Annotated in this window: 51 protein-coding genes (2 of these 51 only partly in view); 18 read left to right on the forward strand and 33 right to left on the reverse strand. The window is 44.9% G+C overall.

What is annotated here, in order from left to right:
* Window positions 1-699, reverse strand: partial view of an MFS transporter gene (locus tag LEP1GSC047_RS15205; RefSeq protein WP_039935192.1) — the 5' portion only. 519 nt of this gene lie to the left of the window's left edge; the window shows 699 of its 1,218 coding nt (coding positions 1-699); it begins with the start codon at window positions 697-699; its stop codon lies beyond the left edge, outside the window.
* 145 nt (window positions 700-844) lie between these two features.
* Between LEP1GSC047_RS15205 and LEP1GSC047_RS15210 the strand changes: the two genes are divergently transcribed.
* Together LEP1GSC047_RS15210 and LEP1GSC047_RS15215 are read left to right on the forward strand one after the other, a co-directional pair.
* The gene (locus LEP1GSC047_RS15210; RefSeq protein ID WP_010409888.1) at window positions 845-2,122 is read left to right on the forward strand and encodes an acetyl-CoA hydrolase/transferase family protein; all 1,278 of its coding nucleotides are present in this window, start codon (window positions 845-847) and stop codon (window positions 2,120-2,122) included.
* A gap of 163 nt (window positions 2,123-2,285) precedes the next feature.
* Window positions 2,286-3,395 (forward strand): GGDEF domain-containing protein, encoded by a 1,110-nt coding sequence (locus LEP1GSC047_RS15215; protein WP_010409890.1) that lies wholly within the window; start codon window positions 2,286-2,288, stop codon window positions 3,393-3,395.
* Here the strand turns inward: LEP1GSC047_RS15215 and LEP1GSC047_RS15220 are convergent.
* The 4 genes from LEP1GSC047_RS15220 to LEP1GSC047_RS15235 form a co-directional block, all read right to left on the reverse strand.
* A complete protein-coding gene (locus tag LEP1GSC047_RS15220; protein ID WP_010409893.1) occupies window positions 3,392-4,786 on the reverse strand; it encodes a high affinity choline transporter 1 in 1,395 nt (464 codons plus the stop codon). The genes LEP1GSC047_RS15215 and LEP1GSC047_RS15220 overlap by 4 nt on opposite strands.
* An 86-nt stretch (window positions 4,787-4,872) precedes the next feature.
* Entirely contained in the window at window positions 4,873-10,149 is a 5,277-nt protein-coding gene (locus LEP1GSC047_RS15225; RefSeq protein ID WP_010409895.1) for a trifunctional serine/threonine-protein kinase/ATP-binding protein/SpoIIE family protein phosphatase, read from the reverse strand.
* Between the two features lie 6 nt (window positions 10,150-10,155).
* Window positions 10,156-10,818 (reverse strand): transmembrane-type terpene cyclase, encoded by a 663-nt coding sequence (locus tag LEP1GSC047_RS15230; protein WP_010409898.1) that lies wholly within the window; start codon window positions 10,816-10,818, stop codon window positions 10,156-10,158.
* A gap of 4 nt (window positions 10,819-10,822) precedes the next feature.
* The gene (locus tag LEP1GSC047_RS15235) at window positions 10,823-11,947 is read right to left on the reverse strand and encodes an oxygenase MpaB family protein (RefSeq protein ID WP_010409902.1); all 1,125 of its coding nucleotides are present in this window, start codon (window positions 11,945-11,947) and stop codon (window positions 10,823-10,825) included.
* Between the two features lie 102 nt (window positions 11,948-12,049).
* On the opposite strand from LEP1GSC047_RS15235, the gene LEP1GSC047_RS15240 reads away from it, so the two are divergent.
* Window positions 12,050-13,438, forward strand: a complete 1,389-nt coding sequence (locus LEP1GSC047_RS15240; protein WP_010409904.1) for an OmpP1/FadL family transporter — start codon at window positions 12,050-12,052, stop codon at window positions 13,436-13,438.
* Window positions 13,439-13,458: 20 nt separating this feature from the next.
* On the opposite strand, the gene LEP1GSC047_RS15245 is transcribed toward LEP1GSC047_RS15240, so the two are convergent.
* The gene (locus tag LEP1GSC047_RS15245; RefSeq protein ID WP_010409906.1) at window positions 13,459-14,289 is read right to left on the reverse strand and encodes a hypothetical protein; all 831 of its coding nucleotides are present in this window, start codon (window positions 14,287-14,289) and stop codon (window positions 13,459-13,461) included.
* 438 nt (window positions 14,290-14,727) lie between these two features.
* On the opposite strand from LEP1GSC047_RS15245, the gene epsC reads away from it, so the two are divergent.
* From epsC to LEP1GSC047_RS15275, 5 genes are all read left to right on the forward strand, one after another.
* Window positions 14,728-15,633 (forward strand): serine O-acetyltransferase EpsC, encoded by a 906-nt coding sequence (gene epsC / locus LEP1GSC047_RS15255; protein ID WP_010409911.1) that lies wholly within the window; start codon window positions 14,728-14,730, stop codon window positions 15,631-15,633.
* Window positions 15,634-15,849: 216 nt separating this feature from the next.
* Window positions 15,850-16,086, forward strand: coding sequence for a DUF2892 domain-containing protein (locus LEP1GSC047_RS15260; RefSeq protein ID WP_010409913.1), 237 nt, complete (start codon window positions 15,850-15,852; stop codon window positions 16,084-16,086).
* Window positions 16,087-16,088: 2 nt separating this feature from the next.
* On the forward strand, window positions 16,089-17,510 hold the full coding sequence (locus tag LEP1GSC047_RS15265; RefSeq protein WP_010409915.1) for a TolC family protein: 1,422 nt from the start codon (window positions 16,089-16,091) through the stop codon (window positions 17,508-17,510).
* On the forward strand, window positions 17,503-20,670 hold the full coding sequence (locus tag LEP1GSC047_RS15270) for an efflux RND transporter permease subunit (RefSeq protein WP_010409917.1): 3,168 nt from the start codon (window positions 17,503-17,505) through the stop codon (window positions 20,668-20,670). The genes LEP1GSC047_RS15265 and LEP1GSC047_RS15270 overlap by 8 nt, the downstream gene beginning before the upstream one ends.
* Window positions 20,671-20,781: 111 nt before the next feature.
* On the forward strand, window positions 20,782-20,973 hold the full coding sequence (locus LEP1GSC047_RS15275) for a YgaP family membrane protein (protein WP_010409918.1): 192 nt from the start codon (window positions 20,782-20,784) through the stop codon (window positions 20,971-20,973).
* Between the two features lie 148 nt (window positions 20,974-21,121).
* Here LEP1GSC047_RS15275 and LEP1GSC047_RS15280 read toward each other — a convergent pair whose 3' ends face one another.
* A complete protein-coding gene (locus LEP1GSC047_RS15280; protein WP_010409921.1) occupies window positions 21,122-21,388 on the reverse strand; it encodes a metal-sensitive transcriptional regulator in 267 nt (88 codons plus the stop codon).
* 293 nt (window positions 21,389-21,681) lie between these two features.
* Between LEP1GSC047_RS15280 and LEP1GSC047_RS15285 the strand changes: the two genes are divergently transcribed.
* From LEP1GSC047_RS15285 to LEP1GSC047_RS22400, 3 genes are all read left to right on the forward strand, one after another.
* The gene (locus LEP1GSC047_RS15285; RefSeq protein ID WP_010409923.1) at window positions 21,682-22,179 is read left to right on the forward strand and encodes an Hsp20/alpha crystallin family protein; all 498 of its coding nucleotides are present in this window, start codon (window positions 21,682-21,684) and stop codon (window positions 22,177-22,179) included.
* A gap of 62 nt (window positions 22,180-22,241) precedes the next feature.
* Window positions 22,242-22,445 carry a hypothetical protein gene (locus LEP1GSC047_RS22240; protein WP_039935196.1) on the forward strand — a complete coding sequence of 68 codons (204 nt, stop codon included), beginning with the start codon at window positions 22,242-22,244 and terminating at the stop codon, window positions 22,443-22,445.
* 42 nt (window positions 22,446-22,487) lie between these two features.
* Window positions 22,488-22,571: a hypothetical protein gene (locus LEP1GSC047_RS22400; RefSeq protein WP_308447594.1), complete on the forward strand. Its 84-nt coding sequence runs from the start codon at window positions 22,488-22,490 to the stop codon at window positions 22,569-22,571.
* 176 nt (window positions 22,572-22,747) lie between these two features.
* Here LEP1GSC047_RS22400 and LEP1GSC047_RS15295 read toward each other — a convergent pair whose 3' ends face one another.
* The 3 genes from LEP1GSC047_RS15295 to LEP1GSC047_RS15305 are packed head-to-tail and all read right to left on the reverse strand — an operon-like array spanning window position 22,748 to window position 27,782.
* On the reverse strand, window positions 22,748-25,234 hold the full coding sequence (locus tag LEP1GSC047_RS15295) for a glycogen/starch/alpha-glucan phosphorylase (RefSeq protein ID WP_010409925.1): 2,487 nt from the start codon (window positions 25,232-25,234) through the stop codon (window positions 22,748-22,750).
* Window positions 25,235-25,252: 18 nt separating this feature from the next.
* Window positions 25,253-26,449 carry a glycoside hydrolase family 57 protein gene (locus tag LEP1GSC047_RS15300; protein WP_010409926.1) on the reverse strand — a complete coding sequence of 399 codons (1,197 nt, stop codon included), beginning with the start codon at window positions 26,447-26,449 and terminating at the stop codon, window positions 25,253-25,255.
* 4 nt (window positions 26,450-26,453) lie between these two features.
* Entirely contained in the window at window positions 26,454-27,782 is a 1,329-nt protein-coding gene (locus LEP1GSC047_RS15305) for a glycosyltransferase family 4 protein (protein WP_010409928.1), read from the reverse strand.
* A gap of 184 nt (window positions 27,783-27,966) precedes the next feature.
* Between LEP1GSC047_RS15305 and glgX the strand changes: the two genes are divergently transcribed.
* Together glgX and malQ are read left to right on the forward strand one after the other, a co-directional pair.
* Entirely contained in the window at window positions 27,967-30,156 is a 2,190-nt protein-coding gene (glgX, locus tag LEP1GSC047_RS15310; protein ID WP_010409929.1) for a glycogen debranching protein GlgX, read from the forward strand.
* Window positions 30,153-32,261 (forward strand): 4-alpha-glucanotransferase, encoded by a 2,109-nt coding sequence (gene malQ / locus LEP1GSC047_RS15315; protein ID WP_010409931.1) that lies wholly within the window; start codon window positions 30,153-30,155, stop codon window positions 32,259-32,261. The genes glgX and malQ overlap by 4 nt, the downstream gene beginning before the upstream one ends.
* A gap of 2 nt (window positions 32,262-32,263) precedes the next feature.
* Here the strand turns inward: malQ and LEP1GSC047_RS15320 are convergent, their stop codons facing one another.
* From LEP1GSC047_RS15320 to LEP1GSC047_RS15360, 9 genes are all read right to left on the reverse strand, one after another.
* Window positions 32,264-32,863, reverse strand: a complete 600-nt coding sequence (locus tag LEP1GSC047_RS15320) for a TetR/AcrR family transcriptional regulator (protein ID WP_010409933.1) — start codon at window positions 32,861-32,863, stop codon at window positions 32,264-32,266.
* A gap of 3 nt (window positions 32,864-32,866) precedes the next feature.
* On the reverse strand, window positions 32,867-33,853 hold the full coding sequence (locus LEP1GSC047_RS15325) for an aldo/keto reductase (protein WP_010409935.1): 987 nt from the start codon (window positions 33,851-33,853) through the stop codon (window positions 32,867-32,869).
* A gap of 386 nt (window positions 33,854-34,239) precedes the next feature.
* Complete coding sequence (locus LEP1GSC047_RS15330) at window positions 34,240-34,638, reverse strand: type II toxin-antitoxin system VapC family toxin (RefSeq protein WP_010409937.1); 399 nt, start codon at window positions 34,636-34,638, stop codon at window positions 34,240-34,242.
* Entirely contained in the window at window positions 34,638-34,874 is a 237-nt protein-coding gene (locus tag LEP1GSC047_RS15335; RefSeq protein WP_010409940.1) for a type II toxin-antitoxin system Phd/YefM family antitoxin, read from the reverse strand. The genes LEP1GSC047_RS15330 and LEP1GSC047_RS15335 overlap by 1 nt, the downstream gene beginning before the upstream one ends.
* 489 nt (window positions 34,875-35,363) lie before the next feature.
* On the reverse strand, window positions 35,364-35,786 hold the full coding sequence (locus tag LEP1GSC047_RS15340; RefSeq protein WP_010409942.1) for an SRPBCC family protein: 423 nt from the start codon (window positions 35,784-35,786) through the stop codon (window positions 35,364-35,366).
* Window positions 35,787-35,805: 19 nt separating this feature from the next.
* Window positions 35,806-36,618, reverse strand: coding sequence for an SDR family NAD(P)-dependent oxidoreductase (locus LEP1GSC047_RS15345; RefSeq protein ID WP_010409943.1), 813 nt, complete (start codon window positions 36,616-36,618; stop codon window positions 35,806-35,808).
* 58 nt (window positions 36,619-36,676) lie between these two features.
* The gene (locus LEP1GSC047_RS15350) at window positions 36,677-37,981 is read right to left on the reverse strand and encodes an NAD(P)/FAD-dependent oxidoreductase (RefSeq protein ID WP_010409945.1); all 1,305 of its coding nucleotides are present in this window, start codon (window positions 37,979-37,981) and stop codon (window positions 36,677-36,679) included.
* Window positions 37,968-38,495: a low molecular weight protein-tyrosine-phosphatase gene (locus LEP1GSC047_RS15355; RefSeq protein ID WP_010409947.1), complete on the reverse strand. Its 528-nt coding sequence runs from the start codon at window positions 38,493-38,495 to the stop codon at window positions 37,968-37,970. Before LEP1GSC047_RS15355 ends, LEP1GSC047_RS15350 begins: the two co-directional genes overlap by 14 nt.
* Before the next feature lie 9 nt (window positions 38,496-38,504).
* Window positions 38,505-39,269, reverse strand: coding sequence for an SDR family NAD(P)-dependent oxidoreductase (locus LEP1GSC047_RS15360; protein ID WP_010409949.1), 765 nt, complete (start codon window positions 39,267-39,269; stop codon window positions 38,505-38,507).
* Between the two features lie 154 nt (window positions 39,270-39,423).
* Here LEP1GSC047_RS15360 and LEP1GSC047_RS15365 point away from each other — a divergent pair, with 154 nt between their 5' ends.
* Entirely contained in the window at window positions 39,424-40,443 is a 1,020-nt protein-coding gene (locus LEP1GSC047_RS15365; protein WP_010409951.1) for a GGDEF domain-containing protein, read from the forward strand.
* 229 nt (window positions 40,444-40,672) lie between these two features.
* Window positions 40,673-40,810 carry a hypothetical protein gene (locus LEP1GSC047_RS21710; protein WP_020988853.1) on the forward strand — a complete coding sequence of 46 codons (138 nt, stop codon included), beginning with the start codon at window positions 40,673-40,675 and terminating at the stop codon, window positions 40,808-40,810.
* An 83-nt stretch (window positions 40,811-40,893) separates the two neighbouring features.
* On the opposite strand, the gene LEP1GSC047_RS15370 is transcribed toward LEP1GSC047_RS21710, so the two are convergent.
* Window positions 40,894-41,289 (reverse strand): Crp/Fnr family transcriptional regulator, encoded by a 396-nt coding sequence (locus tag LEP1GSC047_RS15370; protein WP_010409954.1) that lies wholly within the window; start codon window positions 41,287-41,289, stop codon window positions 40,894-40,896.
* 75 nt (window positions 41,290-41,364) lie between these two features.
* Between LEP1GSC047_RS15370 and LEP1GSC047_RS15375 the strand changes: the two genes are divergently transcribed.
* On the forward strand, window positions 41,365-42,513 hold the full coding sequence (locus tag LEP1GSC047_RS15375) for an acyltransferase family protein (protein ID WP_010409957.1): 1,149 nt from the start codon (window positions 41,365-41,367) through the stop codon (window positions 42,511-42,513).
* Window positions 42,514-42,516: 3 nt separating this feature from the next.
* Here the strand turns inward: LEP1GSC047_RS15375 and LEP1GSC047_RS15380 are convergent, their stop codons facing one another.
* The 3 genes from LEP1GSC047_RS15380 to LEP1GSC047_RS15390 form a co-directional block, all read right to left on the reverse strand.
* The gene (locus LEP1GSC047_RS15380) at window positions 42,517-43,122 is read right to left on the reverse strand and encodes an NADPH-dependent FMN reductase (protein ID WP_010409958.1); all 606 of its coding nucleotides are present in this window, start codon (window positions 43,120-43,122) and stop codon (window positions 42,517-42,519) included.
* Between the two features lie 117 nt (window positions 43,123-43,239).
* Window positions 43,240-43,941 carry a ParB/RepB/Spo0J family partition protein gene (locus LEP1GSC047_RS15385; protein ID WP_010409960.1) on the reverse strand — a complete coding sequence of 234 codons (702 nt, stop codon included), beginning with the start codon at window positions 43,939-43,941 and terminating at the stop codon, window positions 43,240-43,242.
* The gene (locus LEP1GSC047_RS15390) at window positions 43,925-44,851 is read right to left on the reverse strand and encodes a ParA family protein (RefSeq protein WP_010409962.1); all 927 of its coding nucleotides are present in this window, start codon (window positions 44,849-44,851) and stop codon (window positions 43,925-43,927) included. The genes LEP1GSC047_RS15385 and LEP1GSC047_RS15390 overlap by 17 nt, the downstream gene beginning before the upstream one ends.
* 192 nt (window positions 44,852-45,043) lie before the next feature.
* On the opposite strand from LEP1GSC047_RS15390, the gene LEP1GSC047_RS15395 reads away from it, so the two are divergent.
* Both LEP1GSC047_RS15395 and hemH read left to right on the forward strand, forming a co-directional pair.
* Window positions 45,044-46,183, forward strand: a complete 1,140-nt coding sequence (locus tag LEP1GSC047_RS15395; protein ID WP_010409964.1) for a putative porin — start codon at window positions 45,044-45,046, stop codon at window positions 46,181-46,183.
* A 16-nt stretch (window positions 46,184-46,199) separates the two neighbouring features.
* A complete protein-coding gene (hemH, locus tag LEP1GSC047_RS15400; protein WP_010409966.1) occupies window positions 46,200-47,303 on the forward strand; it encodes a ferrochelatase in 1,104 nt (367 codons plus the stop codon).
* Window positions 47,304-47,324: 21 nt separating this feature from the next.
* Here hemH and LEP1GSC047_RS15405 read toward each other — a convergent pair whose 3' ends face one another.
* From LEP1GSC047_RS15405 to LEP1GSC047_RS15450, 10 genes are all read right to left on the reverse strand, one after another.
* The gene (locus LEP1GSC047_RS15405; RefSeq protein ID WP_010409968.1) at window positions 47,325-47,801 is read right to left on the reverse strand and encodes a magnetosome magnetite crystal formation protein family; all 477 of its coding nucleotides are present in this window, start codon (window positions 47,799-47,801) and stop codon (window positions 47,325-47,327) included.
* Window positions 47,802-47,824: 23 nt separating this feature from the next.
* Window positions 47,825-49,111: a protoporphyrinogen oxidase gene (gene hemG / locus LEP1GSC047_RS15410; RefSeq protein WP_010409970.1), complete on the reverse strand. Its 1,287-nt coding sequence runs from the start codon at window positions 49,109-49,111 to the stop codon at window positions 47,825-47,827.
* A 101-nt stretch (window positions 49,112-49,212) separates the two neighbouring features.
* Complete coding sequence (locus LEP1GSC047_RS15415) at window positions 49,213-50,169, reverse strand: LA_0442/LA_0875 N-terminal domain-containing protein (RefSeq protein WP_010409972.1); 957 nt, start codon at window positions 50,167-50,169, stop codon at window positions 49,213-49,215.
* 145 nt (window positions 50,170-50,314) lie between these two features.
* Window positions 50,315-51,664, reverse strand: a complete 1,350-nt coding sequence (gene hemN / locus LEP1GSC047_RS15420) for an oxygen-independent coproporphyrinogen III oxidase (protein WP_010409974.1) — start codon at window positions 51,662-51,664, stop codon at window positions 50,315-50,317.
* Window positions 51,661-52,683 (reverse strand): uroporphyrinogen decarboxylase family protein, encoded by a 1,023-nt coding sequence (locus LEP1GSC047_RS15425; RefSeq protein WP_010409976.1) that lies wholly within the window; start codon window positions 52,681-52,683, stop codon window positions 51,661-51,663. Before LEP1GSC047_RS15425 ends, hemN begins: the two co-directional genes overlap by 4 nt.
* The gene (locus LEP1GSC047_RS15430) at window positions 52,676-53,368 is read right to left on the reverse strand and encodes a response regulator transcription factor (RefSeq protein WP_010409978.1); all 693 of its coding nucleotides are present in this window, start codon (window positions 53,366-53,368) and stop codon (window positions 52,676-52,678) included. The genes LEP1GSC047_RS15425 and LEP1GSC047_RS15430 overlap by 8 nt, the downstream gene beginning before the upstream one ends.
* Window positions 53,365-54,291: a sensor histidine kinase gene (locus tag LEP1GSC047_RS15435; protein WP_010409980.1), complete on the reverse strand. Its 927-nt coding sequence runs from the start codon at window positions 54,289-54,291 to the stop codon at window positions 53,365-53,367. The genes LEP1GSC047_RS15430 and LEP1GSC047_RS15435 overlap by 4 nt, the downstream gene beginning before the upstream one ends.
* A gap of 5 nt (window positions 54,292-54,296) precedes the next feature.
* Window positions 54,297-55,598: a glutamate-1-semialdehyde 2,1-aminomutase gene (hemL, locus tag LEP1GSC047_RS15440; RefSeq protein ID WP_010409982.1), complete on the reverse strand. Its 1,302-nt coding sequence runs from the start codon at window positions 55,596-55,598 to the stop codon at window positions 54,297-54,299.
* Window positions 55,595-56,542 carry a porphobilinogen synthase gene (gene hemB / locus LEP1GSC047_RS15445; protein ID WP_039935309.1) on the reverse strand — a complete coding sequence of 316 codons (948 nt, stop codon included), beginning with the start codon at window positions 56,540-56,542 and terminating at the stop codon, window positions 55,595-55,597. The genes hemL and hemB overlap by 4 nt, the downstream gene beginning before the upstream one ends.
* A 14-nt stretch (window positions 56,543-56,556) precedes the next feature.
* Window positions 56,557-57,671: the 3' portion of a hydroxymethylbilane synthase gene (locus LEP1GSC047_RS15450; protein WP_010409985.1), read on the reverse strand. It continues 451 nt past the right edge of the window; the window shows 1,115 of its 1,566 coding nt (coding positions 452-1,566); its start codon lies off the right edge, out of view — the gene reads right to left on this strand; it ends in the stop codon at window positions 56,557-56,559.

Here is a 57,671-nt window from a genome sequence, read left to right on the forward strand (position 1 = left end):
GCCTAGAATGACCGACATGAAAAAGAGAATCGCCTTAATGTGATTCCTATCGGATAAAACCGCATACAATTGCGAGAAATCCAATGCTCGTGCTTTGGCCTGCTTTGATGGGATACTCGGTAAATAAAAGATTGCGCTTAACAAGATCGGCAGACTTAGAGAAACCACGAATCCGAAACTGTAGTTCCAAGAAAATTTGTTGGCGATCCAAAGCCCGATTGGAACTCCCGCAACTGACGCGACCGAGAATGCGCCCATTACGGCACCCATAGCGCGACCTCGTCTTTCGATCGGGAAAACGTCGCCGATAATCGAAAGAATAATTCCGCCTATCATTCCGCCGAAAGTCCCCGCAATGATTCTTGCCGTTAAAAGGAAATAGAAAGAATCGGCAACAGCACAAAGAATCGTTCCGAAAATGAAACCTGTATACAGAAATATCGCCGCAGATTTTCGATTAAACCGATCGATGAAGTTCGCCCCCAATAACGCGGCGGCGGCAGCGGCATACGAATAAGATGCGAGAACGAATGAAAATACCGCCGTATCAATTCCGAATTGTTTTAAAAAATAATCCTGTAACGGAAACATAATCATAAAGTCCATGATGTGTGTGAACTGAATGCTAGCTAAAAGAAAGATCAAAAACGGTTCACTGAGAGCGGCTTTTGGACGGGCGATAGTAGAGGTTGACTCCATACTTACCAGGCTTTAGAAAGTAAAAAAGAAAGGGAGAAAATTTTACTTTCTGACAGTTTCGCCCGATAAAAAATCCTTTTTTTAGAATATACTTTGCGGCGAGACCTAAAAGTTAGAATTTAGTCTAGTCGACCTTTTTCATACTATGAACATAAAATTCACCGCAGCAGACCAAGCCGTTTCGTTGATCCAATCTTATAATCGCGTCTTTATTCATAGCGTTTTTGCCGCTCCTCCTCTCCTGATCGAAGCAATGTCAAAAAGAGCTAGCGAGCTCAAGGACGTAGAAGTCGTCCACATTCACACGGAAGGTTCGGTTCCGTACGCAATGCCTGGCAACGAAGCAAGTTTTAGAACGAACGCTCTTTTTGTAGGTCCGAATATGCGGAAGGCAGTGGAAGAAGGGCGCGCCGACTATGTTCCCGTTTTCTTAAGTGAATGTCCGGCCCTATTTCGAAAAGGAATTCTTCCTATAGATGTCGCATTGATTTCCGTTTCTCCACCTGACAAACACGGATTTTGTTCTTTAGGAGTTTCGGTCGATATCGCAAAAGCGGCAGTCGATACCGCTAAAAAAGTTATTGCCCAGGTAAATCGCAATATGCCTCGAACGCATGGCGACGGAATTTTACACGTAAGTAAAATCGACGCTTTCGTCCAAGGTGATACTCCGCTGTTAGAAGCCCCGGCAACGGTGCCGAACGAAGTGGAAACCAACATAGGTAGATATATCGCCGGATTGGTAGAAGACGGCGCGACATTACAAATGGGCATAGGCGCGATCCCTAATGCAGTATTAACGTTCTTAACGAATCACAAAAACTTAGGAATTCATACCGAAATGTTTTCGGATGGAGCAATACCCCTGATTGAAAGCGGCGTCGTAAACGGTACCCGAAAGAAAACTCATCCGGGTAAAATCGTTTCCGGTTTCGTCATGGGAACGAGAAAACTCTACGATTTCATCGACGATAATCCCGAAGTAGTTCTGTTAGATATCGAGTACGTAAACGATACATCGGTGATTCGTAAAAACCCGAAAGTAACGGCTATCAATTCCGCAATCGAAGTCGATTTAACCGGACAAATTTGCGCGGACTCGATCGGAACCAGGCAGTTTTCGGGAGTGGGTGGACAAATGGACTTTATTCGAGGAGCTTCCCTTTCCGAAGGTGGAAAGCCGATCGTTGCTTTGCCTTCCTCCACTTCCAAAGGAGAATCCAGGATAGTCACGATGTTGAAGCCCGGAGCAAGCGTAACGACTACCCGTGCTCATGTGCATTATATCGTTACCGAGTACGGGGTGGCCGATCTCTATGGAAAAAATTTAAGACAAAGAGCGAACGAGTTAATAAGAATCGCGCATCCCGATCACCGTGAATCCCTGGAGAAGCAAGCCGCCGAAAGATTTCGCGGGTTTTAGAGAGCTTTTGACAAAAATCAAAACGACTCATGACGAGAAGAAAGTATAATTTCTTTCCGAACTATCCGCAACTTTCATTATGAAAAAAATTATGAATTAATATCATTACGTACGAAAGATCGTATGATCCGTTTCATTATTCCGTCTACCAAAGTAATTGGATATGAAACTCTGGGATTATATTAACGAAGATTTTTTAAGAGCAAAATCCTCTCAAATTCGGGAAATCCGAGCCTTAGATAACGGGAAAACAGTTAGAGTACTCTGCGTTTCTTCCATTCTGATCTCCTTACTTTTAATCGTTCAAAACGTAGTTTCTCCCGGGTTGCCCGAGGGAAGCATTATCAAGCTCTTGTATATTGTTTCGTTCACTAGTGTGGCAGTTATTTCGTTTATATGTTATTTGTTTCTAACGTTTATCGCAAATCCTCATATCATCAGGATGTTAACGAATTTTTACGGCTTTACCGCCACCCTCATGACGACTACTCTCACCTTGATCGATTTGGCGCATATTAAGGATTATTCGGCGTATTGCTTCGGCCTGATGACCCTACCCCTTTTTATCCGCGCTAGCCTTGCCACTTACATCGCGATCATAGCCGTCAACTTCACTTGGTTTTTATTCGGATATCATCTAATGCTAAATGAAGAGATCGATTTTAATACTTTAGCCCCAATTATCGCTTTTTCCATCGGCAGCCTTTTTGCTTCCGTCGTAGTGGAAAGGGCAAGGTTAAAGGGAAATTTTCTGCAACTTGAACTGGAAGAATCGAATCGGAACCTTCGGGAACTTTCTCATAAGGATCAGCTCACGGGGTTATACAACCGTCGCCATCTCATGGAAGCGCTTCAAACTATGGTTTCCGCCGCGAATCGATACGATTTTCCGGTCTCCGCCTTATTATTAGATTTAGATCATTTTAAAAAGACGAACGATTCCTTCGGACACCAGGTAGGAGACCGATTGCTCGCAAGAATCGGCGGCTTATTATTCGGCCTGGTTAGAGATTGCGATATAGCAGCCCGATACGGTGGAGAAGAATTTTGCATAATTCTTACGAATACCGCGAAAGACGGGGCGCTCTTCGTTGCCGAGCGAATTCGTAATAGGATCGAGAGCGAAACGTTCGAAGGAATTCCTTGGAACGTGACGGTCAGTATAGGAGTTTCGATGCGGGAGCCGAATCAGTCCGTAGAGGATTTTCTAAGAATAGCGGATGAAAAACTCTACGAATCCAAGTCGGCAGGGCGCAATCGGATCTCGGCTTAAAGTAATTCCTTTTGCTCCAATTTCGCAACCGGAAAAAAAGTTCCGATTAATTGACCTATAAAACTGATCGCCAATCCGAGCAAGGAGGCAGGAAGCCAATCAGGACCCCAAAATTTAAAACCGATCCACGCCGCGGTACCCCAAAACATGGCGAAAATCGCACCCGTTGCAGTCGACCGCTTCCAAAAAAGAGCGGACACAAGCGGAACAAATAATGAAACTAAACTGATCGAAGAAGAATCGGCTACAAGCTGATAAATGTTCGTCTGGCTCAAAGCCATTACCGTCGAAACCGCAGTGACCAATAATACAGAAAATCGTAATACTTTTAATAATCTAGCTTCTGCGGTGTCTTTAAGAAGAGGGCGAATCAAATTTTCTCCTAAGACGGTTGCCGGTGCAAGAATAGCTCCGGACGCTGTACTCAGAATTGCGGAAAGTAATGCGCCGAAAAAAAGAATTTGAATCAGAAGTGACGAATGGATTAGCACGACCTGCGGGAGGATCATTTGACTGTCTCCGAACGCAATATCCGGATAAACTTTTCTCGCAAAGTACCCGGCTAAAAGCGGTAGAAAAGCTACGGTTAAATACATGACCGCTCCTAAATAGGAACTATAGACTGCAACCTTTTCCGATTTGGACGACATGACTCTCTGAAAAATATCCTGTTGCGGAATAGACCCTAAGCCTATAGTTATCCATGCCGCAATATACGCCAGTACCGCTTTCAATTCGAACGGTGGAAAAAAATTAAAAAAGCCGGGTTGAGAATTGGAAAGAACGGTATCGAAGCCGCCGGCCTTCTCTTTTAAATCCCAAACTAGCACCGCTAATCCGACTACGATCAAAATCGTTTGGACAAAATCAGTAATGGAGATTGCCCACATTCCTCCTACGTACGTGTAAATCAATACTACGATCGACGCGAGCAAGATTCCGACGTACATTTCGAAACCGAACAGCGAATTGATGACGATCCCCATAGCGACTAGCTGAGCCGCAATCCATCCGAAATAGGAAGGAATCATGAACAACGCGGACAGAAATTCGATTTTCTTCCCGAACCGATTTCGATACAAATCTCCGAAGGTAAGGATGTTCATTCTATATAAAGGTCGGGCAAAAAATAATCCCACTAGAGAGAGACAGAGTGCAGCTCCGAACGGATCTTCGATAACCGCTAAAATCCCGCCTTCCACGAATTTGGAAGAAGCCCCCATCAACGTTTCGGACCCGAACCAGGTCGCAAATAATGCGGAAGACGCGAGAAAAAGAGGTAATCGTCTACCTGCTAAAACGTAATCCTTGGAACTTCTTACGAATCTTGAGGAGATCGCTCCTACCAGCAGCGTGATAAGAATGTAGAATATAACAAAAAAACCTAACAATTTTTAGATAGCCCTCCGTAAGCCCCTTCGCCTCGCCGTTCGTGGCAAGAATCGGTTTTACGTTTTAAATTATCGAGTTTAAATCGCTACTCGATATTCAGGATGATAAGCGTAATATCGTCTTGGACAGGAGTTCCTCGAAGGAATTCATATACGCAAGCGATGATTTTCTCCGCCTGCCGATCCGGATCGAATTGCCTCGTGGATAAAACCGAATTTCGGAATCGATCCTCTCCGTACTCGATTTTATCGGAATCGAATTGTTCGAAAATTCCGTCGGAAAATAAATAGAGTCTGTCTCCTGACTGGATACCGAATTCGCTGTTTTTGTAAGGATAATCTTTAACAAACCCTAATATAGCCCCCGTTTTAGGTAGGTCTCTCGTTTCTCCGTCCCGAAGTAAATATTGAGAAAGGTGACCGGCAGACGCATATTTTAATTTCATCTCATTCAAGTCTAAGTCGGTCAATGTCGCGGTAAAATACAGAGTTTTATATTTGGTTAGGATCGCGTTATTTAATTCGGATAACAGCTCTCCGGGATCATCGAATTTGAACTTAAGATTCTCGTATTCTCCTTTGATTGCCATCGTAATCAACGCGGCTTGGACTCCATGCCCTGTTGCGTCCGCTAAGAAGAATCTGTATTTACCGTCCTTGACGACGGATAAGTCGTAAAAATCTCCTCCAACCTCGTCCATCGGTAAATAGCTGACCGAGTATCGTAAACCCGGTATCGTGAAATGCTCGGGGAGAATACTTCGTTGAATCCTCTTCGAATATAACATATCCTTCCGGATGATTTCTAAAGACCTTGCCAGTTCGTCGGTTCTCTCCGCGACTTTTTGTTCCAATTCCGAATTCATGGAGGTGATATCTTCGTAAAGCTTTGCGTTCTCCAAAGAAATTGCCGCCTGCGCGGAAAGAATTTCCAAAATTTCCAATCTATGTTGGTCGAAGATTCCGGAGGTCAGACGATTTTCCAAATAAAGAACGCAGAGAATTCTACCTTGTTTCGTGATCGGCATACACAATAGCGATTTAGGCTTGCTTCGTCTAACGTACGGGTTTACGGAATATAAAGGATCTTTCGAAGCGTCTGCTAGTAAGATTCTTTGCCCCGATCTAAAGCAGTAATAAACGACTTCCGTCGGCAATAGGTGAGCAGCATCATCCAAGGTCATCGGCTTAGGTAGAAAGCCGGGCTCTTCGATGTCGGATCCGGCTCGCAAGTATAACTCTCTACCGTCCGGAAGCACCAAAAAGCCTCTAGTCGCCGCGGCACTTTCCATGATCGTTCGAACCAGTTGCCGCAGGAGTTCGCCTAGCTCGATCACTCCCGAAATGCTTTGAGAGGCTTTCAAAACCGTTCGCAAATCAAGATTATAGCTGGTGGCAAGTATGGAATCGGATAGTACTCGTTCCAACGAATGTTTGCCTGTCGAAGAAGCTCGGAGCACTTCCTCGAATTCTTCCTTTAGGGACTCTACGAGAGATTTCGCTCCCCAGTAACCGTAAAGTCGAAGGGAATTTTGCAGAAGAAACTTCCCGTACGAAAGACGATCCCTTCTTATATTCCATCGAGCCGCATGCTCAAAGACGACCGCTTTTCGCAGGTCGCTGCTTTCATACTCGGCCTCCTTAATCGCATTTTCATAATAAACGCTAGCCGCGTCCTCCTTGCCTTGGAATTCCGCAATTTCCGCCTTTAATACGAAGGCATAAGCGCTAAACGAAGTCGGATAAATTTTTTGCCATCGAGAAAAAAGGGATCGGGAATTCCTGATAAAAAGTCTTTCGGAGAACCTTAATTTTCGGCCAGAATCCGAAAATTTAAGCAACAACATGGATTTATAAAATCTATATTCCGAATATAGGAATAGAATTCTGGATTTTTCCACATCTTCCTTATATTTATCCAGGATACGCTCGGCTTCATTATAATTTCTGGATAAATATGCCGAAGTTCCGATAAGAGTCGCGTACCATGAATTCGCGGTACCGTTGCCGGCGGGAAAGAGAACCGAATCTTCGAAGTTTTTATGACTCAGTACCGATTCTTTGAATCGTATCGATTCCGTTGTCTTTCCCTCGATGCGATCCAAGTAAGATTCGGAAGTATATAAAAATATATTCAAAATATCGTAATTGAGTTTCGATCCTCTCTCTATGTTTTCCCGAATCTTCTCCCTATAAGAATAGGAGTTTTCCGCCGAATAAAGTTGATACATATTCTGGGAAAAAAGCGCGTACCCGGCCCATAAATAGTCCCCATGCTGCAGGCATTTATGATATGATTCTTCGGCAAAATCCGCGATAGCGCGAAAAGGATGCTTAAAATAATCCAGTAAGATCGTGCGACCGAAAATATATCTTCCGTAAAGGTGATCCGCATCAAAGCGCTCCAAAATCCCCTCTGCCAATCGCCAATATCGCAAGGACAACTCGAAGTTTCCGGTTCCGGCTAGGATTACGGAACCGAATCCGGCATATCCGAAAAAACTAGAAGGAGAATTTCCTTCCTTAAGAGTTAGATTAATAAGTTTTAAATATAGATACGCCATAACGGTGGCGTCCATATGCTTTCCATAATTAAGTAAATTAACGATAATGTTAACCGCTTCGACTTTATGCGGGTCCTTATTTTCTTTTGCGTTGATGAGTTTTTCGGGACTCCTTCCTCTACCGTAAACGATCATCTTTAGAAACTCGAATAGGAGCCCCGCTATTCCGGGTTTACCTCTAAACCGAATCCCTAGACATTCCAAAGCGTCGACACCGATTTTATATGCGGATTCGAGGTCGTTAAAGACGTTCATGACCTCCAACTGCATTAAATATACGTCGACTTTCTCGATCGGACTCTCGGCCTTCGCCAATAATTCCGCAACGATTTCCTCCGCCTCCTCCCTCTTGGAAAGATAATAGGCGGATTCCGCCAACGATTTCATAATGTTAAACGAAGTTCTTCTATCGGATCGCCGATGGTTTTTCCTTAAAAGAGATGAAAGAAGCCCGAATATCGAATAAGCCGATTCGTAAGCCGCCGAGGCTTTTGCCGCGTTTCCCGCTAGGACCGTGTAATGAAAGAAATCCTCGCTCCCCTCTTCGTCTTCGCGCAACTCTTGAGATCGAACGAGATGACTCGCGATCTCGAGAACCAACGCCCCGTTACCGTTCTCTTTTTCTCGTTCGATTAGAATACGCGCGATTCGCTTATGGATTATACCGCGCTCGATCGGCTCGGTAGCATCCGAAATCCCCTGGCTCATTCTATCGTGAGAGAAACGAAACTGTACTTCGGATAACGAAGAAAGAAGTCCCGATTCTTCGATTTTCCCTTGAGAAATATATTGCAACGCCGGAAATAACATCGTTCCCGATTCGTGATAAAATAAAATGCCTTCCTTTACGCTCTCTCGAATTCCGCGCGCGAGCAGGTCCGGCTTATCCTTAAAAAAATCGTACAATATTCTAAGATCGAACTTCGCACCGATACATGCACCCACTCGTAATACGAGGGCCGTCTCTTCCGGAAGTCGCGCAATTCTTTCGAAAACAAGATCGAGAACGTTTTCCGTTACGCCTCTTTGAAGAATCCGATCCCATTCAGGAACGTAACGCGATGTAGTCGGGTTGAACGTTAGACAGGAATCCTGAAAAAGAGACTTTAAGAACTGATGTAGGAACAATGGATTACCGTCGGTTTTGGATATCAATATCTCCACCAACTTATCCGCATCGCCCGCATCAATGTACAAGCTATCCGAAACGTACTTGCGAACGCTTTCTCGGCTCAATGGACCCAGTGTTATTTCCCGGACTTCCAGGCCTGGCGCAAGCGACTTCCCCTTTAAAGTGGAGAACTCCCCCTCCTCGATCCGACTAGCCAGAACGAATAGCAAACCTTCCCACTCTTCACTATGCAGAATATATTCGATTAAAGAAACGGACGCAGGATCCGCCCACTGAACGTCGTCCAACAATACGACGGCCGGGTTCTTTTTATCGAAGCATAAGCATAAAAACCGCAGTGCTACCGCAAATAAGGTCTTTTCATCCCTGGCTTTTTTCCGGTCCTTCGCCTTATCGGAAACCCCTAGAAGGTTTACCAGATCGGGTAAAAAATGGGCTAAAATTTCAAAATTTTCACCTAACGTTTCCTTAATATAATTCCGAAGGCGTACTATCTCTTCTTCCTTGCGTTCCAGGATCGTTCGAAGAAGGTCTCCCATCATTTGTCGAAATGCGAAATAGGGAATGCCCCGCTTGTCCTCCTCGAACTTTCCTCGAATCAATTGAACCGAATATATGTCCAAGTAGGAAATCGCATCCTCGACTAAAGTCGTCTTTCCTGTTCCGGATTTTCCGCGCACGACGACGACTCCTCGCTTACCGGAGGTGACTCCGACTACGGCGGATTCGATCGTTTTTCTTTCCTTTTCCCTATCATAAACGCGATCCGAATCGCGAAACCCGGTCCTCTGCTCGTAAACGCCGGGCAGGAATTCGGAAAGCTTTCGCTTTGAACGTAAAGATTCCTTAATATTCTTTAAATCATGAGTTAAGCTTTCAAGCGAGCGATATCGTTCCTCGGGCATTTTTGAAAGCAATTTATCCACGACATCGGAAACGGCTCTGGGTACATCATCCCGCAATTTGGCGAGAGAAACCGGCGATCGAGCAATATGATAATGGATTAATTCTAGGGGATCATCGGAATTGAATGGAGGAACTCCCACTAGGATCTGATAGAACAAAGCCCCCAAGGAATAAGCATCCGAACGGGAATCGACCGCTCGATTTAAGCGTCCGGTATTTTCGGGAGAACAATATGCGAGCAGATCGAAGGTGTAACGCTGAGGGACATACCCTCCTTTATCCGATAGTAAAAGAGAAGCGCCCCCAAGCCATGCCAGTTTAGAGACGCGAGATGTCGGGTCATAAAAAAAGGCCTTGGGAGAGATTTGATTATGAACGATCCCGACCGAATGTAGTTTCAAAAGGTTTTCGGATAATGACAGGGCCATCTCCAAAAATTCCTCTATTTCGATATTAGGACTTCCCGAGAGTCTCTTTTCCAAAAGGCCGAAGGAAACGTTTTCGTAAACCAAGCAGATTCTTTCGGAAACGTCCACCATCATTTCCGGTCGTAAAATTCCGGAATCCGACACTAATTTTCCAAGTTCGAACTCGTTTACGAAATAAAAAGAGGAAGCTTCCTTTGCGTCGGTTTTTTGGACGCGAATAATTTTCGCGTCTCGGACTGGACCGAAAAACCCCCGGTAAGTGATGGAGAAAGAATCCTCATGGATTTGCTCCCCCAACTCGTAGGGAATTTTTTCGGTTTTCGCCTTAGCCATGCGTCATTAACTGAATCGTTTAAAATTTATTAAATAAAAGGAATCGGCAATAAAGCAAAGAACGCCTAAAATCAGCACGAAATATTCCATAGGGAAGTAAAGAAACAAGAAAACCGTAAAAAAAGCGTTCCCGACCAATTTTGCCCAAGAAACCGGATATGAAAAGAGACTCGGGTTTTTCATCCTAATAAACAAAAGAGGATACAACCCCGAAATAAATAAATTCAAAATATACGCCGAATTTGAACCGGTAAACAAATCGTATCCTCCTTTGTGGAATGCGTAAATTAACGTCCCCCAGGAGATTACAAGAAACGCTAAAAGGAATCGATACCCTATGTCGCTTATAGGGAAGGACAATTGTTTTTTACCGTATCGAATGACATGATAGAAAATAACGACGTCGAGTACGAAAGCGAGTCTATATCCCCATAATAAAATGGCTCCCATGGGCTCTTGAATCACAAAACCCCAGAGAAATTCCCAAATGATATTTCCGCAGGCGATGAAAACAGGCATCTCTACGAAATGAGATTTAAACGGTGCAATCACCAGAACAAGATACATATAAGCCCAAAAAACGACTCCGAGAAGGAGCAGAATATTTTCCGTTAGGGTATATCTTCCGAAAAGATCGGGGTCCGAAAAAACTCTGTTCAGAAATTCCATCGGCTTATACTCCCCAATTGTCTCGTAGCGATGGCGGAATCCAAAAGCGTGCACGCTTCCCGTCATAGTAAAAATGATCCATCGAAAACAGAAGTTTGGACGAGAAAAAGGAAACGAGCTTTCCGAATCCCTTATCCTCATCCAAATGAAAATCGACATCCACAAAAATTCTTTCGAGGAAACTGCCGAGCAAATCTTTGGGAGGCCAAGGTAGCCCTAACACTTTGGAAGTATCTTCCCCCATGTACGTTTGTATAAAGTAAAGCGGAAGATTATCGAAAAGATTTCCCGGAAGCATATATTCCATAAAATCAATAAGGGATTGAGTCAAAATCTTACCCGCTTCGGACGATTTCCTTTGGTCTAAAAAAATCGATTCCCCGAACGAATGAGCGTTCGAAAAGTTTTCCGGGCAAAGTTCCGGTTTTACTCCGATCAGATGACCCACTACTCTCCACAAATGAATATACGAATCTTTCTCTTCCTCCGTTAAACGAATACTGGATTGGGCCAGACCTTCTATTACTAGGCTTGAAAACGATTGGAGAGTTCCGGCCATATCCTCCTGATTTACAGGTTTACCTAAATCGGGATTCCAATCCGGACTCTGAGAAAGAAAATACCGAATGGCGGCATGCATCAGACGGACTTTTTGGGAAACTCGTATGCCCCGGCCTTTCGGTCCTAATCCATCGACTTGCAAAACGGAAATAACAAATTGAGTCGTTTCCATTAATCGCCGATTCACGTTGGAAAGGGATCGATTTTGTTCCACCAAACGGCCCGTTCTCAACAGGACCTGAGCACCGTCCCCGCAAGAATAAGCCATTGGAAGAGACTTAACGCAGAGCATCATTAAAATCTGTCCTCCAAAGCGACTAAATATGCCTTGGGCTTGCCGGATTTTACCCCAATCCGTCCAGTCCGGCAGCACTTCGGTGGTTTCGAAATATTCTTCGAAGTACGGCGGAAGTCCGGGAGGAATCGGATCGGAGTTTTTAGCAAGAAAATCGAAAAAAAGCAATGTCTTAGGTTGATCGAACGCTGATTCATGAAAGTATTTTCTAATAATCTCATCCGCAATCGGATCCGTTTCTTGTCGCAGTGCTCTAAGTTCCTTCGTTTCCATCTGCAGTACCTCCAACTCTAGCTTTCTAGGATTGGCAACTGTAATATTCGGATTTTAAAAAGAAAGCACTTGTAAAAAAATCTAGAACGAAATTCTTGTTTCATGCTCGCGCTTCAAACTCGAAGAAAACGCCTCTTTTCCCTAATATTCTTATGTACGATATCGACTACTGGAGATCTTCTTTCGGTCGGGATCTTTCAACCCTCTCATAATGCTCGTTATGGCGGAATGGGTGGAACAAATTTAGCAGTAGGCGGTTCGCCGATGGACATCGGCACGAATCCCGCTAATTTAGGACTGTCTTCGAAAAAAGAACTCGAATTCGGAGTTTCTTTACCTTACATTCGTTCGATATATACCGATAAATTCCAAGATCCCGATCCTAATTTAGCTTATACGAATTCTCAAAATTATAATGTTCTTGCACCGCTTCCGTATCTAGCGATTCGGATTCCTATTTCGGAGAAATTAACGTACGGCACCGGGATCTATGTTCCCGGTGGCGGGAATGGAAACGTCAGCGAATTGAATCGTGCGACACCGAACGGTCAGACTTTCCAAAATTGGTCCGGGCTGAATATTTCGGGTCCGATCGGCAACTCGAGAAGAATTAAGGAATCCTATTCGAGCACATTTTATGTTGTAAAGAATACTCATGCACTTTCGTATAGAATCGGAAATTTATTGATCGGAGCCGGAATAGAAGGCATTTATTCGCATCAAATAGCCTACCAAAAATACTATGACCCGACCGGATCGGTCGAACTACCGGGCCAGGGATTTTACTATAGGAGTAGAAACGCATTCTCTCTAGGCGGAATTTTCGGTTTAACCTATCAGCTTACCGACACTATTAAGGCTGCCTATTCCTACCAAACTTCCGCAAAACTTCCTTTAGACGGAGATATGCAAGTGGGAGCGAACCCGGGAAGAACAGGGGTCTCCGCGGCGTTCTATCTCCCCGAACGCCACGGACTCGGCGTTTCCTACGGTACGGAAAAGTTCCGTATCGGAATGGACTTCCTTTATTATAATTATAGTTCTTATGTAACGACCTATAAGCAGGTCCTCGCCGCGGCTTGGTACCCTACTCCATTCGGAAATACGAATACGATTCCTCAAAATCTGGATTACCATGATTCTTGGGCTGCAGGAATCGGAGGAGAATACGAATCCGATTCCTGGATCTATCGCGCCGGAGCTCGTCATAATACCGGGGTGCTGCGATCCGACGGCACAAATGCTCTTCAAGCCGGAATCATGGTCCAAGATCTCGTTTCGGTCGGCCTCGGCTATAAAAGAGATAAGTGGAAATTCGATTTTACCTTTCTATACTACCTACCTGCGCGAGTTACCGGGCAGCTGACTAGCGACTGGACGCTTGTGCATACTGCGTTCGGCCCGACGGACATCAGATTGCAGGAATTTCAACATTCTTTAAAGTCGGATATCCCTGCCCTAATGTTCGGCGCCAATCGAACCTTTGATTAAAAAGCGGATCGAAAACCGAATCAGGACTTCCTTTTTCTTAGCCTCATGAACGAAATGGAAACCAAACTTATGAAATCGACTGTCGGTAATAATAGAATCATAGGATGTAATAATCCTAGCAATACGAAGGTAAGTAAGAAGAAGCAACTGAATTCACCGCCTCGAATTCCTGCTGTAATCAAGGGATCCAATCGATATCGAACCGCTATAAAATTATAATATGCAAGAAGGATAATCTGACCGGCAAGAATATGGATCGGGCCAAGAAGAATTTTGTCGTCCTTCCAACCGATAAACCCGGTATCCGAAAAATGAAAAAACCGTAGAAATCCTTCGGTAAAAAATAAAATCCAGAGTCCTAACCCGAACATATAAACCGCGAACAAGAATCGATTTTTATGTTCGAACTTTAGTTCCTTCCCGATTGGACTTTCGATTTGGTATTCACCCTCCCGCAACGATTTCCAAGTAATAATCGCGCCTAAAACATCGATCGTTAATTGAACGGCCAGATAAAAGAGAAAAAAGCCTCTAAAAGAACTCGGAGCGGAAGAAGAAGTGCTTAAGAAATAAAATAAAAATGCGACGATCAAATAATAGCCTGCTATCCAAAGCCTAGCGGCGACCGACGCTGCCGCAAACGAAGTTAACATCCGCCCTTTCCAATACCATATCGCGAAAATATAATGGAATAGACCCAATGCGAGAATAAAAAGAATCTCTTGCTTTTCCTCGTATGCCGAAAGATAAGCGAACCCCTGCCAGATCAAAATCCAAGTTCCGACGCAAAGATTCCAGAAACTATTCCATCGTAAAGATCGACTAACTAGAGTATGCGACAAAGTTTTCATCCGCGTTTTTTCCTTTCTCTCCGGCCACCCATCTTTCCCTTATACAAAAAGGATTCAAATATCTTTCAGAATCTCACGCCTAATTCTTGATTTCTTTTCTAAAACGAATTCTACCATCTAACAAAAAATAGGTTTAGTGCCTTTTCCATTCCGATCCAAACCTTTTGATCTAACCCGAGAAAGCCTGAGCAAAGATTCTGATCGATAAACCGAACCGATGATAAAATTTCGAAAAGGCAACCTTGGATTGGATTCCCGAAACTCGATCTCGTCCCTGCCGATCATTAAAATCCGAATCAGGATATCGTATATTCCCAAAAGAATTCATTCGACCATGCTACATTAACCCGGAAACTTATTTGAATTTTGTTTACTATTTTTTCGCTTTAACGGAACATTATCTATAATAATGGAATAAGCATAAGGAGAGGATGGACTATGAGTTCAAACGCATTCAATCGGGCTTCGCTCCAAAACCAATCCGAGAAGCAGCAATATAGAAATTTTCTAGAATCGATTTACCAAAAACAAAATGAGAGCACTCATCAGTACGGCGGTCGACGTGTCGCGAGGGACTTCATTCAGGAACTGTTCAATATCATTTTTGCGGGATACTTCTCCGATCTAACGTTTCGCGATATCGCCCAAGTGGAAGATAGCATAGCGTTATTTATGTCGGAAGCTAAAGATAAGCTTCAACCTTACTTGCTTTCGACTCCGTCCTCCACAACTCTTAACCTTAACGATGTACTCGCGGATTTTCAAAACAATCTCCCCAATTTATACGAGCTCATTTGGCAAGACGCACTGGCCGCTTACGAAGGAGATCCCGCTGCGGAAAGTGTAAAGGAAGTCATACTCGCTTATCCCGGTTTTTATGCCATAGCGGTTCATCGGATTGCGAACGTCCTCCACGGCCTAGGAGTTCCGATCTTTCCAAGAATGTTAAGCGAATACGCGCACGAAAAAACCGGAATCGATATACATCCCGGGGCAAAGATCGGGAGATCTTTTTTTATGGACCACGGAACCGGAATCGTCATTGGAGGAACCTCGATTATCGCCAATAACGTGAAAATCTACCAAGGAGTAACGTTAGGCGCATTGTCCGTGAGTAAAAGTATGGCACAGTTGAAAAGGCACCCGACGATCGAAGAAAACGTAATTATCTATGCCGGAGCCACCATCCTAGGTGGGGATACGGTGATAGGACGAAACAGTATCATTGGCGGGAACGCTTGGTTAACGCAAAGCGTTCCGTCCTATTCCATAGTGAATCAGAAAAATGAAGTACGAGTACGAAATTCCCAGGAGTTGAATAACGTAATCGATTTTTCGATATAAGAGCCTCTATCTTCATTATCCTCTTCCTATTTGAATTTTCTGCCCATTCCGCAGGGAGGACATTCTTTCCTCCCCCATCGCTCCTCTAGAAAGAATTATTTTTAACACGCCCGTTTCGGATAAACCTTTCGTTTTTTGATTTCGGGACCCGGAAAAAGTTGACAATTTATATACCCCTATGGGTATATGTTATTTAACATACCTATGGGGGTATATATGCAAACTGGGGCGAACTGGTGCATCGAGCGATTTCTTTTCCTGATCGGAGGAATCTTCTCATTAATCGGCGTATCGATCGGCTTTTTTATTACGCAATGGGGATATCTATTGAATCTGTTGGTGGCTTTAAACATGATCCTGTATGCCGGCACGGGCTTTTGCCCGATGGCGTTTCTGCTTAAAAAAATAGGGGCCCCTTCGGAATGCAAAATCGTCTCCGGAAGGGAGGAGTGAGAATGAAGTCCCTCGCTAGAGCCTTCATACTCCTGGGGGTATATCTAACCGGTCTTTCCGCGACGAGGGCCGATAAGAGCGTCGGATTTCCCGAAATCTGGGAAAAAGTAAAAATGAATTCACCCTCGATAAAAGCGAAAGCACTCGAGTTGCGAGCTGCGGAAATCGCAAAGGAAAATTCGGATATGCACTGGCTGCCCAGAATCTACACCGATTTAAGAAATTATAATACCAACGATCCAGGATTGAATTTCCAAGGCAAACTTGGGCAAAGAGCAACCAGGGAATCCGACTTCTCCACTCTTAGCGTACGACAAAGACCTTCCAACTATTTGGATTCCAATAATCTTCCGTATCAAAATCTGAATGTAAATTCCTTGAATATCGCAGCCAAGGATACTTTAAATCATCCGGGTAGCAATACTTATTCCAGAGGAACCCTCGGGATCGACGTGACGCTCTACGAAGGCGGATCCAAGAGTAATCTCTCGAAAATGAAGCAAAAAATCGTGGAAGGGAACAGATACGAAGCGTCCTATATTCGAAAAAAAGAATACTATGAGGCAGCGGTGGCCTATCAGTCGGTTCGAAACGTGCTCGAAGCCAAGGAGGGAATCGAACGTTTAATTAAGAGGATCGATCAATTTTCAAAATTTTATAAGATCGGAGCCTCGGGAAATCCGACAGAATACTCCGGCGCCTTAGCGATCAAATCGCTTAGATTGAAATTAGAAGCGCTAAGAGGCGATTACCTATCCAGAGGACAAGCTGCAATAGAGATGCTAAAGCTGCTTAGCGGTTTTCTTCCGGATGAATTTACTCCGTCGGCGGATAATAATATAAACTTTTCCGATAAATACCTGGCGTATCCAAAATCGGATTCCAATGCTAACACTTCTCTCTCGAACGCATACTCGTCGTATGCCGAAAGTGCGCTCATTGCGGTCGATACGGAGAGGGCTAGGTTTCTACCGAAGGTAGGCGCTTATGCGGAGGCCTACGCGTATGAAGGGAGCCGGAGTACCGCGACATCGTACAACACCGGCATTTACTTACAAATGAATTTATTGAATCCTTCCGACATCGGCGCCGTAAAGGAAGCCAAAACGAAGTCCGATGCCGCTCGTAAGAAAGCGGACGAAATTAGACTAAAGGAAGAAAGCAATTTTCGAGTGCTCTTATTCCAAGAAGAAACCCTGAAAAAGAACGTTTTACTGGCATCGGATTCGCTTAAGACACAGGAAGAACAGCTCGATTTAAGTCTACGCCTATTCCGAACGGGAACGATACATTCTTTGCAATTAGCGGACGTGTTCGGAAAAACGGCGGAGTCGTTAATTTCGAACGTAAATCTCAACTCCGAATATTTAAAGATCAGGGCCGAGTTAAACATGTACAATAATTTAGAGAATTATAATGAATAATACGAGAGAACACGCCTTAGGTTTTGCGGGAAAAATTGCGGACCTTTTCGTCAATTCCCGCCTTACTCCGGTCATTTCGATAGCGAGCATTCTATTAGGCATATTCGCAGTGACGCTGACTCCGAAAGAGGAAGAGCCTCAAATCTCCGTTCCAATGGTGGACATTCATATCTCAAGCCCCGGTTTTGTCGCAAAAGAGACCGAAAGGAAAGTCGTCGAACCGATAGAAAGAGCCGTTTGGGGTTTGGAAGGCGTCGAGTACGTTTATTCGGCCAGCGGAGATCACGGGGCAATCATTACCGTTAGATTTAAAGTAGGCGAACCGTTGGAACCTTCGCTTGTAAAAATACATCATAGTTTGATGGAAATTAAATCCACCCTACCTCCGAACGTTCCGGCACCTACCGTTCGCTCTTACACGATAGACGATGTTCCGTTTTTAGCGCTGACTTTTAGTTCGGAAACAAGAGATGATTTTTCCTTACGATCAATCGTGGCTCCTCTTGCTAGAGAGTTATCCAGCACTCCCGATATCGCTCGAATGGAATTATTAGGCGGCCGAAAAGAAGCGGTCCGAGTCATCGCAGATCCGAATAAAATGCAGGTTTATGGATTAAGTATTTCTGATATTGCAAATGGAATCCGCGCAAACCAAGGATTTATGCCTTCGGGCAAAAATTGGGGAAAAGATTTCCTTTATGATATTGAAATAGGAACGCCGATATCGAATGCAAAACAAGTCATGCTCACACCCTTGGTTCGACGAGGAGGCAATGTCGTCCGCGTGTCCGACGTGGCGGAAGTGCGGGACGGAGCGGAAGAAAAGATAAGGCAATCCTCGATTCTAGATAAATCTCTAGGACCTGTGCATCGTAATGCGGTGACTATCTTATTTTCAAAACGGAAAGGAACCGACATATCGAAACTTTCCCAAGAAATACTTCAACGCTCCGAATTTTTTACTAAGGATCTTCCTAGCGATATCGCAATGACGGTACTAAGGGATTATGGCGCGACTGCAGGAGATAAATCGACCGAATTGATCGAACATTTGCTGATCGCGACTTTTTCGGTTTCCGTACTGATCGCGATCTGGATGGGAATTCGCGCATCGTTTGTAGTTTCCATTTCGATTCCGGTCACATTATCCTTGACTCTCGCTCTTTACTATTTCTTAGGATATACGCTTAACAGAGTAACTCTGTTTGCGCTCATTTTCTCGATAGGAATTTTAGTCGACGACGCGATCGTAGTGGTGGAGAACATCGAGCGACATCTAAAGTTAAAGCCGGATCAAGGAATCGTAAAAACCATTCTGCAGGCGGTGTCGGAAGTAGGAAATCCTACAATATTGGCCACGTTTACGGTGATAGCCGCAATTCTACCGATGGCATTCGTGAGAGGATTGATGGGCCCTTACATGAAGCCGATTCCGGTCGGCGCAAGTTTAGCGATGCTTCTCTCCTTGCTAGTAGCTTTTATCGTAACTCCCTGGGCTTCCGCTCGATTCTTAAAGTCGCATTCAAAAACCGAAAAGAAACCCGTCAAGGATTCCAAACTGAATTTATTGTATGAAAGCTTTACGGCCTGGTTGCTGAATTCCAGGAAAAACGCGATTCTTTTCGGGCTTTCAATCATAATCCTTTTGCTGGCATCCTTTAGCTTGGTTGCTTTTAAATTCGCTAAGGTAAAAATGCTCCCCTTCGACGACAAAGAGGAATTCCAAGTATTGATCGATTACGATCCGAAAACACCTCTCGAAAAAACGACCGAATACACTCGAATCTTGGCGAATTCTCTTATCGAAAATTCGAATATTCAAAAAATTCAAATCTTCGTCGGAGATCCGGCACCTTTTTCGTTTTCAGGGATGGTCAAGCACAGCTTTTTGCGGAACAAGGAGTGGCAGGCCGACTTACATATCGTTCTCAAAAATAAGAATGAAAGGAATAAAAAAAGCCACGATATAATCGAATCCTTACGTCCTAGTATTACCGATTTCGGTAAACAAAGCAAAGCTATCACTAAGGTCTTGGAAATACCGCCGGGACCTCCGGTGCTAGCCACATTCGTGGCGGAAGTGTACGCTCCGACGGAACGCGAGCGGGAAGAGGTCGCGTTTGAAATTCAAAAATCCCTATCGATGCAAAAGGGAGTCGTAGACATCGATTCAAGTTTACGAGCTCAAAGACCTAGCATCGTATTCCCATTCGATTACGTTGCGGCCGGGAATTTAGGAGTTCAAGCCGTAACGATGGCTCAGGTCTCAAATTACGTTTTTCAGGAAACTTCCTTGTCCACCCTATCCGAAACGAGACGTCCGGAGGATATCGCCATCTCGCTTTCTTTGAAGGACTCGGCGAGAATTTCCAAAAATCCATTCGAAAAATTGAATGTAACTACGTTAGAGAACGGCTCTATTCGTGCGGATCAAGTATTGGATCAACCGAAAATACGCGAAAACAGGATTAGAAATCGAAAAAACTTACGTTCCTTAGAGTATGTTACCGCTGAATTTTCCGGAGCCGAAGAATCGCCTGTTTACGGAATTTTAAACCTCTCCGATAAGGTTACGCATCCGACTTTTACTTCGGAGATCCCCTCGCCTTTAAACCAAGCCATCGTGAAATGGGACGGAGAATGGTTTATAACTTACGAAGTGTTTCGAGATCTGGGTATTTCGTTCGCGATAGTCATGCTGATCATTTACGTATTAGTGTTGGGTTGGTTTCAAGATTATCTGGTTCCTTTAATCATAATGGCACCCATACCGATCTCGTTGATCGGTATTCTACCCGGACATTGGCTTCTCGGCGCCTACTTCACCGCCACTTCAATGATCGGATTCATTGCAGGAGCGGGAATTATCGTTCGTAACTCGATTATCCTGGTCGATTTTATCAATTCCGAGATATCCAGCGGTGCTCAGCTTCGACAAGCGGTTATCAACGCGGGATTGGTAAGATTTAGACCGATGTTATTAACCGCATCCGCCGTCGTAGTAGGAAGTTCCGTAATGTTATTCGACCCGATCTTTCAAGGGTTGGCGATTTCCTTAATTTTCGGAGAAATTGCCGCAACGCTACTAAGCCGCTTTGCAATTCCCGCCATTTATTATTGGTTCTTAATGAATCGAGGGCCCATATCGAAGAAGCATTAACGTGATCGAATGTGGAAATAAATAGGATAATTATCAACCGTCCTATTTAAGATTAAAAGTGGAAAATAGGTTCTATATCGGTACAGCTTACCATCACAAACGGAGGTTCATATGAAAATCAACGAAGGTACTCTAGATAGAATTTTAAGATTAGTGGCCGGAGTCGCCATTATTACTTGGGGCTTCTTGGCCCAGAATTGGTTAGGCGCAATCGGAATCATTCCGCTTGTTACCGGGTTGATCGGATGGTGCCCGCTTTACTCGGTGCTCCATTTAAATACTTGTCCGGCTAAAAAATCCTGAAATCCGATCTTTCACTTGCTGGCCTTATCTTCCGAGAGTTAAGGTTAGCAGGGATACGTCTTTTGATAACTCACTCTGGAGATACGGCCCCGAGTCTTACTCTAGGAATTTCGACGGATGGGGGGGCTGTCTTCGTATAATATTACGATTATAGAGAGAATGCGGTCTTGATCGCCTTTCTGACATTTTCTTTAATATTCGCGGCCCCTTTCCTCTCCACAAAGCACTTCTCCATATAAGCGTGCATATAAGCTTCGCCGAACTTCTTTAAAGCCTGACTGGCCGCTTTCAATTGCATAAGAGTCTTCTCGCAGTCGGTATCTTCTTCAAAAAGGCCCTTTTCAACCGCCTCGAGTTGACCTTTGATCCTATGAATTCTATGAATTAACTGCGTGTGGACATCGATTTTCTTCATTTTTGTATACCCTCAAGGGTATACTCACAGAGAACGGAGATTCGTCAAAGTAAAAACTTTATTAATTCCGAATACATTTTATCGGAACGAACCGCCTCTACATATCGGCAGCTAGATCAGCTCTTTAGAATTTTAAATAGCTAACCGCTATCCTTAACGAATAGTTTTGATAAAAATCATAAAGAAATCGAGATATTTATCATTTTATAAGATAGGAACTTAATGGTATATTCGTACGTTAGAAATTCACTTCTGTAATCATAAAACAGAGGGAATTATCGAGGGATAAAAATATGGCAAATGCTGAAGTCAATCAAGTTAAACCGAAGGAAGGAAATGCTGATCACTTTAGATTTCTAGAACCATTCCAGCAATTCAGTCGGGATTTCGATCGGTCTTTAGAGGACCTCTTTATGGATTTCGGAAACTTTAAACTTTGGGCTAGGCCTACGTTTATGAAGAGCGGCCTTCCGAAAGTAAATCTGAAAGAGAATAAGGATTCTTATGTCTTGGAAGCGGAACTTCCCGGATATAGTTCGAAAGAAGTTGAAATCGGAATCAAAGGGCATATCCTAACCTTAAAAGGTGAAAAGAAAGAATCGCACGATGAAAAAAAGGAAGAATATCACCTTCATGAAAGTGTGCATGGAAGTTTTTATCGTTCTTTTAAGCTGCCCGAATCCGTTCTTGCCGATAAAATAAACGCGGCCATGAAAGACGGAATCCTTACCTTGACTCTTCCCAAGTCGGAAGAAGAGAAAGTTCAAACAAAAAAGATAGAAATAAAATAAAATTGTCTCCGTCGGTCATTGGCCGACGGACTTTAAAATCCATAATATATTAAATAATATGCATGTCAACCGCCGACATCGGCAAGCTATCAGGCCTAAACCCCGAAGAAGCAACCGCTCTTTGCGTCGCGGTCATAGCGTTAATCTTCATAGCGATCTTTCAAAAGAATAAAACCGAAACCGCCTTAGAAACATTGTGGGACCTTTCCATTCCCACCGCCGTAGTGATAAGGGATTCGATAAGGTCGTCGATTTCCGCAAGGTAAATTGTCCCGGGAGATTCGGTATTCATCAGAGAAGGGGAACGGATACCGACGAACGGTTTTTTAGTTCAAGATATAAATTTGCAGATAGACGAATCCTTAATTTCGGGTAGCCGTTCCGGTTGTTAAACGAAGCTTGCTCGGGAAGGAAGCGGATGATTCGGCTTCTCGGAAGTGAAATTTCGAGACGAAACGTTAGTCACAATGGTCGACATCTTAGGCGTCTTATGGTAGGAAATCAAAAAAGGCAAAACCACCTCTTCGAATATCGCAAAGTCGATTATTCTGCCTTCGAAAAACGCATCCTAGCAAACGACCGGGCTCACTTTCCAGATCTGATCGGCGTATTTCCGAACCGTATTGTCGGACGAAAATCTTATGCTCTTACACGTATTTATAATTGATTTTTTAGTCCAGCTTTCCGTATCCTTAAAATCCTTCGAAATTAAATCCTGTTGTTCCAGATAGGAATGCAGATCCGCTAGAACGAAATATCGATCCCCTTCGTCCGTAATCGAAGAAACCAAATCCTCGAATAAGTCCGCCGAATTTCCCGCTAAAAAGTCGTCCCGTAACGAATTCACTAGTTCATGAATTAAACCATCGTGTTCGTATAATAGAATGGAGGAGTAACCTTCCATTTCCATTTTCGTCAATTCGGAAATTGTTTTTCCGAAAACGTAAAAGTTTTCAGATTTAACATCTTCTAATATTTCAATGTTCGCCCCGTCCAAAGTGCCGATCGTGATCGCACCACTCAACGCGAATTTCATGTTTCCGGTCCCGGAAGCTTCCGTGCCTGCCGTGGAAATCTGTTCGGAAACGTCGCAGGCCGGAAAAATTCTGTCCGCTAAGCTTACCCGATAATCCGGTAAAAAAACCACTTTCAATTTATCCCGTACTTTGGAGTTTCCGTTCACCGCCCCCGCGACGGAATGAATTAATTTGATGATTTTCTTCGCTCTATAATATCCGGGAGCGGCTTTGCCGGAAAAAATAATCGTCCTAGGCGTGTAATCCCAGTTAGGTTCTTCCAGAATTCGTCTATAATCTCTTATGATCCGCAAAACATTCAGTAGTTGTCTCTTATATTCATGAATCCGTTTGACCTGAGCGTCGAAAATCGAATCCGGATCGACTTTCAAATCGCAAGAGCGGGAAATAATCGAAGCGAGCTGGATTCTATTCTCTCTTCTACAAAGTCTCCACTTCTCTCTAAAACCTGCATCCGAAATAAAAGGTTCCAATTTATGTAATATGTTTAAGTTTGCCTGCCATTCATTTCCGATAGAGTCACTGATCAGCTTCGTTAAACCCGGATTAGAAACGAGAAGCCATCGACGATACGTAATCCCGTTCGTTACGTTTCGGAATTTACCCGGATAGATACGATCGAAATCAGGAAATAATTTTTCCTTAATAATGGAGGTGTGTAACTCGGATACCCCATTAACCGACTTAGATCCGATAATCGCCAGATGAGACATCCGAATACTTTTAGGGAGAGTCTCGCTAACCAGAGAAAGGCTCGTAATGACCTCCCGTTTTTCCCCTCTTTTCTTCAAATGCTCTATAAAATAATAATTTATGGAATAGATGATCTCAAGATGCCTCGGCAATAGCCACCCCAAAAGATCCACATTCCAGGTCTCCAGAGCCTCGGGCATAACCGTATGATTCGTATATCCGAAACACTCTTTGGTAATCGACCAAGCTTTTTCCCATTCGAGTCCATGCTTGTCTACTAAAAGTCTCATAAGCTCGGGGACTCCTAAGGAAGGATGAGTATCATTCATTTGGAAAAAAGCCCTGTCCGGTAAATGCTCCCAAACCGGATCGCCTCCCTCCTCTTCGATAAAAGTGCGTAGTGCGTCCTGAATAGTCGCACTGGTAAGTAAATATTCCTGCTTTAATCTAAGTTCTTTTCCTTGAATGATATTATCGTTCGGATATAGAATCTTAGAAATGTTCTCCCCCTTTTCCTTGTCCTCAACCGCTTTCAGATAATCTCCATGGTTAAAGTAATCTAGATTAAACTCGGCGCTCGATTTGGATTTCCATAACCTAAGATTAGCGACGGACTTAGTATTATAGCCGGGGATCAGTATATCGTAAGCTTGCGCGATAATCGTTTCTCCGGGAATCCAGAGCGATTTTGTCCTGCCGTCAGGAAGGCTTTTCGGAACGACGGAACCGTAAAAGTGCACCGGGTAAGATAAATCAAAGCGGGAGATTTCCCAGGGATTTTCCTGACTTAACCAATTATCCGGGGCCTCTTTTTGATACCCGTCTTCTATCTTCTGATGGAATATTCCGTACTCGTAACGAATTCCGTTTCCTTGACAAGGAATATTAAGCGTAGCCATGCTCTCCAAAAAACAGGCCGCTAAACGACCTAAACCTCCGTTTCCTAAGGCCGCATCATGCTCCTCTGCCGCGATCTTTCCCATATTGTACCCGAAATCCCGTAAAACCCTCGCAGTTAGATCCTTCAAACCGAGGTTAATAAGATTACTTTCAAGAAGAGTCCCGATAAGGAATTCCATAGATATATAATATATTCTTTTACCTCTGGTGCTGCGAACGGAGTCCTGGAATTCGTTCCACCGACTGATCAGGATATCGCGTATGCTCAAAGCCAACGCCTGATATAAATCCTGATTTCTGATAGTTCGCTTATATTTACCCAAATCATACTCGAGCCTTCGGGCAATGGATCTCCTTAATAATTTCTCATTTATTTTCGAATTGGATTCGAATAATTTCCAAAGTTTATTGTGACGGCCGCGCATATTAATTAATTCCGTGCTTTATCGAAATATTCTCAGTTTAAAATCTTGCAGCACATTCATGTAAGATTCGAATGCCTCGTTCGGAGTGGATACCGTTATGAACGCTTTCCGTTCGACGTGATCCCGATCGAAAAATCGATTGCTCATATAATAAAAATTATCCGAGGTTTGTAATTTACCGAACAAATCCAAGCCTTCCTCCGTACCTTTCCGATAGACATCTTTTTCCAACCCGTACAAGGTTTCTAGAGCCTCTTGCTGCATGGAATTTCCGACCCAATCCGAAATATCCTGCTCCTCGTTTTCCGCTAAAACGAGATCACCCATATCTATAGTCCCTCGGGAATCATAGAGATTAATGGTCTCCGAAGGCGTGGAAAATCGAAAACCGGTGCGATGAAATACCCTATGAAAAATCTCTTCCGGAACGGTTTCCAAAAATTCGAAAACCCCGGCATCGATCCATCGATGATCCCCGAAATTCTCGAAGTCCATGAATAGATTAACGATTTCACCGTTATCCGAAATCGATCGGATCCAGCTCGAAAATTCATCCGGCTGTGAAAGTAAATATTTCCACTCTTTATCGGAAAATCTAAACGCGATATCCTCGCTCAATTGGGAATTCTTCGTCAAAATCCGCATGGTCGGAATATGTTTTGCGGAATATACGAAATTCGGACTTCTACCGTGGAGCAGTCTATCCGCTCCTTCCGTTAATATCGCCCGATAACCGGCATTACTAACGAGGCTAGAAACGCGATTAGTATAAATCAACTCGGCATTCCTGAATATTCTCGGAGAAACGCCGAATTCTATACGCATCAATCTATCGTGCTCTTCGATTTGCCGATAAAATTCCCGTTCCGAATAGAGTGACGCCAAAGAATGATAGTATGTCTCCGACAAAATCTCCGCTCCTCCCGATGCTACCAACTTCTTGATTTTATCCAAAACTTCGGGATACCATTCCTTCAATTGCTCTATAACGGTTCCGGTCAAGGAAAAGCTTACTTTAAATTCGTTTCCAAACTTATTACGGAGTCGTAATAACCTGTCTACCGTAGGAATATAACATCTATCTCCGACTTTGCGAATGATCTCCCGATTCTTAGCGTCATCGAAATAACCGATGCTCGTTCCTATATCGCTCGGAAGAAATTTTCTTAAACGAAACGGCTGATGCACTTCAAAATAAAAACATATCGAAGTCATGGCATCATGTGCGATTTAGTACGTTTGCATATACTTCTTCGATCCGCCTTCCGGTCTTAGACCAGGAATTCTTAGTCGCTTCCTCAAGACCTCCGTCGCGAAGAGTTGCATGCAGATTACGATCGGATAAAACGCTCGCGATTTTATTCGCCATATCGTCGACGTCCCAAAAATCGACCTTAATGCAGTGATTTACGACTTCTCCGACTCCGGACTGCTTCGATAATATGACAGGCACCCCTCCGCCCATCGCCTCCAAAGTGGAAAGCCCGAAAGGTTCAGACACTGACGGCATGATATACAAATCAGCCATGGAATACAACTGCCGAGTTTCCTCCTTGGATAGAAATCCGGTATAGTGAAAGTATTTTCCAACACCCAAATCGGCAGCCATCTCGATCATTCTCGCATACATATCTCCTGTTCCGGCCATAACGAACCGTACATTATCCATAACTTCCAAGACTTTCTTCGCTGCCCTTACGAAGTAATCGGGACCTTTTTGAAACGTGATTCTTCCGAGGAAAAGAACTAATCGCTCCTGATTATCTGCCGTTTTATTCTTCAGCAGATTTCTATCCAACTCGAATTCGACTCCGTTATGAATCGGATAGATCTTATATTCCGGTACGGAATATCGTTCAATTAGAATTCGTTTAGTATAATTGCTAACCGTAATGATTGCGGTAGCTTCCTTGAAAGCATTTCGTTCCAAATCATATACTTGCTGATTCACTCGTTCCCCGCTCCTGTCAAATTCGGTCGCGTGTACGTGACAGATCAGGGGTTTACGGGTGGATTTCGCCGCCTCTACACCTGCGGGGAAGGTCATCCAATCGTGACAATGGATTATATCGAATGCCAACTTGGGTGCCAGCAAGGAATTAAATCTGGCGTATAATCGGATATCGTTTATGATATTCTTCGTATAACCGGGCTGAATTTTCAAGGACTCATTTCCGGTCGTATGGCGAATCGTTTCCGAAAGTGTAGTCGCCTTTTTAGTCGTTACGGGCTCGCTGTCCTGCAGGCTCGTATCTCGAGAAGATTCATAAGGATGGAATGCTTGAAGACTCAAGGCTTTATAAATCGATTCGTTCTGAAATTTATAAAGAATCCTTCTTTCTTCCTCTTCGAAATTAACGATAGTCCCTTCCACATCCAGTATTTTAACATTCTGTAATTTAGGCTCCTCTCCAGAGAGCTGGGGAAGGACGAAGTAAATCTCGTTGCCCGAATCCGAGAGAGCCTTGGCAATGTTATAACATGCCGTTCCTAATCCTCCGGTAATCTTTGGCGGGTACTCCCAGCCTATCATTAAAATTTTAAACATATACATTCCATTTGATAAATGTTCCTTAAAAAAAGGTAAAGTTGCAATCTAATATGCGTTTGATCGCTCTATTCTATTACTTGATAATTATCAAAGAACGTTAATGGTATTATTGAAGGGCGACCTTTGGAACAATATTGACTTTTAAACTCTTAAGTAGTGATGATGAGTGGTGAGCTTAAAAATGTTTCCCGGAAAACCGGAGCCATTAGGGGCAACCTTTACGGATGGAGGCGTAAACTTCGCCGTCTATTCCGAATTTTGCGAGTCGATAGATTTATGCTTATTCGATTCCATCGACGCGGTAAAAGAGTCCCAAAGAATACGATTAACTTCCAAAACCGGACCCATTTGGCACTGCTATTTGCCAGGAATCATGCCCGGGCAGCTTTACGGCTACCGAGTGCACGGACCTTACGCGCCGGAAAAAGGACATCGATTCAATGAGAATAAGATCTTATCCGACCCCTACTCGAAATGGATTGCGAGACTTCCTACATGGCATTCCTCCCTATTCTCGTATTATAGAACCGATTTAGGGTTCAGAGAGGTTTCCAAAGAGGAGCTCCTACGAATGGATATGAGAGATAGCGCCCCCTTTGCGGCACTCTCGGAGGTAATTCATTCCGAGTTCGATTGGGAACGGGATACGCGCCCGAATGTTCCATGGAAAGATACGATCATCTACGAGGCGCATATCAAGGGAATGACCGCGCTACATCCGGATATCTCTCCCGAGTTAAGGGGAACATTTACGGGCTTCGTTTCCGAACCGATCATAAGACATTTAGCCGAGTTAGGCGTTACGACCGTCGAATTATTGCCGATACATCAGTGCTTCAATTCATTACGACTTTATAATAATTCTTTGACCGATTACTGGGGTTATAATAGCTTGAGCTACTTTTCTCCAGACCGGAGATTCTCCCGCTTTTCTTCGGGTATCGAATGTATAAACGAATTCAAAAAAATGGTCAAACGCTTACATAAGGCAGGAATCGAAGTAATCTTGGATTCGGTCTACAATCATACTTGCGAAAATTCCCATTTCGGACCGAACCTTTCATTCAGAGGAATCGATAATTTCTCTTATTATAAATTAGATAAATCGGATTTAACGAAATACGACGACAGCACCGGGACGGGGAATCGTCTTAATGTGGAAAACCCGTACGTTGCAGCAATGATTCTGGACAGCATGAAATTTTGGGTGACCGAAATGCATATCGACGGATTCAGGTTTGATCTAGCCCGATCCCTAGTGAGAAACGAAAAATTTCCCGACAATCTGGAGAACCCATTTCTTACAGCAATCAACTCCGATCCGATATTTTCGGGTATTAAACTTATCGCAGAGCCTTGGGATTTAGGCGAGGACGGCTATAAGATCGGAAGCTTTCCGAAACCCTGGAGCGAATGGAATGCGCAATTTCGGGATTGCGCTAGAAAGTTTTGGAGAGGCGATCGCAGAATGTTAAGCGAAATATCGACTCGAATCGCCGGTTCCAGCGATTTATTCCAGCGGGAAGAAGGAAGCCCTTGCTCAAGCATCAATTATGTTGCATGCCATGACGGCTTCACTTTAGAAGACCTAGTCTCTTATGAAAAAAAACACAATGAGGAAAACCTGGAACAAAATAAGGACGGTTGGGATTATAGCTATAGCTGCAATTTCGGAGCGGAAGGTCCTACAACATCCGGCCAAATTCTTTCCAGGAGAGATAGACGAAAAAGGAATCTTTTAACGACCCTATTTATATCTCAGGGTGTTCCGATGATTAGCGCCGGAGACGAATTAGGCAAATCCCAGCAAGGAAATAACAACGCCTATTGTCAGGACAACGATACGAACTATATAAATTGGGACTTGGGCCCGAGATATAGGATCCTTCTAGAATATGCGATTCATTTAATTCGGTTCAGAAAAGAACACTCTTCTCTGAGACGGGATCGATTCTTCGAGGGCAAAACGCAAACGCATCGTTTTTCGAAGGATATTCTTTGGATTTCGGAGACCGGCAATGAGCTAGCGACATCGGAGTGGGAATCCGAAATGAGAAAGAGTTTCGGATTTCTATTGCCGGCTCCGTTCGATACCGACGAATCGTTTACCAATGGCGATTCGGATCAAAATTCGCCGCTTCTTTTTCTTTTAAACGCTTCGGAGGAACCGACCGATTTTTTATTACCGAACTACTTAAAAGACGGCATTTGGACGCGGGTGTTCGATACATGGGAGGCGGAATTCGATCGGATCGCAATGTCGTTTAACATTGGACAGAAATACAGGTTGCGAGAAGACTGCATAGCCGGATTCCTTTTTACGACGCTTCAAGCCGGACCGAGCAAGAAAGGTCAAAGGCCTTCCACATGAATGAAACTTCCGTTTACGAAGCGTTCGGAATCCTTCCCGAATATACCGATTTAACCGGCCAAGCGCATCGTTTGGAAACGAAAACTTTCTTGGGAATATTAGTCGCATTAGGTTACGACCCCAAAGAAGTTTCCGACCCTGAATCCATTTTAAGGAAAAATTCAAAGAGTACTTCCTCGAGAATTCTGGAACCGATCTACTTTATCCCAGTAAATTCGCAACCGGGGACGATTAGAATTCGTTGGGCCAAGGATCAAAGCATAGAATCCCTTCGCTTCCGCATCATACTCGAGGAAGGGCCCACATTCGACGTTCGAGTACGGGAGATATCGACGGAAGAGAACGACGCCGACAATCTTCGTCTCATAACGATTTCGTTATTAGAACCTCTCCCTCCCGGATATCATAAATTGCGATTAGAAGGCCTACCTGAGTCTTATACTCCTACCGGCATTCTTGAATCGATTCTTATCGTCCATCCGGAGACTTGCTACGATTGGCCCGATACCTGGAAACGCAAAGGGATTTCCCTTCAATTATATTCGGTTCGATCTCCCTGGAACGACGGCATCGGAGATTTCAAAGATCTTTTGGAAATCGGATTAGATTGCGCGCAAAACGGATTTTCCATCCTCGGAGTAAATCCTCTGCACGCCTTATTTCCCCTAGAACCGGAACAAAGGAGTCCTTATTCTCCATCGAATCGTTTGTTTAAAAATCCTTTATATATTCATCTGCCTTGGGTTTTCCGGGATTTCGGGTTTCATGAATTGGAATCGGAATACTTGCTCGAAAGAGGCAAGGCGAAGCTACTGGAATTGATTTCCGATGAACATATCGATTATGCGAAAATCTCCGATTTTAAGATGAAATTCCTGAGAGCGATTTTTCAACGATTTATGGAATCCGCCCCGGCGGAGAACCCGGAAACCTTTTCCCTTTTTCAAACATTTACGGAAGCCGGGGGAACTTTACTTTTTAGGCATTGCCTTTTTGACGCGAGTAGGATCATCATCGAGGCCTTAAAAACTTCGCCTTTAAAACAAGGGCAATCCGGATCGGATCGACTCGAAACCGAAATCGACGAAAAGTCGAGAAAATTGACAAACGAAGTCCGATTTTACCAATTCATTCAATGGATCGCGGAAAAACAATTCTCCCAAGTGGCCGACTCCCTATCAAATATAAATATATCATTATATACTGATCTTGCTGTAGGGCCCGACCCCGGAGGATCCGAAGTTCAAATCGCCGGGAGAATTTTTTCGTCGGGCGCAACCATCGGATCTCCCCCCGACGAATTTTCACCCAACGGTCAAAATTGGGGCATTCTACCCCTGATTCCGAACCGATTGAAAGAGGACCAGTACGAACACTTCATCGAATTACTAAGGGCAAACATGCCCAAGAACGGAATTCTGAGAATCGATCATGCTGCCGGATTATTTCGTTTATTCTGGATTCCTAATACGGGAGATACCGGCGGATACGTGCTTTATCCGTGGGAGGACTTACTCAGAATTCTTACCTTGGAAAGCCAAAGAAACAGATGTGCGGTCGTTGCGGAGGATCTAGGGCTGGTCCCCGTCGAAATCAAGAAGATACTTTCGGAATTCGGAATTTATCTGACTAAAATTCTGTACTTCGAAAAGCACGACAGCCATCAATATAGCTCTCCCTCCCATTACCAGTTACGAACCGTAGCGTCCATTAATACCCACGATCTTCCCACCTTGAAAGGTTATTGGAATTCGGAGGATATAAAAGAGCGCTTCAGAATAGGCATGTTAAGCTGGGCCGAATACGAAACATTGCTTGCGGAGCGGGCAGGAGATAAAGAAATGATGCTGGCATTGATGCGAAAGGAGGGAATTTTGATCGCGCATAACGGAAACGGAACGCAAGGTCCCGAATTCGAAGAAGCTCTATTCAAACTCCTAACTTCCGCAAATTCAAAAATTCGAATGCTTGCGATGCATGATATTTTGGGGGAATACAAACAGACGAATCTTCCGGGGACTACGAACGAATATCCGAATTGGAAACTTCGATATTCTCAGTTCTGGAGAGACCATCCATTTTTCAATAAGACGACGAATTCATAGCGTCAAGAAGTTCGGAGAATTCCCGCTAGCAAAAGATCTAAAACCTGCTTCAAGAGAAGTTCCCGATCTCTTTCCAAATGATCGAGAACCATTTTAGGATGATGGAAACTGATCATCCCTTGAAAAAGAAGATTCGCAAGCAGCTTCGGATCTTTTTTAGAGAATTCCCCGGATCGAATCCCCGACTCCAAAATCGAAACAAGTTGGTTCATTGCGGTCTCCAAATGTCGAACCACTACAGGACGGCGTAATTCTGCGGAAGAATTGAAAGCTCGATACAGTTCCGGATCCATAGAAACTTTTTCTTTCTTTAACCGATGTAAAGCTAAGAACCATGCATGAAGTCTGGATTTGGAACTGCCTTTCTTTAAGACGATTTTTGACAGCTCGTCATCGATTCGATTGAGCCAGCGTTCGGATACCGCATCGATCAGCGCGGCTTTATCCGGAAATAAACGATAGAGAATCGGATGGCTTACTCCGATTTCCTTGGCAATATCCACAAGATGGGTCTTATCGAACCCAAACTTGCGGATCATTTTTTCGGCCGAATCCAATGCGACTCGTTTTAGTTCTTCAGGGGAAAGGCCGGTTCTTGGCATATTTTATTTGGCGACCATCCCCATTTGCGGAGCCGGATAGCGATCTCCTACGATAGCTCCTTCCGAAAAAGTACGATCCAATTTCTCAAGCTCCTCCGAAGTCAGAATGATATCAAGTGCTTTTAAATTTTCCGACAAACGAGATCGCTTACTCGTGCCTATTAAAGGAATAATATCCTCCCCGCGAGACAGGACCCAAGCGATTGCAATCTGAGACGGAGTAACCCCTTTTGCCGAAGCTATCGATTGTAGTACCGCGACCTTTTCCAAATTCTTAGAAAGATTTTCGCCTTGGAATCGAGGAAGATGAGATCTAGAATCCGTCTTGATCTCCCCGGTGATGCTCCCGGTCAGCAATCCCCTTCCGACGATTCCGTAGGGAACCAAGCTAATTCCGAGTTCCCGAATCGTAGGCAGAATTTTGGATTCGATCAATCTGGTCGCGAGAGAATATTCGATTTGTAAAGCACTCACGGGATAAACGCTATTGGCCCGACGAATCTGCTCCGAATTGGTTTCGGAAATCCCGAGATATCTCACTTTCCCTTCCTTGATCAAGTCGGCGACCGCGCCTATCGTTTCTTCGATCGGGACTGACGGATCGACTCTAGCGGGTTGGTATAAATCGATGACATCCACGCCAAGTCTCTGAAGTGAGTATGCCGCAAATGTTTTTACCGAATTAGGCCTAGCGTCAAAGCCCAAAAAAGCGCCGGACGGAGAACGTTGGGCTCCGAATTTCACGCTCAAAAAAGCCCGGTCTCGACGATCTCGAATCGCTTTTCCTACCAGAGATTCGTTATGCCCCATCCCGTAGAAATCACCGGTATCCAAATAATTGATTCCCGCCTCCAGCGCAGCGTGAATCGTGCGGATGCTCTCCTCGTCGTCCCGGGTTTCTTTCGAACCGTAAAAATCCGACATCCCCATGCAACCGAGCCCGACCGAAGAAACCTCCGGACCGTTTTTTCCCAATTTCTTTAACTTCATAGCAATCTCCAAAAGTTACAAGTTCTATAATTATTAACATGTAACTTATCAATGTCAAGCCGACAAAAGAAAATTTCGAGCAGGCAAATGCTCCGATCTATGCCGAAATGCCATGTCAGGGTTCGAGCAAGGAGTCCTCGTCTGCCGCCAACTCCAAAGGCATCCCCTTAAAATCCGCAATAAGATAAATTGAATCTTACCGCAGCACAAAACTAAGGCCGAATGAAATTCCGAAACTCTTAAAGCATAGCTATAGATCGGACATATGAGGAACGAAAAAATACGTTAGCATCGAGAAGTCAAAAATTTCAAAGCTCGGGGCCTGACTTACTTCCGAGCCTTACCTGAAATTCCAATTATGCGAAACTTGCAGTCTCTATCAAATCTTACCAGACGGTTTTTAATCCGGATATTTTATACTTCTTCATAACTGAATCTTTAGAAATTAGAGTATATTTTTTAGAAATACACTGCCATATTATCATTCTATCGAACGGGTCCTTATGAAAACTTTCTTTCAATTTATGATATGAGGAAGCATCGTCCGAACCGAGTTCAATGGAATTAATATTTAATTTTTCAAGATAGCTTAGGATTTCTTCCGGCTTTATTCCGGAAAGATTCAATTTTCCCAACCGGAACTTTAAAGATATTTCCCATAGCGAGATCGAACTAACAAATATCTGATTATCTTGATTTTCAATAATCTTAATAACTTTCTTACTTAATTGTTTTGAATCCCCGATTACCCAGAGTAAAGCATGAGTATCTAACAAATACGGCATTATAAGTGAAGAAACTCCTCTTCAGAAATGTCGAAGTCTTCCGAAAATGAAATCTTAACCTTCCCGTCAAGGAGCCCAACTTTTCTCTTCGAACCGTTTTTTTTCTTAACCGGGACAATCATAGCAATGGGTTTTTTCTCTTTGCCGAAAAGAATTCCTACTTTTTCTCCATTTTTCACACACTCTAAAACCTCAGAAAAGTGAGATTTGAGTTCACCGACCGGAAATGATTTCATAATTAAAATCTAACGCAAGTTGACAACTTGTCAAGATAATTGCAATAAATTTTCTCTGTTCTTTAACAGGACGTTGTTTGCCCATTGCCTCTAACTAAGCGGGGAACGAGAAAGTATGTCGGCAGGGAGAAGTTAAAAATTTCAAAGCTCGGGTTTCCAAAGCAATTTGACCTATCTTCCCAATATCAAATAGACCAAAATCGGTTAGGTGTAAAAATAATACAAATGGGCAGATCGCTCACCTTCCTTTCCTTGATTTTCTTTTTCTCTTGTACAGCCTATACTTAACAGGTTCTCCGGTTTACAGATCTATTTTATGTATTATCCGGAGATAAGGAAGATGACAAAGGGGAAACCTTAATGGCAAGTTTAGACTCTCGGTAACGTAGTCGAAAAATAACGATCCATAATAAACGGCAAGCAGACGCGGAAGCGACGATCCCGCGTTTTCGGAGATGACAAGTGGACAATCCTTAAAAAAGGTAATACTTAATTACGCCGCAAATACTCCAGCAAATGCATACTCTCCTCGTCCCATCCTTCGGAGGCGGCTTCGATCCAGTGTTCGAACTTTTCCCCCGCAGGATACCCGGAATTCGTTAAGCGAAGAATGGTCGCCGTTTCTCCATCACGCTGAAATTCCAATTTCAACTCGATCGCACCCGCAGGATGATCCTGCCATTCCAAAACCAATTCCTGAAACGGAACGATTTTCTTGTATATACCGTTAGACGTCAGCTCCCCTTCCGGACCTAAATTCCAAGTCCAGGAAAACGCAGCGCCTATTTTCGGTCGACCCGTCACCTTATCGGCCAGCCAATGAATGAGTTCCTCGTTCACTGTGACGGCACTCCAAACTTTCTCTAAAGGAAATTCGTATCTGAATTCCTTAATTATGCTTCTTGTATCCATACTCAAAGAGGGTTTTCCTTCAATGGAAATCTTTATATAGCTTCTTAAACAACACTTTCTCTAAAAAACCGGGGGAGATATTTCTCATCCACTTTAAAAAAAATCCGCTTCGATCCATGATCACCAACTTCGATTTAGGATTTTCCGCCGCAGAGATCATCTTACGCGCAACTTCGAACGGAGATTTACTTTTTCCTTGATAATGAGATTCGCCCAGACGATTGCCGTCTCCGTCCAAACCGTTCGCTCTTAAATTCGTTTTAGTATAAGGAGGACAAAAAATGATAAACCGCAATCCTTCCTCCCCTAATTCGATCCGAGCCGATTCCATCACTGCGTGCAACGCCGCTTTAGAGGAAGAATACGCGCTTCTCCCCGGAATACCGTATAAACCGCTCACCGTGGACGTAGCTAGGACAGTCCCCTTCTTTTTTTTAATATACGGTAGAAGTCGAAGAGTCAAAAGCACCGGTCCAAAAAAATTGACTTCGAAGGCTTTACGAAACGCTTCCATTTGAGTTTGATCAAACCGCGAATGAGCGGTTACACCGGCGTTATTAAATAGGACGTCGATTCCATCGGTTATCTTTGCAAGCTTACTCGCGGCTTTGTTGATTTCCTTTTCGGAACCGAGATCCGCGTGAATGTGAAAGAGTTCCGCGGCTCGACGTTCATGTCCTTTCGCGACCTTTTTGATCAGCTCCGGTTCGGTGCGTGAAAGATTAATGATTTTGCATGGAATCTTAGAAAGCAATTCCAAGAGAGAAGCTCCAATCCCCGAAGATCCTCCCGTAATCACGATTGTTTTGCCTATCCAGGCATCCGTCCGCATTGGCGTTTATTTTTCCACGGTCAAAGGTAGATTCAAGGATTTTTTCTTACTTGGTCCGTTACGATCTCTTCTCTTTCGCCGTAGGGTTAGGGATCCCGCCCGATCCGACCTCGTCTTGGATCAGCCTGGCCTCGGCTCGGAAAGTCAGATAGGACCAAAACCAAGTAATTAATATCGAGACTTTATTTTTAAAGCCGACCTGATAAAATAAGTGAACGAACAACCAAGCTGCCCATCCGAAAAAGCCTTTCATTCTCCAAGGCCCGACTTGTGCAACTGCGTCCTGTCTGCCGATGGTAGCCATACTTCCCTTATCAACGTATTTAAAAGCGGATCGTTTCTTACCTTTCAAATCACCCAAGATCAAGGAAGCCACATAACGTCCTTGCTGCATCGCGACGGGAGATACTCCCGGCAAAGGCCTTTCCGAATTTTTGGTAAAATTGGCGATATCACCGATCACGAACACCTCCGGATGCCCTTCGATATTGCAGAACTCGTCGACTATGACCCGCCCGGTTCGATCCAGCGGAACTCCTAGCGCTTGACTGATCGCGTTCGCTTGCACGCCGGCCGCCCAAATGATATTCGAACACCGGATCGTGCGCCCTTCCAAATGTACGCCTTCCTCGTCGATATTGATCACTTTGGTCCCGACCAGGACTTCGACTCCCCTTTTTTCCAAGCGGTTTTTGGCAAACCCGCTCAGGTTCGGATGGAAGGCCATCAGCAGCCTAGGCGAAGCTTCGATTAGGGTAATTTTAGATAAGGCCGGGTCTATCGTATGAAACTCGTTCCGAACTATCTCGTGAGATAGTTCGGCAATGGATCCTGCAAGTTCCACCCCCGTCGGGCCGCCGCCGATGATTACGTAATTGAGAAGAGACTTGGCGATCTCCTTATCCTCTTCCAATTCCGCTCGCTCGAAGGAAAGAAGCAGTTTCGTACGAATTTCAAGCGCGTCCTTCAGACTTTTTAAGCCTGTAGTGTATTTTTTCCAATGATCGTTTCCGAAATAGCTAGTGCGGGCGCCTGCGGCAAGTATCAGAAAATCATAATCTTCTGAATGATCTTGGAAATAGACTTTTCGTTCTTTAAGATCGACTCTGTCGACCTCTCCCAGATAGACGGTAACGTTTTCCTCGTTTCCCACCAAGGAGCGTGTAGGAATCGCGATATCGGCGGGGCTTAAAACCGCCGTTGCAACCTGATAAAGCAAGGGTTGAAATAAATGATGGTTTTTTTTATCGATTACGGTGATATCCAGGTCTTCATGCTTGGAAAGTTTTTTTATCGCCTGCAAGCCTCCGAATCCGGCTCCGATAACGACTACTTTCTTTTTCGTCTTTTTATTCAGGGGCATTCCTCGCTCCGTTTTTACTCAAGATAAACTCCAGAAGCCCTTCCGAGGCCTCCGAAACGATATTCAAGACTTCCTCGAAGTCCTTTAAAGTTCCGTAATATGGATCCGGAACTTCATGATCCTTCACTTCCCCTTTTTGAAATTTACGAAAAAGATGAACCTTCTTCCTTTCCTCTTCTCCGGCGGTTAAACTTAATAAGTCTCTTAGATTGGATCGATCCATCGCTAAAACAAAATCGAAATCCTCGAAATCGGATCTCTTAAACTGCCTTGCACGGTGCGTAAGCTCGATTCCTCGCTTCCTCGCCGTCTGGCGAATCCGAAAATCCGGCAATTCGCCGATATGATATTGCGACGTTCCGCAGGAATCGATTTCAAAGAATTCCCCGATTCCCCTTCTTTGGACCAAATCTTGAAACGCTCCTTCGGCCGCAGGAGAACGGCATATATTTCCTAGACATACGAATAAAACCCGAATTTTACTTTCAAAGCCCAGTTCTTCCGAAGCCGCCATCGCGTTCCCCTATTTATATCCGATTTTCTCCCAGAAAAATTCGGGTACAATCTTCATTAATGCTCCCACTAGAACCCATGGAAACCAAGGCACAGTCGCGGAACGGACACCTGACTCGATTCTATCATAAATTTTTTGTGCGCCTAAAGAAACCGGAATCACAAAAGGTCTAGATTTCATTTGTTGATTGATCGGCGTATCGATAAAGCCCGGATGAATCACGGTCACTTTGATTCCGTATTTTCTGACTTCCCCTCGTAAGGCTTCCAAGTAAGTGGATACCCCTGCCTTAGAAGCACTGTAACTGGACCACCCGGGCAATCCTCTAAAGGACGCGACCGATGAGATCCCGACTATTTGGCCGCTTTTCCGTTTTTTAAAATCGTCGATCAGTGCCGAGGCCCCGGCCATCAAGCCGATCAGATTCGTCTCGATGACTTTCTTATCGGCCTGAAAGCTTTTCTCACCGAACGAAGACGAAGTCGAAATCCCTGCATTAGCGATAAAAAGATCCACACCGCCCAACTCTTTGACCAGAGCCGGTAAGACCTTGAAGTTCTGCTCCGAGTCCGATACGTCGAGCGCCTTAGTGATGACCTTACCGCCGGAACTCCAGGCTTTAATTTCCTTCGCAAGATCGTCCAAAGCTTTCTTTCTGCGAGAGGTTACGGCCAAATCGTGGCCCGATTTTCCGTAAAGAAGGGCCAGTTCACGCCCGATACCGGAACTTGCTCCGGTAATAATAACTTTTTTACGAGTACGGTTTTCCGACATTTTTAGAAACGCCCTTTTTCTTCATTTAATTGGTTTACCAGCTAGATGGGAAAGGAATTATTTTACCAGTAAAATACCCTGAAAAAAATAGGCATAAAGAGTTCCCAACCCGTTTGCCTGGGATCAAAGCAATGGACCGGTTCCGTATCCAAAAATGCGAAATTTAGAAGATGAAATAAACTCGAAAGACCAGGAGATCGAAAGACTTAAAAAGCTTGTCGAATTATACGAACGAATCTCCAAGCTCGGCGAGCAAGAACTCAAGGAAGCCGAGAATATTCTAAACGCTCAGGAAAACGCGGCAGGCCTTGCAAGGACAGAACTGCTGGAAATGCGGGATCGATTTAAGGGGCTTGGCCAGCTTTCTTCGGAACGCAAATCGGCTATTCTGGAAATCGTAAACGACAAGCAAACTCCATTAGCCGGATTGGCGAGCAAGTTCGAGGAGATGGGGAAGAAGCACGATTTCTTCTATTCCGATTTCTTTAGAATCGTCGCAAACTTAGATCTACCGGAGTCGGAAGCCCGCACTCTATGGAAGGAAATTTATTCTCATGCGGAAGATATAAGCCACAAGTTGGGGCGAAGCATGAATTTCGTCGTAGCCTTGCTCGATTATATTTATCTTAAGAATCGCCTCATCGAGAACCCTAAAATCGTGGACATGTATTCCTTCGAGGAAATCATCCTGAACGCGGTAATCGACGAAGGTACGGGCATTTACAATCGACGGTACTTTAATCTCGTCCTAAATAAGGAAATCACTCGGAGCAAACGGTACAAACGTAGCTTTTGTCTTTTTTTATTCGACCTCGACGATTTTAAAAAGATCAACGACTCGAAAGGTCACGCATTCGGAGACGATATCCTAAAGCTTGTTGCGGGAACCCTTATGTACTCCTTCCGAACGGAGGATATCAGTTGTAGGGTCGGAGGAGAGGAATTTGCGGTCATCCTTCCGGAAACGACTCGGAAAAATTCCAGCGTTGCAATCGAAAGGTTCAGAACGTATCTTCGAAATTCCTCCAAAAACGACTTCGGGATAGAAGTCACCGTCTCCGGGGGCGTATCGGAATACCCCGCAGATACGGAAGAAAGCAATCGACTTTACTCGATCGCCGACTCTCGATTGTACGAAGCGAAGGCAGCCGGTAAAAACCGAATCACTTACTAACTAAAATACCTAATAATTGTTAGGCGCTTGGAATTCAGCGACTGTGTTTTACTTCAAAACATCCGTATCCTGAATTTGCGAACTTTGGCTTCATTAATTTCCGTTAAAAAAGAACCCGACAAAGTAAACACATATAGCGTTCCCGTCCTTTGGAGAGAAAGAGGCTCGAGAAATTTTAGAGGCCGTTTTTCTAAAAAATATCCTCCTGATACTCGGAAGAAAAGCTCGAATGAAGCCTAGCAGTATCAGTCAAGTTATGGCTCTATTCCGAGCTCCAAATTCCTCCATGAGTCGGCTTTCCAAGTTATCCGGAGAAGGAGACGGTCAGTATGTTATTTCGATTCATTCGCAGGCAGAGTCGCTTTAATTTTGAAAATAACCGCATCGTTTCGAGGTACTACCCAACCTCCCCTGCGATTCGTAAAAGGAAAGAATTTCCTAATGGATTCTTCAATCCTGGATTTGATATTCTATTTCTTTCGTAGTAATTTCGTTTAGCTTTGAAATCAAAAGTTCGTTCGTATTCGCCAGGCGGTCCGCCAAGATACGCACCATTTTAGCGGCAAATTCGGGGTTTGCAAGAAGATACTTTTCCAATTGCTGCTTACTCTCGATCGCGGCCAACTCGGTGGCCAGAACCGCCCTTGCTGTCGCCGTGCGCGGTTTGGCGCGAAACAAAGCCATCTCCCCGAAAAAATCCCCTTTTTTCATAAGGGCGAGCCGAGTTGCGGTGTTTTTGTGCGTAAAGAAAACTTCTACCGTACCAGAGAGCACGATATACATGGCATTATTGCTTTCTCCTTCTCGAAAGATCACTTGTCCTGCTTGTACGGCGATTTTATTCATTCGATTCCTGCTTTCTCTCCCTAACTTTTCCGATCTAGCTTGCCAACTCTCTATTAGAATAGACTATTCGTTTCGATGAATTCTATCCTTTCCTTAAGCTTAGAAGGTCTCGGATTGCTATTCTTAGCGATCCTTTTCCTTTTTATTCCTTCTTTCCGTTCCCTATTCGATCATCGCACTAATCAACCCCACAACAAACCGAAATCCAGGAGTGCAGTCGTCGATTTTATCCGGGGAATTTCCATCTCCGGCATCGTCGCCATCCACCTTGCTTCCTATTACAAGTTTTTCGGTCCGAACGAACCATTTTCGAGTTGGGCGCTGTCCGTGTCCAATTTAGCCCGGTTTTCCGTTCCCGCCTTTCTAATATCATCGGGAATCTACCTCTCGTACTCGAGCCCTTCCTCATACTGGAAACCCAAGATTTCGGGCCTCATTTTACCCTACACTTGCGTATTTCTCCTAGGAGCTAGCGTAAAATTCGGATTTCCTCCCGATTGGAGAGAATGGATTTTAGCCTACCTAAAAGGCTCCCTATTCGCCCCGTTCTATTTCGTCCCCTTGATGGTACAAGCTTACATACTCTTCCCGTTTATTCTTCGATCCCTTCATAGGACTTCTTGGGTGGTTCTTTTCCTTCTCTCGTTAACGATTAACTTAATCTCCAATCATATTTTCGATTATGTCGACCTCGGATTTAAAACCTGGGAGCCCGTTTTATTGACCCATTTTATATTCTTTTTTATGGCGGGAATTCTTTCAGCGGCGAAATTTCGCCATCCGCAAATACTGGAAAACGTTCTCGGGAATATTCCGACAGGAAGCTCGTTTTGGAAATTACTCGGCTTCCTCCTATTCGTTTATGCTTTCGTCAGCATTGCATTAACATTCGGATTCGATTTCGAAGTTTCAAATCATTTGATTTTTTATCCGTTGGGAATGTTTTTGATCCTATTTCATTGGGGAACAAATATAGAAGCGAAGGGGACCCCCCCCCTCCCCTACCGCATTTTTTGCTCTTTAGGGGAAGGAAGTTTAGGAATCTTCCTTTTGCATCCAGTACTGATTCATTTTTTTCATTCCCAAAATCCGTTCGATCCTTGGTGGATCCAAGTTCCTTTCTACTTCTTCACATGGATCGTAAATCTAACCTTACCCTGGTTAATTTGGAATGGAGGGTCGAGAATATTACGTCTCTTTAAAAAAACGCGAACGCCGATGTAACTTCTAGGACATCCCGTTCTTGAATCGAGGGTCTTCCGTGACTCCCGATTCCCGGACTTCGGAAAGGGCTTCCGCATATGCGATAAGAACCTTAAGTGCAAAGGAACTTCTCTCCCGTATATACGAGTCTTCCTGAGAGATCGGATCACCTGCATTGACAAGGTGTTCCGCGTCGCGAAAAAGTAATTGTTCTGGAATATAGCAAAGTTTGCTATTCTTATAACTGCTTGAGCGAAGCTCATCCACCGGGAAAGCTCCTCCTCGACCGGATGAGACACCGGCGAGTAACGCGGGTTTATGACCGAGCTGGGGCAACCCCGCATATAAAAAGAAATTCTTTAGGGCAGGACTCGCCATCCCGGAGTATTCCGGAGTCACTACTACAAAGCCGTCACAGCCCCTAAGTTCCGTATCGATCGGTTTCCAGAGAGAGTCCCATTCTAAGCCGCCGTCCCAAAAACTTTCATCCCAAATCGGCAACCTTGTCTTCCCTAAATCGAAAATCCAAGTTTGAACCGACATCTCCTTTAATTTCGAAGCGAGGAAGCCTCCAACTTTTGCGGACTGAGATTCTTTTCGATGCGATCCTACGATAATTCCTATTTTCATTTTATCCCTAAGCGAACGGAGTCCGCTTTAGGGGGAATGCTTTTTTGTGCCGCAATTTATCCAATTAGAAAATTTATTCCAGAGGGTCAAAATAATCAAAACTGGAACCGCGGTTTTTCAACTCAGCCCGTATTTTTTCTTTAGAACTGCGAGATCGCGCAAAAAAGAATCTCGAGTTTTGGATGGGAGCGACTTTAAATCCAAGGTTACTTTCTCGATTGTTTTCCGGGGTGAAATCGTTTCACCCCCTCGGCCTTCCTTGCGCTTTAAAAGACTTTCCAAATTCTTTACCGAAGCATCTTTCCCGCTGCGCAATAGATCGGCGACGGATTTTTGATCTAGCCTTGCGATAGAGCTTAGTTGCTTTACGTAGCGCTCCGTATAACCGAGCAATTTTGCGACTTCATCGGCGGTTTTCTTTTTTTCTTTTCGGAGGTACTGAATCGCACGCCCGACTTCCCAGGGATTCAAACTTTTGCGCTTTTCGTTCTCGGCCAAAGCCATCTCGTAGCAGCGATCTTCCGAGGCATCCGTTTCCACCGCAGCCATGGATTTCCATCCCAGGGCCTTGGCTGCTTGATAACGCCTTTCTCCGGCTACGATTTGAAACTTCTTTCCGATTTTTCTAACTACGATCGGCTCGATCATTCCAAGTCTCCGCATCGATTCGGTCAAATCGCCGACCTCTTCCTTCCCGAAAACCCGCGGCTGTTCGGGGTTAGGGAGAATATCTTGAATCGGGATTTCCTTTCGGGAGGAATCTTCCCCGCCAAAGGCGGTCAAAAGATCCATTCCCGCAAATTCAGCTCTCTTTGCCATTTGCCCTCCTTACCACTTCTTCGGCTAAAGCCGCAAACATTTGCATCGCCTTGGGATCATATTCCGAAAGTAATTTCCTCTTCGCCTGCGATTGCGGGATCGCTTCCCGACGATAAACTACAGAATCGAATACCGGAAAGTATTTCCGAATAGCGTCAGCCAATCCCGACAAAGCTCGGGAATCTTCGTACTGGTTCAATACCGCCCCTAATAATCCCAGATCCGGATTAGCTTTCCTGCGAATTTTTTCGATCGTACCGTGTAGATCCTTTAGGCCTTGCACGCTAAAAGCGCGAGTTTGAATCGGAACGAGAACCAAATCGGAAGCGATCAAAGCATTCTCCAAAATCAGCCCCAAAGACGGAGGGCAGTCTATTATAATATATTCGTAAGAGGATCGGACGGGCAAAAGTGCATCCTTCAGCAATTCGAAGTCGTCTCTCTCATACGGAGTCGTGAAATTTGCAAGGTGAATGGAGGACGGAACTAAATCTAAATTCGGGGCAAGATTTACGATAATCTCCGACATCGAGAGGATCGCATCCCCCCTATAGCCTAGGGTATGATATATGGACTTTTCAATCTGACCGACGTATAGCTGAGTTATATTTGCTTGGGCATCCCAATCTATCAAAAGCACTGGACGTCCGGACTTTGCCAATGCTTCCGATAGGCATATGGATACTGTGGTTTTACCCTCTCCACCTTTTTGGTTCGAAACGGCAATCACCACCGATTCAAAACTTTTCGTCTTTTTCTTGCGAAAGTATTTGTCCAACACTTCTTCCTTGTATTTTCCTTTTCCCTGAACGGGAATCCCCCAAGCTTCAGCTTTACTTTGAAACTCTTCTTCGGAGCTTATCGCATATTCCGAAAGAATCTCATGAACGTCCAACAACCTCGCTTTCATTCCTATCGAAGACCTTTGCTTCTTGTTCCCCCTTTCGACCTGTTTTGTCAACCAAACCTATGTCTCATTATTGGCCCAGGCCCGAAAAAACGAGATTGCTCGAGGGCGGGGAGGGGAGAATCCTAGTATTTCCATTTCCCGGGTTCGCAACCGGGGTGAAATCGTTTCACCCTTCCCGGATCCGGATATAAAATGAAAAAACAACATTTTTCGACAGCCGGACTCCTACTCCTCTCGCTGTTACTGTTCCCGCAATCGACTACATACTCGCAAAAAATCGAAAAAAAAGACCCATTCCAATCTACGGAAAATTCGGGAATCGGAACGCGTTCCCAAAAAGAACAGGTCGAGTCGAGGAATACCGGATTTTGGCAAACATTTTGGGCCAGATCTTCCGCGACTTTACTAATGGGCGAAAACGGCGGAGAGCATATCTTCGAATCCGGAACAAAGTATCCGAATCTCTCCGGGGCAAAAGCGGGATCCAGAATTTCGTACAATCGAAATTTCGGATACGGAGGAATCGAACTCAGACATTGGTGGCAAAAATGGGAACTCAGCTTCGGATACAGAAGTAACGGCCGATACCAGAGAGTGGGGCAGGGCAAGGATGAGGATTTTGCCCTGGCTGATTTTTCCGTCGAAAGGGGGGCCAAGTTCGGATTTCGGGAATGGAGTTTCTACGATACTCCTTATACGTTCAGCGGCTCGAAAAACTTCGCCGACGGCCGGGGAAAACTGAAAATGAAACAAGACCGCCTAAGCCTATCCGTCCGAAGATATTTCGGGTCCAGCGACCCGGACGCGCGAAAAAACGGCCAAGGTCTTTTTGTGACGGGGGGGATTCATTATACTTATTTTAAATACTATCTTTACGATGTAAATCAATGGATCGCATCCAACCCTATCTTTTACGGACCGATCGGAATGGGACTGAGCTTCAGCAATAGCACGTGGGAACTGCCGGTCGGAATCGGATATAGATACTCCGACGGAAAATGGATGTTCGAAGGAGCTTTTTTGGGGAGCACCTGGTATTCTCATTTCAGAGATTATCATTATCAAAGAAGTTTGAATTTCATCGGAGATGCAGCAGGCTACGGAATAGAGGCGAATATCGGGGGAGGGGTGATCGTGGATTCCTGGCTATTCTTCCTCCGCTTGACCGAAAATAGACTGTACGGATCGGGCAGTTTCCAAACCAGGGGCGGGATCAGTTCGAATGATATTTTATCGAACGCGGCAGGTCATTATAGAAATTATTTAAACACCAAGCAGTATAATCTCGAATTCTCCGTTACCAACTACTTGGAATGGATCTCGTCAGAATAGCACCATCGGAGGCCGCTTGAAAAACAGACTCCTTCTTTTAAATTTAGGCGGACCGAGAAGCTCCGCGGAAATCCCGAAATTTTTATTGGACCTCTTCGAAGACCCGTTCGTTTTCGATCTGTCCGTCCCGGAGTTTCTAAGGAAATGGATGGCAAAAAAAATCGCGGTCTCCAGAGCCGAAAAAGTCGCGAAGACATACGCCTCGATGGGTTTCGGCGGAGGCTCCCCCCTAGTCTCCGAAACGGAAAAACAAGCCGAAGAATTGCGCAAACTTCTGGAAGAATCCGGAGAAAAATGGGAGGTGAAGATCGCGATGAGCTGCGGCTTCCCGGACCTGAGGGACCTAGGAGAGGATTGGACCGACCCGAGAAAAGGCGTTATTATTTTGCCCTTATACCCGCAGTATTCTCGATCGACAGTCCTTTCGTCTGCGATGTTGTTGAAAAAAAAATTAGGACTTTGTCCTTCCGGTCATCCCGGCTGGGTGCCTCCTTTCTCCAAGCGCCCTGAATATCTAGAATCCGTAAAGAATCTGATCCTAGATTATTTTAAAGGAAATTTGAAGCCGGAGAACTTTCTTCACTTACAAAGCGGCGGCATTCGAAATTGGCAGGAAATAGATCTTATTTTCAGCGCTCACGGAATCCCCATTAAATTGATTCAAAAAGGGGACGTATATGTTCGAGAAATAGCGCAAAACGTTTCGGATTTAGAATCTCTATTACGGGCCGACGGGTTTCAAGGCCGGATTCATCTTTCTTTCCAGAGCAGAATCGGGCCGGCAAAATGGACTAGTCCCAATACCCTGGACAAAATTGCGGAGCTCGCCGCAAAAAACGTCAAGAGAATCGCGATCTACCCTATTAGTTTTGTCAGCGACCATTTGGAAACTCTGGAGGAGATCGGAGTACAAATAAGGGACCATGCTCTTTCTCTAGGCGTTACGGAATATTACCGGATCCCCGCACCCGGAACTTACCCCGCCTTTTTAGAGGCACTCAGCAGGTTCGTCTTCGAAGCAAAAATCGCAGTCGAAAGGGGAGGGCAGGGCGACTGCCTTTGTAGAACTTGCGGAGGGTACGATCCCAAACGCGAAAAGACGATTTGCCTAGCGCGCTGATTCCGATCTAGAACATTTTTCCTACTGAGATTGTTCTTTTTTTAAAAAATGCAGACTTAAAGGGTATTCCCATTCGATACCGCTATTGGCCTTCACCGCCCCGATAATCGGAAACAAAACATAACATACGCCCAAAAGAAGAATAAATGGAATTCCTATCAGAACGATACATAGAATCCCAAAAATTACCCCATAGATCAACGAGCTGATTAGCCAATTAATAACGATCTTGCCGTGGGCATCGACCTCCGGATCCGAATCTTTTTCGAGCAACCAGAGAACCAGCGGAACCAACATGCCGACGACCGGAAATACGAATACGGAATATAAAGACAAATGCAGAAGCATGCAATACTGATTTACCGTCATTCCCAGGCGTTCATTCTGATTCGGGTAAGGAGTCTCTAAAATCTTCTTTTTTTCCGCCTCATATTCTTCTTGAGAGATCGCACCCTTTTCTTTCAGACTGTTTAGCTTCTCTAAGTCTTCGTATTTCATCGCCAACCTCTTTTATAAGACATCTAATTACCCGCAAAGGCCCTTTCTAAAATGGATTTCAAGCCGATACCTTGTCTGAAGTTCCCTTCAACTTTGATATCCGGAGGAAGAATCCTATCTAAATCCCTATTAAATGCATAAAGTTGCGGGCTGTATACCGGTAACGCTTCCTTCCATATAGTCACATAATGATTGATCGGATCCAGACTGTCGGGAATCAATTTTTTTCTATCATCCTCGACGATATCAATGATTTCATCCTCCGATCTAGTCGCGATTTCCCGATCTCCGGCTCCTCCGTAAATGAATGTTTCGGAGTGTATTCCGTTTTCCGCTCGAGTCGGCCAGATAAAATCGTTGAACAAAATTCCCCTGACTCGGAGACCTAGTTCGGATGAAAAGGATTTATGATCTTTCGGGAAGAGGATTCCAAATCCTTTCTTCCCTCTCAGAACGGAATCCCTGCCGAATCTAGTAACGCTTACGATCGGCAATAACTCCAAAACACCTTGGTAGGTTTTCAGTTCGGGGAATTCGCTCTTCAAAATTCTCAAACTCGATGCCAGACCCGTGGCAATGGTAATCTTCGCTCCGGGAAATCTCTTTCTAAGCTCGCGTAAACCGGATACATCCTCGTCATACAGAATCTTTCCGTCCTGAGTCACTCTCGCTTCCAGCGCGCGGATTAAAGTGCCGATTCCGCCTCTAAAGCTGACCGTACCGCGTCGCGCAGGCGAAAGTCTAGGACGATTCTTTAGGGATTTCGAATATGCTCTCAGGTTTTTCCAGAGAGTCTGATCTTCCGACAAAAACTTGCCGAAAACGAACTCCGCCGACATCAAATCCAAATCCCCGGCGTAAATTCCACCTAACGCCGGTTCGACGACTTTGGATACCGCACCTTCCCCCAAAACCCGTTTTCCCCAACGAAGTACCGACTCGCCCGGCTCCGGTTTGGAGGGTTTCGAGATCGCGCCGTAAACGAATCTGATAATTTCTACGAATTTAAGCGGCAACCGCCTCGGTTTTCCATCGGAGAATATATATCTTTTTCGAGACGCGGAATCGGGGAGCAGAATATCCAACCCGAGTCGAGAAGCAAGCCTCTCCAATTCCCAACAATTTAGGATTCCGTTAGCGGCCGTTTCCACGATGCCGTATTCGGTACGAACCGAACGTATTAAACCGCCGGTCCCGTCTCTCTTTTCCAAAACTACGACCGTCTCTCCTCTTTCGATTGCAAGGAATGCATGGACAAGGCCGGTAAATCCGGCGCCGATAATAACTCGATCTGGAATGGGTTTTGCCACGGCTACATCGTAGAACCCCCGATCGTTCTGGCAATAAAATACCCTAAATAAAAAGTTGAAAGGTAGCTTATTAGTGGATAAGAAAAATCAAATTCTCTTATTTAGAAGCTGAATCTATAACCGAACGAATATTTGGTTTCCAAAAAAGAAGCCGAAGAAGATCCGGTTGAGCTTAAATTCGCTTGGCCGATATTCGAAGGTAACACCGATAAGACGAGGCCGGAATTCGTGCCGTCGGAAACTTTTACCAAATTTCTGCCAAAGTTGGCAAAGAAATAAGCATCGACTAAATTAAGCAAATAAATAGCGCCTAATGCATATAAAGCTTCTTGATAATGTTGAAAATCCCGATCCGCCTCCGCTCGCTTTTGGCGGATTAAATTGTAGTTCTTATCCAGAATGTATTGAGTCACAGGATCCGACGATGTCGGAGGCATGTATACTGCGTTAATACCCAGCGCAGTTCCGATGATTCCGGTTTGTGAATAAGGATTTCCTAATGTTCCGTAATCTCGAACCGCATTACGGTAGACTCTATATTTATCGTAGGAAGCAAAGCCGGCCGCCGCGAACAGAGTCGGCCATAAAATTCCGAAAACTTTTCGATCGCTATAAAATTGTCCCCACCCTGGCAACACTGCGGATCGAAGCAAGGCCTTTCCGGGTTCTATCGCATCCTGTTTAGAGGCTGCAGGGACGACTTTGCGCTGCTCTTCCTCTCGCCGAAGTCGATCGGCTTCATCCTGTTGTAGTTGCCTTGCCTTCTCTTTTTCGACGACTTCTCGCTTGGTATTAGCGATCTTCTTCTCTTCGGCGGCGCGAATTTTCGCTTCCTCGTCGTCGCTAACATCCTTATACAAGACTTTTAAGATTAACTTTTTATTGATCGCGCGTTTGCCCGACTCGGTCTGGATGATTACCGATGCTTGATTCTGCGTAACTAGATCGCCTTTTACTTTGCCGCCTTCGCGCAATAGAATGGTTACGGGAAATATCGCCGCCGGTAATAAAAAGAGGATGAGAACCGTTGTAATCGTTCGAAACGCTGATGAAACCATTCTATAACTTTAACAATTCCTAGTAATGAACCCTAAAAACTGAGGAACTCCCCCGATAGTATTAGACGAGAAGTAATTTATTTCCAAAACGTTCATTTTACCGTTTTCGCACCAATTTATCAAACAATCGAATCGCTCCGTTTGTTCAAATAGATTGCGAGAAAACCTTACTTTCAGGACTTTTTCTTCTCAAGCGCAGGTCCAAACCTGTGCAAGCGTTTCGAAGAAAAGGCTTACCGAGGTCCGTAAGAACAAGGGTATGACCTTCCCACTTAATTAAAGTATCGTCTTCCATGGAGGCTAAATAGAGCCTGACTTCCTCGAAAATCTCCTCAGGAACCTCCACCCTGCCCGTAGTGGACAGTCTTAGAACCAATTCGCGCTGACGTAAATCCTCGCCAGTAAGTTTATGTCCTCTAAGCAAAGCATGGCCGTCTTCTTGAATTCTTCTCTGGTATTTCTTCAGAATTTTTTCATTCTGATAAAAGCAGTCCCAACTATCCGAGATAGCCGAGACTCCCATACCCAAGAGTAGATCCGTAGAGCGAGTGGTATACCCCATAAAATTACGATGAAGAGTTCCGTCCAAAGAAGCCGTATAAAGCGAATCCGTTTCCAGGGCGAAATGGTCCATACCGATTTCTTTGTAACCTGCGTTTAGAAACATCTCTCGCCCGATTTCATAGAGTTCCCTTTTTTCCGATCCCTTCGGAAGATCGTCTTCGGTAAACAACCTCTGAGCAGCCTTAATCCAAGGGACGTGCGCGTAGCTATAAAACGCGATCCTGTCCGGACGTAATTGCAAAGTTTTTAATATAGTATCCCGTATACTCTCCTTAGTTTGTCTAGGCAGGCCGTATATAAGATCGAAGTTTACGGAAGTGTAACCTAATTTCCTGGCCTCCTCCGTGATACCGGCGGTAAGTTCATAGGGTTGGATTCGATTTACTAGCCTCTGTACTTCCGCATCAAAATCCTGAACACCTAAACTGATCCTAGTAAATCCGAAATCCCGTAAGACTTCTAGTTGCGTCGACCTAGTCCTTCTAGGATCCACTTCCAACGAAAACTCGGGATTTTCAGCGGTTTTCCAAGAATTAAGAATCGGAGTAAGCAACGCTTTTAAATTGGATTCGGAGAGGTAAGTGGGGGAGCCTCCTCCTAGATGCAATTCTCTCAATTCGCGCTTAAGCAATTCCGGGATAGACCGAACATAATTCGCAAACTCCTCTAACAAGGTCCCTATATACGGTTCTTCCACCGTATGGTTTTTGGTAATCGAAGTATTGCACCCGCAAAAAGAACAAAGGGTTTCGCAAAAAGGAATATGTAAGTACAAAGCGACCGAGGAATCTTCCGGAAGAATTCTATTCCGAACCGCAGTCAACCATTCCGAGCGAGTCGGACTATCCTCCCAATAGGGAACCGTAGGATAACTAGTATAACGCGGAGCGGGAACATCATATTTTTCTATCAGATTTATTTGTGATTTCATGCAAATACTTCCCTCACGGTTTTTACAAAATTGCGCACATTCGCTTCGGGAGTTTTAGGAAGAACTCCGTGGCCTAGTCCACAGATCCATCCGGAGCGTTGATCGGGCGTCAATCTTAAGAATGGCTCCAACCATTTCATCAAATAGCTTCGAAATTCGCCGGGATCCAAAAACAACATGGCCTGGTCGAAATTCCCCTGGATAAATTGTTTTCGTTTTCCGAAAAGTTCAGTAAGTTCGATGCGATGATCCACTCCGAAACCCGCAAGTCCGGCTAAGGACCGGATCGATCCCAAACTTTGAGAGGAGATTCCTTTCGCATAATAACCGATCTTTCCCGGAAAGGATTCCGCCAACTCCCGGAGCGGGGGGAACACCGCCTCGTTAAAGAAACCGGGAGAAGCGTCACCACCGGCCGTATCGAAAATCATGACGATCTCGGCGCCGCCTTCCAATTGAAGCCGAATGTTCTCGCGTAATAAGGGTAAAAGTTTTTTATAGAACCCCTCCCTTAATAAGGGCGAAACTTTCGGTAAAATCAGATTTCCATCATGTTTTCCTAATGTAGCGTAACAAAACAAGGTCCAGGGACCTCCGATAAACCCGATCAATGACCGATCTTCGGGAATTCTTTTACGCGTCAAGGCCACCGCCTTCTTTTGAAAACCCATAAAATCGACGGCCTGCTCCAAAGAATGCATTCTTCCTAAATCGCTAGACTGTGCCAATTGCCAGCCGAGTTTAGGGCCGTCGTCCCCGAACTTTAGACCCATTCCGAGCGCCTCCAGGGGAAATAGAATATCTGAAAACAGAATTGCAGTATCGAATCCGAAATCGTCGACGGGACCAAAGGCAACTTCTGCAGCCAGTTCGGGAATTTTGCATAATTCCTCAAACGTGTGCTTCTTTCGTAAATTTTGATAGTGGGAATGATATCGGCCCGCCTGTCGCATCATCCAGATCGGAGGAATCGATTGGGCCTTACATTGCAAAGCATTCGTAAATTTCTGATTAGGCATCCCGTAAATCTCCGACCCATTGATAACCGACACCTCTCACGGATCGGATGGCTTCCTCGCCTTTGTCTCCGAACGCTTGGCGCAAACGGACAATGGAATTATCTATCGTTCTATTCGTGGGAAATTTTTCCTCTCCCCAAAGGCGGTCCAGGATCTCGTCCCGGCTTACCGTTCGTTGTCGCTCTTCCACCAACAGATTCAACAACGCGCAATCCCTCTTGGAGAGATGTATCTCTTCTCCAGACGGCGTGTGAATGGAATATCCCGAAAAATCCAATGTAAATCCTTCGTAAACGTATTTAGTTTTCTTAAACGAATGTTTATGAGATTCTAATACGTGCCCGACTCGAATGAGAAGCTCCTTTAAATGAAAGGGCTTAGGAATAAATTCCTCCGCTCCGAGTTCGAATCCTCTTAATCTTTCCGGCGCACCGGAGTGTGCCGTTAAAAAAAGAAAAGGCGGACAATCTTTGCGGGTTCGCAACTCCGCCGCCAATTCGAATCCGTCCCCGTCCGGCAATCGCACGTCCAAAAGAATCAGATCCGGCTTGGATTCCAAAGCCAAGGTTCTTGCGGATTGCGCGGATACGGTCCAAATCATTTCGTATCCTTCCTTCTCCAACCGCTCTTTAAGAGTTTCTCCCAAAGACCGATCATCTTCCACCAGTAAAAGCTTGGCCTTCATGTCGATCTAGTTCCTTTTCCGGAAGCGAAAAGAGTCCATTCCGCTCGAAATCCTCCGGATTCGGAAGTGCGTAAAACGAAATTGCCGCCCATTTTCTTGATAAGATTCTTGATGATATACAAGCCGATCCCGGTGCCGCTTGTCGAAGTATGTCGAATAAACGGTCTACCTAATGTGCGAAGATCGCCGTGAAAACCTATCCCGTCATCTTGGAATTCGAACTTTACTCTTCCGCCGGAAATCGGCTCCGTAGATATTTTAACTTTCGTCGCTTTGCCGTGCTGAACGGAATTTTCTAAAAGATTTCTGAAAACGCTTTCTAAAGCTTTGCGGTCCGCCTTGACTCTCGCGCAGGTCCATTCGGTTATCAACGTTAATTCCGACCAATCGTCCTTAAAACTTTCCTCTAGATCCGGAAGATTCGTATCTTCCAAATACAATCCCTCGGACCGCATCAGACTGGCGAGGTAGAGAGCCTTGGTCATTTGGGATTCGATTCGTACGGAATCTTTAAGAAGTCGATGAAGAAGCTTATCGGTCGAAGGATTGGGACTTTCCTCCAAAAGACTTTCCACCTGCAATCTCAAACTCGCCAACGGAGTTTTCATTTCGTGAGTGACGGTCGAAAAGAAATCCTGAATGAGCTTATTACGTTTGTATTCTCGAAACGTCAGCCATACTAAAGTAATTCCGCCGGCTACGAGCATAGAGAGGAAGAATGCTCCCTCCATCTTGATCATAACACTTTGTCTTTCTAACTTATCCAGAACCTCTTGCTCCGCGATTCCGCCGATCCTAGACGCTAATTCCGTAGCCATGCGATTTTGGCGAAGCCCCAAAAAAAGCCACCAGCTCCCCAGTGAAACGGTAATCGCTATCCATGCCAGCGGAAGGAGAATTTTTTTGTATTTAAGGAGGTGCATGCGGTTTACGATCGATTCTTTTTGAAAGCTTCTTCCGCCAATTCCAAGGTTTTCGCGATTACCTGCGCAGTGTGTGCAAAGCCGGTAAACCCCACTTCATAACCGGAAGGCGCCAGATAAATTCCGTTCTCCAATAATAAATGAAATACTTTCGCGAAAGATTCCTTATGGCCCGCAGGAATCCCATCGACGGTTCGAATGGGGGAGGCGGTTTTTTTATGGAACCAAAATAGCGATGCGTAAGTTTCCGCCGCCCAGTCGGTTTCAGGATCATACTTTCTAAAAATTGAAAGGAGTCCCTCGGATAGCCGTTTCGTTCTTTCTTCTAAGATCGAATACACGTTTTCCCGTTCGCATTTTATAAGAGTCGCCAATCCGGCTCTCATGCCGAAGGGACTCGCACTTAATGTACCGGCTTGATAAACGGGCCCTTGAGGAGCGACTAAATCCATTAGCTCCGCTCGGCCGGCATACGCACCCACCGGAAACCCTCCGCCGATAATTTTGCCGTAAGTCACCAAATCCGGGCGAATCCCCAATTCGCCGCTCATTCCCGTAAGACCGACGCGAAATCCACTGATCACTTCGTCGAACAAAATCAAGGCCCCGTGCTTTCGCGCGACTGCCACGATTTTTTGCAGGAACTCCTTTCGTTGTATCAATAATCCGTAATTTGCAGGTAAAGGCTCGATCACAAGAGCGGCAATATTCTTCCCTTCCATCTCGAATAGATCTTCGACCATTTTCTCGTCGTCGAGAGGAAGGACTAACGTATTTCGTATAAGTTCAGAACCGATCCCGGCACTATCCGAAGACGATTCCCCGGCCAAACCGGAGCCGGCTTTTACCAAAAGGGCGTCCAAATGCCCGTGATAACATCCGTCAAATTTCAATATTTTATTTCGACCGGTCGCGGCACGGGCCACCCGCAACGCGCTCATGACCGCTTCCGTACCACTATTCACAAAACGGATTTTTTCCACCCAAGGGATTCGCGCGACGATCCACTCGGCTAACTCCAGGGAATAAGGCTCGACCGCACCGAAGCTCCACGCCAGCGAGGCGGTCTCCAGGACGATTTCTTCCACTTCAGGATCCCGATGACCCAAAAGCAAAGGGCCGAAGCTTAAGCAATAATCGATGTACTGCTTTCCTTCCACATCCGTTAATGAGGCCCCTTTTGCGGCTTGAAAAAATACGGGAGTTCCTCCTACGGATCGGAAGGATCTTACCGGAGAATGAACTCCTCCCGGAGCGACCTTTTTAGCGCGATCAAAAAGTTCCGAGGATGTGCCGTACGATTTCAAGCGAAGATCTCCTTTCCGCGTCTCGCGGCATACGTAATCAAGTACGAAGCTCCGGCCCGGCCGAACACTTGCCAGGTCTCCCTCAGGGCATCTTCGAATTTGCAAAACCCGTTTTCCGCGAGAAGGGATAATGACGCGTATTCACCGCTTACCTGGTATGCTCCCACAGGCAACCCCGTTGCGTTTCGTATCGGATGAATTAAATCAATTGCGGTTAGACCCGGCTTTACCATAAGCAAATCCGCTCCTTCTTTCGCGTCCCTTAACGAACACAGGAGAGAATCCTCCTTATTACGCACATCGATTTGATAGGAAGATCGATCTCCACGACCCGGAGCGGACTCCGCGGCCTCCCGAAACGGACCGTAAAAGTTACTCTTAAATTTAGTCGAGTAGCTCATGACCGGAACCGTCTCGAAACCGTGCTCGTCCAAAATTTTGCGATGGCTTGCGACTCGACCGTCCATCATATCCGAGGGAGAAATTCCGTCCGCTCCGGAATTCGCATAACAAAGAGCGATCTCCGAAAGGCGACGGACCGATTTAGCATTATCGATTCTACCCTTGGCATCCAATAATCCGCAATGCCCGTGGGTAGTTAAGGAGCAGAGACAGGTATCGATCCAGAGAAAGGCCTCCGGAAAATTCCGTTTAATTCCGCTTATGACTTCTTCGTAAAATTTCGTCGGAATGGAATCGTTCGACTTATTGCCCGGAACTAAAAAAAGCAGGAAATGATCGACGCCTAGTTTGGAATCGGACTCTATTTGTTTTAAAACGGTTTCCTTCGTATCTCGGAATACTCCGGGCAGGGAAGGCATACTTTCCCGATCCTTTAGGGATTCCGCAACAAATAAAGGTTGGATCATTTTTTTTGCATTCAAAGATTCGGAAGAAGTCAAATTTCTCATGGCCGGTAAAATCCGATTTCTTCTGAGCTCCATTCCGTACGATTCTCTCATAGATGTCCTATTTCCTTTTTCAGAAATTCCGGGATCTCTCCCTTGCAAGCATTAACCCAAGACTCATAGTTCGGGAAGGCATAAACCTTCCCGCTTGTTCCTAAGATATTTCTAATATACGAATATGTCGCTCCGGACCCGGTCGCGTGTATTTTCTGCGCGATGGATGGGTCCTTTCTGTATGCGCGCTCGAACTGAGTCGCGCTCATCCAAAAAAAATGAGAGTACTCCGATACGTCCCGCAATGGAGTTTCCCATTCGACTTTATATGTGGGCAAACGATCCCAAGTTCCTTCGACGATACCGCTTTCTTCGTGAGTTAGTTTAACGAAGTTCGGAATTTCCCCCAAAAGAGTCCCGAGATTTTTCGCATCACTTTCGCCCAATCCATCCGTAGACGCGTGCACCCATAGATCGCGGGACGCTAACTTCTCCCAAGTTTTAGTGCCTGCCACAACCAAAATCGTATCGGGCTCCGGATTGGACCAAGACTCCGGGAATGCATCCGCCCTTGCCACGAACCAAAATCTGCCCGTCGGCGGAGAAGAGGGGAGGGGAAGTCGGGTTCTTCCTGCGGTTTGTCTCTTCGTAGGAAAAACATGCGAACCGGAAATCGGACGAGGGAAATCATCGCCTTTCCAACGAATAGCGGAATCCAATTCCTCGCCGGAATCCGTTTTTCCACGCAGAAACAACACAGTGCCCGACTCGCCCGAATGAACCGCGACTCCTATTTTTTGGTGGCAACCTCCGCCGAACAAAGAGAGAAGCCTACGCTCATCCGTGACATTCCTCTCTTCCGACAGGCTCCGCAACGGAGAGAGAAGTTCTCGGACTCGGTCGTCGCCGGCGCGAAATTCCGCAGCCAGTGCGCCCTGAGCCGGTGCATTCGGATTTTTTGATAAAGGAAGAACCATGAACAATTGCTCGTTCAAAACGGAGCGTAACTGATCCCGTACCTCGACGTATTCCGGCTGCTCCGCAAAGGAAAATTCCCGAGACAAGAGACGGTCCAGCGCCGCTTTCGCCACGACTAGGCCCGAAATAGAATCGTCTTCCATCCATTTTCTGACTCTTGTTTGCACATTCCCGCGCACAGGATGAAAGTAAA

Source organism: Leptospira inadai serovar Lyme str. 10 (genome assembly GCF_000243675.2).
In the GTDB taxonomy this organism is placed as follows: domain Bacteria; phylum Spirochaetota; class Leptospiria; order Leptospirales; family Leptospiraceae; genus Leptospira_B; species Leptospira_B inadai.

Bases quoted from the DNA above. Each gene is read 5' to 3' on its own strand.
- LEP1GSC047_RS15210 (WP_010409888.1), top strand. From the start codon at position 845: ATGAACATAAAATTCACCGCAGCAGACCAAGCCGTTTCGTTGATCCAA.
- LEP1GSC047_RS15215 (WP_010409890.1), top strand. From the start codon at position 2,286: ATGAAACTCTGGGATTATATTAACGAAGATTTTTTAAGAGCAAAATCC.
- LEP1GSC047_RS15225 (WP_010409895.1), bottom strand. From the start codon at position 10,149: ATGGCTAAGGCGAAAACCGAAAAAATTCCCTACGAGTTGGGGGAGCAA.
- LEP1GSC047_RS15230 (WP_010409898.1), bottom strand. From the start codon at position 10,818: ATGGAATTTCTGAACAGAGTTTTTTCGGACCCCGATCTTTTCGGAAGA.
- LEP1GSC047_RS15235 (WP_010409902.1), bottom strand. From the start codon at position 11,947: ATGGAAACGAAGGAACTTAGAGCACTGCGACAAGAAACGGATCCGATT.
- LEP1GSC047_RS15240 (WP_010409904.1), top strand. From the start codon at position 12,050: ATGCTCGCGCTTCAAACTCGAAGAAAACGCCTCTTTTCCCTAATATTC.
- LEP1GSC047_RS15245 (WP_010409906.1), bottom strand. From the start codon at position 14,289: ATGAAAACTTTGTCGCATACTCTAGTTAGTCGATCTTTACGATGGAAT.
- epsC (WP_010409911.1), top strand. From the start codon at position 14,728: ATGAGTTCAAACGCATTCAATCGGGCTTCGCTCCAAAACCAATCCGAG.
- LEP1GSC047_RS15260 (WP_010409913.1), top strand. From the start codon at position 15,850: ATGCAAACTGGGGCGAACTGGTGCATCGAGCGATTTCTTTTCCTGATC.
- LEP1GSC047_RS15265 (WP_010409915.1), top strand. From the start codon at position 16,089: ATGAAGTCCCTCGCTAGAGCCTTCATACTCCTGGGGGTATATCTAACC.
- LEP1GSC047_RS15270 (WP_010409917.1), top strand. From the start codon at position 17,503: ATGAATAATACGAGAGAACACGCCTTAGGTTTTGCGGGAAAAATTGCG.
- LEP1GSC047_RS15275 (WP_010409918.1), top strand. From the start codon at position 20,782: ATGAAAATCAACGAAGGTACTCTAGATAGAATTTTAAGATTAGTGGCC.
- LEP1GSC047_RS15280 (WP_010409921.1), bottom strand. From the start codon at position 21,388: ATGAAGAAAATCGATGTCCACACGCAGTTAATTCATAGAATTCATAGG.
- LEP1GSC047_RS15285 (WP_010409923.1), top strand. From the start codon at position 21,682: ATGGCAAATGCTGAAGTCAATCAAGTTAAACCGAAGGAAGGAAATGCT.
- LEP1GSC047_RS22240 (WP_039935196.1), top strand. From the start codon at position 22,242: ATGTCAACCGCCGACATCGGCAAGCTATCAGGCCTAAACCCCGAAGAA.
- LEP1GSC047_RS15295 (WP_010409925.1), bottom strand. From the start codon at position 25,234: ATGCGCGGCCGTCACAATAAACTTTGGAAATTATTCGAATCCAATTCG.
- LEP1GSC047_RS15300 (WP_010409926.1), bottom strand. From the start codon at position 26,449: ATGACTTCGATATGTTTTTATTTTGAAGTGCATCAGCCGTTTCGTTTA.
- LEP1GSC047_RS15305 (WP_010409928.1), bottom strand. From the start codon at position 27,782: ATGTTTAAAATTTTAATGATAGGCTGGGAGTACCCGCCAAAGATTACC.
- glgX (WP_010409929.1), top strand. From the start codon at position 27,967: ATGTTTCCCGGAAAACCGGAGCCATTAGGGGCAACCTTTACGGATGGA.
- malQ (WP_010409931.1), top strand. From the start codon at position 30,153: ATGAATGAAACTTCCGTTTACGAAGCGTTCGGAATCCTTCCCGAATAT.
- LEP1GSC047_RS15320 (WP_010409933.1), bottom strand. From the start codon at position 32,863: ATGCCAAGAACCGGCCTTTCCCCTGAAGAACTAAAACGAGTCGCATTG.
- LEP1GSC047_RS15325 (WP_010409935.1), bottom strand. From the start codon at position 33,853: ATGAAGTTAAAGAAATTGGGAAAAAACGGTCCGGAGGTTTCTTCGGTC.
- LEP1GSC047_RS15330 (WP_010409937.1), bottom strand. From the start codon at position 34,638: ATGCCGTATTTGTTAGATACTCATGCTTTACTCTGGGTAATCGGGGAT.
- LEP1GSC047_RS15335 (WP_010409940.1), bottom strand. From the start codon at position 34,874: ATGAAATCATTTCCGGTCGGTGAACTCAAATCTCACTTTTCTGAGGTT.
- LEP1GSC047_RS15340 (WP_010409942.1), bottom strand. From the start codon at position 35,786: ATGGATACAAGAAGCATAATTAAGGAATTCAGATACGAATTTCCTTTA.
- LEP1GSC047_RS15345 (WP_010409943.1), bottom strand. From the start codon at position 36,618: ATGCGGACGGATGCCTGGATAGGCAAAACAATCGTGATTACGGGAGGA.
- LEP1GSC047_RS15350 (WP_010409945.1), bottom strand. From the start codon at position 37,981: ATGCCCCTGAATAAAAAGACGAAAAAGAAAGTAGTCGTTATCGGAGCC.
- LEP1GSC047_RS15355 (WP_010409947.1), bottom strand. From the start codon at position 38,495: ATGGCGGCTTCGGAAGAACTGGGCTTTGAAAGTAAAATTCGGGTTTTA.
- LEP1GSC047_RS15360 (WP_010409949.1), bottom strand. From the start codon at position 39,269: ATGTCGGAAAACCGTACTCGTAAAAAAGTTATTATTACCGGAGCAAGT.
- LEP1GSC047_RS15365 (WP_010409951.1), top strand. From the start codon at position 39,424: ATGCGAAATTTAGAAGATGAAATAAACTCGAAAGACCAGGAGATCGAA.
- LEP1GSC047_RS21710 (WP_020988853.1), top strand. From the start codon at position 40,673: ATGAAGCCTAGCAGTATCAGTCAAGTTATGGCTCTATTCCGAGCTCCA.
- LEP1GSC047_RS15370 (WP_010409954.1), bottom strand. From the start codon at position 41,289: ATGAATAAAATCGCCGTACAAGCAGGACAAGTGATCTTTCGAGAAGGA.
- LEP1GSC047_RS15375 (WP_010409957.1), top strand. From the start codon at position 41,365: ATGAATTCTATCCTTTCCTTAAGCTTAGAAGGTCTCGGATTGCTATTC.
- LEP1GSC047_RS15380 (WP_010409958.1), bottom strand. From the start codon at position 43,122: ATGAAAATAGGAATTATCGTAGGATCGCATCGAAAAGAATCTCAGTCC.
- LEP1GSC047_RS15385 (WP_010409960.1), bottom strand. From the start codon at position 43,941: ATGGCAAAGAGAGCTGAATTTGCGGGAATGGATCTTTTGACCGCCTTT.
- LEP1GSC047_RS15390 (WP_010409962.1), bottom strand. From the start codon at position 44,851: ATGAAAGCGAGGTTGTTGGACGTTCATGAGATTCTTTCGGAATATGCG.
- LEP1GSC047_RS15395 (WP_010409964.1), top strand. From the start codon at position 45,044: ATGAAAAAACAACATTTTTCGACAGCCGGACTCCTACTCCTCTCGCTG.
- LEP1GSC047_RS15405 (WP_010409968.1), bottom strand. From the start codon at position 47,801: ATGAAATACGAAGACTTAGAGAAGCTAAACAGTCTGAAAGAAAAGGGT.
- LEP1GSC047_RS15415 (WP_010409972.1), bottom strand. From the start codon at position 50,169: ATGGTTTCATCAGCGTTTCGAACGATTACAACGGTTCTCATCCTCTTT.
- hemN (WP_010409974.1), bottom strand. From the start codon at position 51,664: ATGAAATCACAAATAAATCTGATAGAAAAATATGATGTTCCCGCTCCG.
- LEP1GSC047_RS15425 (WP_010409976.1), bottom strand. From the start codon at position 52,683: ATGCCTAATCAGAAATTTACGAATGCTTTGCAATGTAAGGCCCAATCG.
- LEP1GSC047_RS15430 (WP_010409978.1), bottom strand. From the start codon at position 53,368: ATGAAGGCCAAGCTTTTACTGGTGGAAGATGATCGGTCTTTGGGAGAA.
- LEP1GSC047_RS15435 (WP_010409980.1), bottom strand. From the start codon at position 54,291: ATGCACCTCCTTAAATACAAAAAAATTCTCCTTCCGCTGGCATGGATA.
- hemB (WP_039935309.1), bottom strand. From the start codon at position 56,542: ATGGAGCTCAGAAGAAATCGGATTTTACCGGCCATGAGAAATTTGACT.